We start from the raw sequence: 57,671 nt of genomic DNA on the forward strand, positions 1-57,671 counted from the left end.
CGTGGCCATCATCCGTGGTGCCATGGCTGAACGCATCGCCCGAGATGACTTCGCGCTGGCCGTTGCTGTCAGGGCCTTCCCATTCCAGTTGTAAAGTTGAGTCCCAACCGCGCTCGAAATACCGGATTTCGATCTCATGCGCGCCTGCAGACAGATCCAGCGTAACGCGCTGTTCCCGGGCTGCATGCAGACCGTCATTGTCGATGACGGGCTGGCCGTCAATATAAAGCGCCGAGCCATCATCCGAAGTCAGAAACAGCGTATAGGTGCCAGCCTTAGTGACATTCAGGTTGCCCGTGTAGCGGGCGGCAAAGTCATCGGACGGACCGCCCTCCCACAACGAGCCATTGCTGCGATAGGTGTCCAATTCCGACACCATGCCGGTCATGTTAGGATCAGTGAAAAAGTCGATTTCACTCAGGCTAGACACCCCAGATGTCAGCGCGAAGTATTCTGCGTAAAGACTCATGATACTGCCCGTTCTCCACTAATCCCGCGGTTATGCGGTTATTGTTTCTCGTTGACGGCCTCAGCGAGACTTAGTTGCGGCAAAATTATGTCTTGGCGGAAAACCGCCAAGCTCAAGGTCAAGCGCGACAGGCGCTTTTTTCACCGTAATTTCAGACTTCATTGAGTTGTGCAGTAGCTTGAAGGCCACTGTTTGTGAGTTGAGTGTTTAGTCCGCCATCAATTGATGAATTGTTCGAAACACAGACACAATTCAATCGAAAGGGCTTAAGATATACTTAAATAGGCAAAAAATGGCGAGAGCCCGGTACGCCGTAAGCGAAAAACTGTCTAAGGCGGCACCGTTGGCAAGGTTGAAACAACCCGAAAGCAATTTGTGGCTCATTCTTCTTGTTGCTTGGCATAATTATGCTGGTTTGTATGGTTGTGATTTTATCGAAAGGGAGCGCGATGATTCACAAACCATCTATCGGCGTTGTGGTCATTGGCCGGAATGAAGGAGAGCGCCTAGGGCAATGTTTGCGCTCTATTCCGGCACATATTGAAAGAGTTGTTTATGTTGATTCCGGCTCTACGGATAATAGCACAGCATTGGCAACTGGAGCTGGTGCCACTGTAGTTGAGCTGTATATGTCTGTTCCCTTTACAGCGGCCCGAGCGCGCAACACGGGTTTTCAAGCCCTGTGTGAAAGCGGTGATCCGACATTGGTTCAATTCATCGACGGGGATTGTGAGTTTGATCCAGACTGGTTCAATACAGCAGAAGCGTTTCTGCGTGATCACCCAAAGGCGGCTATCGTTTGTGGACGCCGGCGTGAACGATTTCCCGATGCAACCGCCTACAATCGCCTTTGCGATTGGGAATGGAACACACCGGTTGGCCTGGCCAAAGCCTGTGGTGGTGACGCCATGATGCGGGCAGACGTGTTCAAGACGGTCGACGGTTTCCGCGACACAATGATTGCAGGGGAAGAACCAGAACTCTGTGTGCGTATTCGGGCTCGAGGCTGGGAAGTCTGGCGACTGGATGCTGAAATGACCCTGCACGATGCGGCCATGACACGGTTCAGCCAATGGTGGAAACGCGCCCGACGCAGCGGGCATGCCTTTGCTGAAGGGGCCGCCCTGCATGGGGGGCCACCGGAACGACACAGTGTATCTGCGGTGCAGCGTATTTTGAAATGGGGGCTATTTGTACCAATAGCTATCTTGCTACTGGCCGCAACTGTCACCCCCTGGGCTTTGTTGCTCGCTGTCATTTATCCACTACAGATTTCACGTCTAGCCCTGCGAGAGGGGGCCGGACAAAGACCCAGCTGGGAGCGCGGCTTTTTCCTGACATTGGGAAACTTTGCCGAGGCTCAAGGCATCTTGGAATACTACTGGCGACGTTACAGAGGTGGTGAGATCAAAATCATCGAATACAAGTAGGCTGGTGCTAGGCGGAACAACTCAGATTTTACCCCTGAATCTTAAAAGAGCCCGCAGGATCAGATACAGAAGACCTCAAATCATATAAAGAATCCCATTCAATGCGCATTGCCTATTTGACAAACCAATATCCCAAGGTCAGCCACACCTTCATCCGGCGCGAGATTCTGGAAATGGAGCGGCAAGGTGTCGAAGTTGAGCGATTTGCCTTTCGCGGTTGGGATGCGGAAGTCGTCGACCCTCAGGACAAAACCGAGCAGTCCAAAACGCGGTATACATTAAATGCCGGAATGCTTTCGCTTCTGAAAGAGCTCGCCAGACAAGCCACCGCGACCCCGGGTCCGTTTTGGCGGGCGTTCAAGGCAGCGTTGTCCCTGTCGCGCAACTCCATGCGCCCCTGGCCCTATCATCTGATCTATCTCGCTCATGCCTGCCGGATTCGACGCTGGTTAGAGGAGACGCCAGTTTCGCACCTGCATGCCCATTTTGGCACTAACTCTGCTGAAGTTGCGTTGCTGCTGCGCCTGCTGGGCGGGCCGGAATACAGCTTTACCATCCACGGTATGGATGAGGCGGATAACGCCCCGAAGCTGGGCTTTGACCTCAAAGTGCGTGACGCGCGTTTCGTGGCTACCATAAGCGCCTATACCCGCAGCCAGCTTATGCGTCATGTCCCTCCGGATTTATGGGACAAGCTCAAGGTTATCCATTGCGGGCTGGAACCATCTGCCTTTGAGGACTGCAGTCCTGCTGACCCAGCATCTGCGCCTACTTTCCTGTGTATTGGGCGCCTGAGCCCCGAAAAGGGGCATCTGATCCTGCTGCCTGCTTTCCGGGAAGTTCTTAGCCAATATCCCAATGCTCAACTGGTGCTGGCAGGTGACGGAGATATGCGTCCTCAGATCGAAGACGAGATAAAGGTATTGGGTCTGTCGCAAGCCGTGCGGATCACTGGTTGGATAAGTTCGGAACAGGTTATCCAGGAACTCCGCGCGTGCCATGCGCTGGTGCAACCCAGTTTTATCGAAGGCCTGCCGGTGGTCATCATGGAGGCCATGGCACAAGCTCGCCCGGTCATCTCAACTTATATTGCAGGCATTCCTGAACTGGTTCAGGACGGCGTGACTGGCCGTTTGGTGCCGGCCGGAGACAGAGAAGCACTGGCGGAAGCCATGTGCGATATACTCGCAACCCCGCCTGACGCGCGTGCAGATATGGGAGAGCTGGGGCGCGAACGCACGCGCGCGCGTCACAGCATTGAAAGCGAGGTGGCCAAATTGCGCGATCTGTGCTTCAGGGCGGCGGAATGAAGCAGCTGATCCGGAAAACAGCATTATCCGTTTTGGGGTCGGCCCCTGTCTATCAGGTCTTGCAGCGCAGAGCCCTGCGTGACAATCCGATCACCATCTTATGCTATCATACCCTCGGGACCGATCATGAGCCCATGGATGCCTGGACCGTGCTGCGCACGGATGATTTTCGTCAGCACATCCGGTTTCTGCGGTCCCACTACGACATTGTCAGCCTTGATCAGGCTCTGGCCGGACCAGGGAACGCTCAGCGACCACAGGTGGTTCTGACCTTTGATGACGGGGATATTGGTCTGCATACCCATCTGCTGCCCATCCTGCGCGCTGAAACATTGCCCGTCACGATCTACATCGCCACAGCCCAGATTGAGCACCAACAGCCCTATTGGTTCGACCGGGTGATGAATGCGCTGCAAAATCCATCTGGCTGTGAAATCGACCTGCGTGGCGCAGGCCTTGGCCTATACACCGTACCTGCCAGCACCGGCACACCAAAAGACCCCGCGCGCTGGCAGGCCATCTCCGACATTCTCGAACATCTTAAAACAGTGCCTCCCGGGGTGCGCGAAGACCTGAGTGCGGACATTCTACGTCAAGTCGGAGAATTCACAGCCGTCACGACCCCCCTTCACCCACTCACGCTGGATCAACTCAAGGAACTTGCCGCCAACCCAAACGTCACCATCGGTGCCCATAGTCATTGCCATAACCTTCTGGATCAGATCCCGATCGCGGAGGCTTTGGACAGCATCACCCACTCCCGCCAGTTGCTGCGTGACTGGACCGGGCAGGGTGTCTGCCACTTTGCCTATCCTAACGGCAATCATAACAAGGCTGTGGAAGAGGCCGTCACCAAGGCGGGGTTTTTATCAGCGACAGTGCTCGATAATCACCTCACACCCCGCGGTACATATCCCTACACATTGTCCCGGCTGGCCATTGGTCGATATGATAGGGCTGCCCGCCTGAAGTTACGCCTGGTGAAGCAATGATAATGCCGGATCAATACCCGTAACTGTCGGCTTTATCGAGATAGCGGCATTTGTTCAGAGTGATCCCCAGAAGGTTGGTGCGCCCGGCAATCTCACGTTCACACTTTTCCAACTCGTCCGATGTGGTGCTTTCGGCCGCAGCTACCAGAAGCACGCAATCCACCTGATCAAAGAACGCATAGGCGTCATCGCAGGCCAGCATGGGTGGCGTGTCAAAGATCATCAAATCTGGCTGATAGCGTTCTTCAAGCTGGTCAATCACCCAACCGGTTTCACGTTCTTGCAGCAATTCCGCCGAGCGCGGCACAGGGGCGTGATTGGGAGCAACGATCAGCCGGTTATCATAACACACCATATGGTCTTCGGCGGGCGCTTTCCGTTTAAGTACGTCGGCAAAGTTGCAAGGCTGAGGGATGTTCAAAACCTTGGCAATGGCCGGGCGGCGCATATCGAGATCAACCAGCATAGTTCTGAGATCGCGCCGACGGGCCATACTGAAAGCCAGATTGAGGCTCAGGGTAGTCTTGCCGCAACTTGCTCCCGGAGAGGTAATGGCCACCCGGCGCCATTTGTTCGTTTTCATCTGATGCTGAAGGCGTGTGCGCAGCGTATCAAAAGGGGCTGCGTCATGCGTAACCTGATCGACAATGATACGGACCTTTGCCAATGCCCGGTTGTTGATCTTCAGTTCCGGTAGATTCCTCCAGAGTGTTGAAATATCAGGTTTAGCATCCACCGCTTTGACCAGATCATCCTTGCGCGGTGCAGATGGGGCCTCTGCCTGATCCTGCCTGCTCGCCCGGGCTTTCTGAATGGCCGATTGAATACGTTCCATAGTGTCGTTTCCCTTAGCTGAGGCCGAGCCTACGCAGCATGGCCTCAAGCCCCAGCCGGTCGGAGATTTGTTCGACCAACAAGTCAATCGGCGTGTAATAAGTATGTAGCAGGTAGATTCCAATCCCCACAACAAGAACGGGCAACATGACGGCAAGCGCAACGAAGGCACGTTTAGCTACGGCCTGACCCGGTGTCTGCATGTAAGGAATGGTGCCAAAGGCTGGTACGTTCAATCGGCGTTCCAGCTCCACCGGTCGACGGATTGTACTATTGAGAATCTCCAGAAGCGCAAAAACCCCAACAGCCAGAGCGACCCCACCTGCAATGCCAGCAGCAGCAATCAGTTTTCGGTTCGGGTCTGCGGGTTCGGTAGGGACGACAGCCTGTTCGGTCACCGTAATACGCTGGCCGCGTGACTGGGCTTCGATCTGGTCACCTGTGCGCGCCTCGGCAAGGGCCGCAGTAGCCTGAGTATATTGGAGCTGCAGGTTTTCATAGTCACGCTCAAGCGTTCCCAGCGCGATGGCGTTCGTCGGTGTTGCATCGATCGAGCGATTCAAAAGCTCTAACTCACGGTTGATGACGATTTTCTCTTCTTCAATAAAACGGATTTGCCCGTCGATATCTGAAATCTGCAATTCGAATGTAGTGATATTAGGAGCCGTTTCGGTTCCTAGCCCCAGCTGGATATTGGCAGCCTCCAATGCAGCAATCTGACCTTCAAGAGACTTGATGCGCGGATTTTCCGGCGAGTAAATTACCAGAGCCGAAGCTAATTCATCCTGAAGCTGCCTGAGGCGGCGTTGCTCCGGAGTCAGGCTTTCTCCTAAAATATCCGCACGGCCGGTGCGTTCAAAAATCTCGACCAGACGCGCCCTTCTGTCCTGCAGCCCAGAGAGTTCCCTATCTAACTGCAAAATACGTTCCTGCAGAGATGCTTGACGATTGCGGCGATATTCGAGGCTGTCGGGAAGAGCATCTTTGTTTGCCTCTTGGAATTCCAGAACCTTAGCACCTTGTTCACTGAGCTCTGCATCCAGTCGCGCGACCTCCTGAACGAAAAAATTCAATGTCTGGCTTGTGACGCTGGTGCGCAAAGCCACATTTTGCTGCAATATCTGTGTGACCAACTCATTCGTCACCTGTGCTGACATCTCGCCAGTAGGGGCGTCAAAGGAAACAGTCACAAAGGATGCGCGATTGCCGAAACCATGCAGCGGCAAATCAATATTGATACGCTCTCGCATGTCATTGACGATATCATCCGGGGTCATATCTGGCTGATCGGCGTACACGTTGAAGCGCCGCGCCAGGTCCAGAAGGTTGGCGCGCGTCAGCATTTGCCGCTGAATGACTTCCAGAATTTCGACGATACCTGCCTGAACGGTGGACGAGGCTAACTCACCAGGAATTTGGGGAGACTCTACCACCAGTGTGGCTTCTGCCCGGTAAACAGACGGCATCGTGAAAGCGATCAGCACACCTGCAACTGCGCAGATAATGACAATAAAGATCAGATAATGCAGCCGCCGCAGAAAAAGCGCCAGATAGAAGCGGAACTCATTCATCATAGTGTTAAATCACTCTCGTTTCCAGGCAGGCTGGCTGCAAAAAATGCCCCATCATCCAAAACTCTCTGAACAGTGATACGTGTGACATTTCTGTGCCCTCGGGTAAATGCATATACCATGGCAAGATCACAAAGCTGATTGACGAGGCGTGGAATACCTCCGGTCATTTCATGGACAAGTTTGGTCGCGCTTGGGCTGAACAGGTTGCGCTCAGCGCCGGCTACCTCTAGTCGATGCCCGACATATTTGCGCAAGGTGGAGGCATCCATCGCGTCGAGATGAAAACTAGACGCCACCCGTTGTGCAAATTGGCGCAATTCTGGCCTGCGGACGATGTCACGAAGCTCTGGTTGCCCGACTAGAACCAACTGCAGCAGTTCGTCCTTATTGGAGTTGATATTGGTAAACATCCGCAACTCCTCGAGGGCATCTGCACTTAGGTTCTGAGCCTCGTCAAAAATCAAAATGACCCTGTGGCCCCTAGCATATTCCTCAATCAGATAGGTCTGAAACGTCGCGAAAAGGTCTACATAGCTGGCTTGCGGTTCTACCGGCTGATCTAGTGCCATCAAAACCCAACGCAGCAACTCTCCGCGATCCCCATGGGCGTTAGAAATCAAGCCTATCTTCACATCATTGCCGACGGACTTCAGAAGATGCTGCAACAACGTGGTTTTCCCCGCCCCAACCTCGCCGGTGATCAGGGTGATCGGTGCGCGAGTCAGAATGCCATATTCCAACATGGTGTAGGCCTTCTGGTGCGGTGTCGACCAATACAGAAAGTCCGGATCCGGTAAGAGCGAAAAGGGCCGCTCTTTCAGGTTGAAATGCTTGGTATAGAGATCAAGAGAGCTTGCCGCCGCCGGACGGCTGAATTGTTCTGTGGGCATATGGTTGGTCAATGAATTCGTCTGATCTGTCGAAGCATCTGCATTTTCGGGAGATGCTGCAGGCTGATTGAACGTAGAGGACGAGATCTGTGCATCTTGCAGAGCCCGTGGCGAAGATGGTTTTTCAGCAGCAGTCTCAACTTCCTGATCCTGTCGCCAGCGGCGTCTTAGAAACAATAGCTTTCCAGTCGCCTTGGAGGATGGATTCTGAGACATTGGTCTATCCTCCTTGCCAGGCGCGCTCCAATTCTGATCCTGACGGTATAATTTAGCCATTGAGAGACTCTTCAATATATATGCAGCTTTAGTACATGGTAGGCCCGCGTTGCCAGCCTGTAGGCAAGCTCGGCTCAACAATTCATCGAATGTACAACAACTTTAAAGTGGCTCACCTTAGTCAGCCATGGGTTTTGGCCGGAATTTGTTGAACGGCTCAAGCAAGCTTGCGGCAGTAGAGCTTAGTCGTATCGGCGCAAAATAGATAGATATGTGACATTTTCTGAGATCATTTGTTTTATCTTCAATATTTTACATGAAACTTAACCCAACACTGGATGGACTGTCGGCTTGGGGCACCCGGCAGGTTGAGCATCATGACGGCGAAGTTTATTCATTTCGCTCCGCTTGGGGACTATCCGCAAACACCATCTAATAAGACAGCTCAATTCGTTTGTGCGCAGCTAGGAAACAATCAGGAATCGTGCTCTATACCCCTGCCTCTCACTTTGTCTCCATTCTTGCATCAAAGACGAACTGAAAACAGTAAAAGACGCAAAATCGAAACATTCCACGCGCGCGGAACTTACGAAGATTGGAATTCTCTGAAATTTTTGAATTTTAAGCACTGACTGTTTGTGGACCTGAGTTTAAATGTGTTAAGATTGTGGCGTGGCAGAGCTTCTGTCACGATTGGGGCCTAGTTTATTTTTGGTGACCTCAGGTAGATGCGAGTGCTGTTAAGCGCGTTGTAACGAGTTATGAACCCATCGTGGTTTTTGTGTTTGAGAGTTAAAAGTGACAGTTCAATATACTGATATTCCAAGAAAATCACAACCTGTTAGTATGCAGGTCGATCATGGAGTATACCGCTTTCAGCAGGTAAGCGTTTACTCAAGTTTCTTTAAACGTACCCTTGATATAGCGCTGGTTCTGCTGGCTTTGCCGATCGTGCTGCCGACTCTGTTGCTTTTGGCACTGCTTGTTGCACGGGATGGAAACAATCCATTCTACGGTCAAACGCGCATTGGTCGCGGCGGCAAGGAATTCACCATGTGGAAGCTGCGCAGCATGGTCCCCAATGCGCATGTTTTATTAGCAGATCACCTGGCGCGAGATCCAGCCGCCAAGCGGGAATGGGACGAGTCCCAGAAGCTCAAGAACGATCCGCGTATTACAAAGATCGGTCAGTTGATGCGCAAAGCATCATTGGATGAGTTGCCGCAGCTCTGGAATGTTCTGACAGGTGAGATGAGCCTTGTTGGCCCGCGCCCAATGATGCCGGAACAGAAAAATCTCTATCCGGGTGAGGCTTACTATTCTATGCGTCCAGGACTGACTGGTCTGTGGCAGGTATCTCAGCGCAATGCCAGCAGCTTTGCCAGCCGGGCCGATTTTGACACTTCGTACGCTGGGCAGCTGTCTTTGCGCACTGATCTGGGCATTATTTTCGCGACAGTTGGTGTTGTGCTGCGTGGGACCGGATATTAGTCCATCCCATCTCTCGGGTGCGTTGAAACTGCGCCCCGGGTAACCGCACGGCTGGTATTTCCCATTAAAGACCATAGGATATCCTCGGGGTTATCCAAACAGGGAATTTAATGTTGCGCCGCCTCTCCTTGACCTTTGCTTTACCCGTCCTGTGCCTCACTCTTTTTCTAGCCGGATGTGAAGACTCAAAAGAACGCGCCGAACGTCACTACCAGGCGGCTCTTGCATTGCTGGAAGACGGCGACAAAGAGCGTGCCTTGGTTGAACTCCGCAACGTGTTGAAATTCGACGGAGAGCACCAGAACGGACGGCTTGTTTATGCCCGCACACTTGTTGAAGGGGGGCAACTGCAGGAGGCAATCAGCCAGTATTTGCGTTTGGCCGAACAAGACCCCGATTTACTGGAAGCGCAGATCGAACTGACCCGGCTAACGCTTGAATTCGACGCATGGGAAGAAGCCGAACGCCATGGGCGCGCAGCTCAGGAGCTGGCACCGGGGGATCGGGATGTGATCTTTCTGAATGCGATCCTTGACTATCGGGCGGCTTTGCTCGGCGGTGACACACAAGCAGCTGCAGAAGCCGCTGAAGTGGCCCGGGTTCGCTCAGATGAAGAACCTGATAATCCGCTGGCATGGCGTCTGTTGATCAATCACGGAATGACCCGTGGCGAATTGGATCGAGCTTTGAGCGATGTTGATACTGCTCTCGATCATTTGCCGAAATCTTACGATTTCTATCTGTTCAAGCTACAAATTCTGAACCAGCGCGCTGACCTGAAGGGCCTGGAAAATACCCTGAAGACAGCCCTGACCCAATTCCCTCGCGACCAGCAAATGCGTGCCTCCCTGTTATCCTTGTATATGGATCAGGACAATCTGGAAGCCGCTGAGGCATTTCTGCGTGAACAAGCCACCATGCCCGAATCCAGTACGGATGAAAAACTCCAGGTCGTGGAGTTTTTACGCCGTAACAAAGGGAATGACAGCGCCAAGGAAGAATTGGACCAACTGATTGCTGACCATCCAGAAGAACGGGTTTTCCAAGCCACCCGGGCTGCGCTTGACTATGAGATCGGAGAAACCGAGGCGGCGATTGGTAAAATGCGCGCCCTTCTGGACGGGGCCGACCCTTCGGAAGAGACATCAAGTCTCAAAGTTATGCTGGCGCGGATGTTGGTCAGCAGCGGGGACATCGCGGCGGCAAAAACTCAGGTTGAAGGAGCTCTATCGGACACGCCAGGGCATGTTGGTGCATTGAAGATGCGAGCATCTTGGCAAATTGAGGACGACCAGCCGGAAGATGCAATCCTGACATTGCGCACGGCACAAGCCGGGGCGCCAAGAGATCCTGATCTCATGACTTTGATGGGCCAGGCGCATGAACGGGCTGGGGCGTTTGAGCTGGCGGGCGAGCGTTACGCTCTGGCGGTTGAGACATCAGGGCAGGCGCCGACCGAAACATTACGCTATGTGAATTATCTGCTTGAGCATGGCAGAGCGGACACCGCCGAAGCCGCTCTGGATGATGCGCTGCGTGTTTCGCCCACTCATATCCCCCTGATTGCGCGCATGGCCGATGTACAGATTCAGAAACAGAACTGGGATCAGGTGACGCGACTGATCTGGCGCCTGAGGTCGATTGATACACCGACATCGATCGCTGAAGGCGATCGTATTCAAGCAACGCTTTTGCTTAGACAGCGGCGTACCGAAGACGCGATTGCCTTTCTGGAAGACCTGTCCGAGGCCAATGATGCCAACAACGTGGCCCTGGTCGGCTTGATTACGACGCTGGTGCGTGAAAACAAGTTGGATGCAGCACGCACCTTGTTGGATAAAAGGCTGTTGGAGGATCCAAACAACCCCGAGCTGCGGTTTATTCAGGCCGGTCTGTACGAAGCAGACAACAACCTGCCCGCAGCAGAGAGCATTTACCGCGATCTTTTGACTGCCGCCCCGGCAGCCCCTGGCCCCTTGCGTCGGATTGTCAGAATATTGATTCTAGAAGATCGACCGGACAAAATTGCTGAGATCATTGAAGCCGCTGTTGCGTCTGCCCCCGAGGCCTCAATCCCACAGATGTTGTTGGCAGAGCATCAACAGAGGGTCGGTGACATCAATGGTGCCATTGACACCTATCAGGCGCTTTATGAACTCGACAGTCGCAACCTGATTGTCGTGAACAATCTCGCCAGTCTTATCACGACGCACCGTACGGACGAAGAAAGCCTGTCTCGTGCCTACACGATTGCCCGGCGATTGCGCAGTTCAGATATCCCGGCGTTTCAGGATACCTACGGCTGGATTGCTTTCCGTCGTGGCAATCACGCCGAAGCCCTACCCTATCTGGAACGGGCCGCCGCTGGCCTGCCCGAGGATGCAATTGTGCAATACCATCTGGGCGAAGCTTATCTGGCCCTCGGGCGCGCAGAAGACGCTCGCACGGCGCTTACACAAGCAATGAAACTAGCTGACCAGCAGGATTTTCCGCAACTGGAGCGACTGCAGGAGATTTTAGTGATAGTGCAGGATGAACAGGCATCGGACCATTAAGGCACAAGGCATTAAGAGTGCTGGGAAATTACCGTCGATTGCACCGCGGTATCCTCAGCTGCCCCCCGCATGAGCAGAAACGTGACGCCACCCAGAACCCACAAACCTCCAGTTCCCAAATAAATGGCCAGCCCTACCCACAGCGATAGTCCCGACAAAAGAGCGGTTACGGCAAAACCAAGGCCGATCAATACACCGGAAAACATCATGCCTATCGCCATCATACGCTCCCAACCTAGTAGAACTGCGTAAATACCCTCGGCCTCAATTATGAATAAAAGAATAAAATGTGGCCAAATTAAGCCTGGGCTGAGGACAATAATCCGATGTGAACCCGACAAATGCTGTCAGACGACCATTTTCACAAGAAAAAACACCCCAACTCTAAGAAAGCATAGCGTTTTGAACGGAATCCCGGCAAAATAGGCCGGCTAGGGTGAGCTTCATTCGTTGTCTGTTCCGAGGAAGCTAAAACCTGCGAACACTGCTGAGGGGATACTCTCTAAACGGGGTAAAAACGGAAGAGATTTTACGATGAAACCTATTTTGGCGCTACTCGTTGCACTTGTTGTCGGACTTGTTGGCACAGCTCCGGCAGACGCGCAGAGCGATTACCGCATTCGTTCTGGCGATACTTTGCAGATTGAAGTTTTGGAAGATGCGGGGCTCAATCGTTCGGTCCTAGTGCGTCCGGATGGTCGTATCAATGTGCCACTGGCTGGAACAATCGTTGCGCGCGGTCGGAGCGTCGAGCAGGTCACAAATGACCTGACACAACGTTTAGCACCCAATTTCGCCTCGTCCCCCAACGTCTTTGTATCCTTAGCAGCCCTCAATGTACCGGTTGCGCCGCTCCCGCCAACGACGATCGATGTATATGTCATCGGCGAAGCTGGATCGCCCGGCAGGCACGCTCCTGTGCGTGGTACAACACTTTTGCAATTCTTCGGCGAGATGGGTGGATTTTCTAGATTCGCTGCCACAAAACGGATAATGCTACGTCGTACAGACAGCGCAGGTAAGGAAACTGTTTACCAGTTTGACTATGATGCGATGTTGGACGGCACAGGAACAGGGGGATCGACGAGGCTGGTCGACGGTGATGTAATTGTAATCCCGCAACGGCGCTTGTTCGAATAACCCCTTAAAAGGGGCAGGGCAGTGAAACTAAAGCTTGGTTTGCAAACAGCGCTGTGTGGTGCTGTTTGTATGTCGGTAAATACAGGCAACCGTGCAATCGCTCAGGGCGTTGAGTTGGATCCCGGCGGGCCGCAAATGACACTCGGCATCGCCCAGCGTTTTGAAACAGGTCGCAACTTAACGCTTGATGTTCCCGAGCAGGGCAATGGATCAATTGCTTCGACAATCCTATCCTTTGGGCTATCGAGTGAAACTCCCATACAGAGCCTGAGCTTGGATGCTGTTACCGCTTTGCGGTTTAGCGATCTGCCAGATCGAGGCAGCGACGTTGATATCGGTGACTCCATCTTTGACTTTGGTTACATTCGAGACGGAGCCAACGCTGGTCTCGACCTTGGCCTCGACTTTTCAAGCTATGATATAGGTCTTTTTCGGTCACTTAATGACTTCATAGATGAAGACGGTGTAGTCGATTTACCCTCTGATTTCGATGATTTAACGGGCGACGGGACTCGCAGAGAGTTACTCTTTTCCTTCCAAATGGACTTTGGGCGTCAGGATTTGGTCAACTATTATTTCCGCATAGACACGCAGAATCTTGACTACGTAGATCAGACAAGTCCGGATCTATTCGATACTGATGTAATTAGCGGCGGTGCGGGCATTGGCTTTATTCTGTCGCCGGTCACAACTGCCACGATTGATATCAGCGCAGAGCGATACGAAGAAGATAACCCGGATCAGACTGACCGGAAAACCAAAGATATTGTTTTTGGGTTGTCTCAGGAAGTCACCGAACGGTTGCGGTTGGACTTCGCGTTAGGGTACGTGGATATCGATGAGCGAGAACTGATTTCCGGCGATGACTCTGCCTCTGGCCTCATCGGAGGATTTGGTGCCGAGTATGATATGCCTAATGGCGCAGTGTTTTTCGATGCTGAAAGCGAGTTGGCGCTGGCTGGGCGCCTTAATTCATTCCGTGTTGGCCGTAGTTTGGAAGTACTGGGCGCTGAGCTCTCGGCTAGCTTGGGCGTTGCACATACCGATGGCGGTAAAACAGAACCGATCGGGTCGTTGACATACTCCAATGAATTTGGAGAAAACGAGCTTCGAATTTTCTTCGACAGGGATGTTGTCATCACAGATGACGAGGTTTTCCGTGATGAATATATTCTTGACGTCGGCTATATCTGGGGCCTCGGTCCATCTTCACGTTTTGGACTCGGTGCAACGCAGATCTTGACCGATTCAACCGAAATCGATCCACGCGTTGATAGGACGGACCTGAACGCCGTATACAGCTACGAGCTAGAGTCTCAATGGGTTATAAATGCGGGCCTAAATTATAGTGTCCGTGATGAAGAGGGGCTTGGCCGAGCCACAAGTCCTTTGGCGTTTTTCCAGATTGGAAGGGAATTCGCCTGGAGGCCATAATCGGTCCATCTTCCTTGTCAATTATCATGCTTCTTTTTTGACACCCCTTTGCTGACTTATACGATAGCTTGTTGATTGTTGGACTTTTAGAAGACATCGCAGATATTATCACACAAGAACCATTTCTCCCAAGGCCCAATAAAAATTTAACAGGTGGCAATATAGATGATCAGCCAATTGGCAAAGCATCACTAGAAACTAACTTGCCGGCAAAAAAATCCGCTCGTAAATACTGGCCGTGCGGTGTTGATAGGAACGCCGCACTCCAAACTCTCCTTCAACTTGGCTCGCATATTCCTTAGCTATAGCGAGTTTGGCTTCACTGTCGGGAATGAGGGTAAAACACTCAAACTGAGGGCCAATAAGAGAATGCGCCAACCTTTCAAGCTGATAGATTTCATTCGCCCACTGATAAGGAATTTCTGCATAATAACCTATCGAAATATCAGTTGCCTCCAGGCGTTCACGAACGTGGTCCCTCACCCAAATATGTTCGCCATGGGCGGCACAGCCGAACGGGGTTTTTGAAAAACGTCGGGCCAACCGACTTAGAAAAGAAAGTTTCCCCCCTGCCCCAAGTGGCAAAAGAACAACCGATCTTTCAGAATTGATCTCACTTAAAAATTTCTGAACAATACCATCTGCGGCCACTTCTCCCAAACCATTCTCTTCAACATCACAATGCACAAAAGAAGTACGCAAGCGTCTCATCGCATTCTCATCTTCGCATCTGCGATGTTCATATTCATCAATGTCGCGCCGTTGGTCTGTTGCACGTGTAATCACTGTGAAAACGGTCCGGGATGGGAATTCAGTACGACTTAAGAAATCAGCCAATGAAAACACCGCGTCGTCGAGATGAGGGGAAACAATCTGGATAGATTTAATATCACGCCGACTCATCCATTCTTGCAGCCGCGCGCCTTCATCGATTACTGGAGTGGTGCGTCCGGAATGTGCTGGTTGCATGAAGGTTTCCTGGGGCTTGCGGTCTGCCACTGGTGCTAAGATAGTGGCTATCTTTTAACTTGGTTATGTAAAGCTATTGAATGGGTAGCAAGGCGCGCATTATGGGAACTGTTGAGTAACAAAAGAATACTGATCTTCGCCTGATTGTGATTCCATAACCTTGCGGCGCAGCGTAGCAATCGTGCGCACCCCGATTACCATTCACCATTACCTACTTTGAACATACTTGATGGAACTCAGCTGTATGACTTTAATCGCCTTCTTATTCTAATCCAGTTATGCTTTACGCATTGCTCCAAGTAAACCGAACTTGCCCATACCAGTGCCTTCGGGAACGAATTCCATCGGCTGCGCAGGTACGCCTTAAAAAATGTCAATTTGTGCCGTGAAGTATAATCTCTTTCCCACGGTTTAAATGTTGTGTAATGAACAATACCTCGCTCTGTTGCATTGGCCCCATAAGGCTGATTTATATGGTATACTTGCATGTTCCAACGATTTGGCAACGGCCCCCAATCCCCCGCTATAGCCACATTCAACGCATCCTGATCTGGAAAAGATAATTTCTGGCTATGTTCTTTTAAAAAACTCAGTGCTTTCTCACTTATTTTTCTCGATCTCCACTCAGGCAAATTTATTAATAAAACTCCGGAATTAAAATAGAGGGCATCATCCCGCACATTTACCTCAGGAAATCTGTCGGCAATGCTACTCTTAAAGGTGCTAGTTGGCCCATCGTTAACCGCCCAAACAGGTAGTCTATCTAGTGGGACCCGCCACAATTGAGAAATGTCATCGTTCACTACTACGTCGCTATCAATATAAAGTACTCTCTCCACATCCTCTGAGAATAATTGAGGGACCTGTAGCCGGATCATGGAAGATTTAGAATAAATTCCAACATTTAGCCCTTGATAATCATCAAGGTCAGCATCTCTCCAGTAAATTTCCGCTGAAGGGTGTGTTCGAGTAAGTATTTCTTTGGAACGAGTCTGGTTCTCCAGGGAGATACCTCCATCGAGGATATGCAATTCAACTGTGCAGTCGCGCGCCAAGTGGTGCAGCGCAGAATGCGCAGCCACGGTCATCGGCATTGCATAACGGTCATCAGCACCCATTAGTATTACTATTTTTTCCATGTAATCTCTTAAGTCTATTCGGCAACAGTCTAAGCTATCTGGTGGATACCATTGCTAAGTTAATGGACCCAGATCCAAACGTCTTCGTTGCGGCTGGGCAATTCTAAGACTCGTTTCGCAAACCCACAATGGCACATCGAGGCCAGCGGGGAAGTCTACACCCTCACAACAAAACCGCTCTAGCTTAACTCAAAATCAACTCTTGGGTGTATTGTTTTGTAACACAACCACCTTATCCTGTCATATTCGCCAACGCGGAAAAATCACGATTCTGAGATTCCCAGATCAAGCACCTCACCGCCCGGCACCCGCTTTGCTGCGGCAATGGAAATAGTTTGCGACATGTGTAGACGCCCCCGCTGGCCCATAGACTTCTCGTGAGCTCATCAAGGCCCAAACGATCCTCACCATCTTGTTTGCCAGGGCCACGCGAACCAGCTGCGGCGGCTTACGTTCGATCAGGGATCCGTTCCCGTTTTAGCTCGAGCACGCCGCACAACGACGCTGTTGGCGCCGATTATCAATAGTCGTCTGAGCGAACGTTCTTCCATCATTTTTGTCGCCCCGAGGCGCTGTTTAACCCCTGTTGAATGCTGCCTTGGAGCCAGGCGGCGAAATCCCGACCACAACGGAGCGGTTCCGGCGGCGAGGCGAGGGCCATTAGCGCAGATGCGATGAGCTGGCCAATTCTAGGCACCGTAATAAGGTGGTGCGCCATTAAGTTCGACTGCGCGCGGTGAGCGATCTCAACATCCAACTCTATGATCTGACATTCCAACTGGGTTAGCATGCCGATCAGTGTTTCAAGGTAATCCCGAGCCACATCCGGGATCGCGCCATCGCCAGAGTCCACCAAAGCAACCAGCTTAAGAATATTAGCGGCTCCCAGCGGTGCCTGTGGGGTCATCTACGCCTTAAGGACCGTTAATTCGATAAAGGTGCCAACTGTCTATCCTAATTGCGTGCAAAATTCAGTACTTTTGCATGTTACATTTGTTGTCTCACAAAAAAGTAATTACTCTTGATAAGTATCCCTTATCATGGTTATTTGAAATTTGCCGCGAAGCAGTGCAGAATGTGCCCCATGAAGCCCCCTGCGCCCTATCTCCCAGCCGTCTCCCCTGCCCTGTCTCAGGCGGATCAGGACGCCCTGACCGATCTTTATGTCCGCGGCACGCCCGCCAATACATTGCGGGCTTATGAGCGCGACCTGCTCTATGTGACCGCGTGGAAAACAGCGCGCTTTGGGACGGCGCTAGACTGGCCGGAAAGTGAGGCCACGGCGCTGGCGTTCATTCTCGATCACGCCCGTGATCTGAATGATGCACTAGAAACGGATGTGGCGCGCGAAACTGCAGAAGCGCTGACCGCTCAGGGGTTGCGCAAGTCCCTCACCTGCCCGGCCCCGTCAACGCTGGATCGGCGCATCGCCTCCTGGTTGGCGTTTCACCGGATGAAGAACCTCACCAGCCCATTTGACGCGCCTCAGGTGAAACAGGCCCGCGCCAAGGCGCGCCGCGCGGCCGCCCGGCCCATTGCCCCGAAGTCACAGCACCCGATCACCCGCGATATTCTCGAACAGCTGCTGGGCACCTGCCGGGTAAAGCGCCGGGATTGTCGCGACCGGGCGATTTTGATGCTGGGCTGGGCCAGTGGTGGGCGCCGGCGCTCCGAGATCACCGGGTTGATGTGCGAGGATGTCAGCCTCAAGGAGTTTGAAAAGACCGGCGTGGTCTGGATTTCCCTGCTGGAGACCAAGACCACAACTAAGGGCGAGACGCCCCGGCTGGTGCTCAAAAGCCGCGCGGCCCAGGCGCTAGTGCATTGGATCGAGGTGGGCGAGATCAAAGATGGCCCCCTCTTTCGCCCCGTCTCGAAAGCGGATCGAGTGTTGAAGCGCCGCCTCTCCCCGGATGCTATCTATCAGATCGTCAAACACCGGCTGAAACTGGCGGGTCTTCCGCAGGATTTTGCCTCGCCACACGGGTTGCGCTCGGGCTTCCTGACCCAGGCCGCACTCGACGGCGCCCCAATCCAGGCCGCCATGCGTCTCTCCCTGCACCGCTCCCTGGCTCAGGCGCAGAAATACTACGATGACGTCGATATCGCAGAGAATCCAGCTACAGATCTGTTGGGGTGAACGCGACGATAACCGCAAACCACATTCATTTGGAAAAGCTGCTACGATCTGAAATTGTCAAACTCGGCATTCTCGCTCCAGCGCGCCTCAGCCAGTTGGTGACGCACTCCATGATTTGTTTCGGATGCAGGAATGGAGAGTGTGTGTTTCAGCTTTCCCCTAAAGTAACACAACCACGATCCCTCTGAACCGGGAGCCAACTTTCCAGGCCTACATCGCAGGATGTTTCGCGTGCGAAACATCAGCCGGCCTGAGATTTCAGCCACAACTTCAGTCGATCTATGAATTTGGCATCTAGGTCAGGACCGCTCAACACCAGTTTCTGCCCTTGTTCCGTCTGCTGAACTCGGATGCCACCCACTATCTCATCTGGCTCTGCATCGTTCACCGAGACAGGTTTCCGAGGGAACTTATCACGCCCGTCTCTGGCAATCAGATCAGCGAGCACTCTTGCTTCGGCATCCGCATTTTTGGAGGGATTATTTCTCAAATTCTGGGCAATACGATCACCCAGCTTCAAATCTTCCTTAAGAGCTTTTGACAGCGCCAATCCCAACCGTTCGGGTATTGCCGCAGCAAATCGCAGGTCTGCATCAAGCGCGTGGTAGATTACAATAAAAGACCCAATTTTTGATCTTTTGGCACGGCTGGCGCTTGAGAATAACCCGCGCAGAGCCGAGGCCTCGTCTGGATAAACCCCCTGCTCGGCCGCACGCGCCGCAATACGGGCCCGCTCGTAGTAGCTGAGCCCAACACGGATCTCATTCTCCTCAACCATCGACAGATAAGCGTCTGAGGCGTTCTCGGGACGTCTGAGCAACGCCTGAACAGTCGCAAAACGCTCATCACCCGTTTCCGCATACAGCGCCTTCAGCGCGGTCAGGCGGCGCCAGCCAGAGATCAGGCCAAACCGATCCTCGGCCAGCTTAACCACCTCGATCGGGGTTTGCTGGCCGCGGGCGCGCAGGCTTTCCACCAGTGCCGACATTTCCTCCCCGTCCACCACGATCCGGTCGCGCACCAGATATGTTTCCTCGATGGCGGTCAGCGGTATTTGCTGTACCAACCGCCCTTCTGCGCGGGCTGTGCGTATCTCAGAGCTCAGGTCGTCCACGGCGGCCTGCAGTGCCGTGTCGCCAGCAACCTGCGCAATCGGCGGCGCAGAGAGCACTGGTGGGAACATGGATTTTGTTTCGAGTGTCGCACCCGCTGCCTCTTCAGGCAGATAGTCGGCACGGGCGGGGCTCAGCCGTTTACGTTTTGCCATGTCAAATCCTCCTCATCTGCCCGTGATAGCCTCTGTTCTGCTCCACCCCGTTACTGCAACGTACGGTGCACCGCGTGGTTTGCAGAGCCACAGAAAGCGTTTCGCGCGCGATACATCGCCGGGCAGGGGGCTCATACCGCCACCTCGGGCTGATGCTCGGCCTGCAACGCCAGCTCCTCACGCCGCCAGACGCCCAGCACCAGCCGCTTGAAGGCAGCATAGGTCTCATCAAAGGTTTCGCGCCCGCGGGCATATGTCTCGCGGTTGAAATCGCGGTAATCGGCCTCATAGATGCCGTTCACCTGTTCCCCGGCCTGACCGATTAGCGCGGTGAATTCCTGCCGGTGAGGCGACAGGGCGCTGCCCAGATAAGATTGCATCAACCCGGCCAGTTCCGCTTGTTGCGTGCCGTCATAGCGGGTGATGACCGTGCGCACCGCATCCCATTCAAACGCCATCTCATCGCGGCCAAGCGCGCGGGCAGCCATGTTTTCGCCCTCCTCGATCGATTGGAAGGTCGAATGGAGCATGTCGAAGAATCGTCCTGTTGAATCGAATTCTAGGAACGAAGCGCCCATAGGCACCAGCAGAATATCAGCCGCAGCCAAGCCGTTGATCGTCAGATAACCAAGCGCGGGAGGGGTATCGATGAAGATCAGATCATAATCATCCAGAATACCATCTGCCTCCAGTGTTTCGGTCAGTGCATCCCACAGTTTCCAACCCCGGGCTTGCATCCGCCAGACTGGGATCTGGAATTCGGCCCAATAGAGGTTCAGCTGTGCCCCGATCAGATCTATATTGGGCCAGTGGGTTTTCTGGATCAGGCTGCTTGCGCGGGTGTCCAGCGCCTCCATCAGGGTATCATCGATAGGGTGTGGGGGCTCGCCCCGATCCAGCCGTCCCTGATTTTCGCGACGCAGGTACCCGGCATAGTGGCGGGCCAGTAGGGGAAACACGGTTTGCCATTCATCCGTGACCTTGCCGCCAAAGATAGATGTCATTGATCCCTGACTATCCAGATCGATCACCAGCACCTTGTAGCCGTCCAGGGCTGCCGACATGGCTAGATGTGCGCAAGTCGAGGTTTTGCCAACGCCACCTTTGAAATTGGCGACAGACACCAGCTTGGCGGGCAATCCGTCGGGTCGATAAGGGCGATACTCTTTGGCCTTTGATCCTTCTGACGCAAAATGAGTGCGGAGCCGCAGCACTTCATCCAGGGTAAACCATTTGGCTCCACCTTCAGATTCCGATCGGCCCTGTGGCAAATCCGGGTTGGCCTTTAGGACTCGGCGAAAATGGGGTGCGGCAACCGGGATCAGATAGCGAGTGATTTCCCAAGTGGAAAACAAACGCAGTTGTCGCGCCTCTCCATCTTCGAGACCTCGGCCTGCAAGATCTTCGCGCCCCTGAGTGCAGGCACTCGCAATGGCCGCAAAACTGGCTGTAGTAGAGGGGCTCCCCAGCTCTGCAAGAGCGGTGTCTGGATCAATGTTGAAATAGGGTGGAAGCCTGTCTTTCGAAGATATTGCCATGTGTCTTTTGCTCGATGTGCTGTGTTTTTACGATTGTAACACAAAACATAGCATATGGAAGAACTACTGGCATCAACCGATATTTTCTAAGCAAATCAAAGGATTGTATTTATGGAAAATGGCTGGTTTTGAAGAGGCCCAAATTTTTTTAGTTAAAATATGGTTATTTATTAGTTACAGATTATAAGCTTTCTTCATAAAGCCTTGAAAAATAATATATTTATTGCTCCTCTTCGTATCCAAGTGAATCTGATCCCACGATCAAGTGACTCTGATCCCACGTTAGACCGACTCTGATCCCACGATCTGGCGCTTTACCCGGCCTGTGGATAACTTTAGGGTAAGCGTCAATAAAACCACGAAAAAAGATTCGGGCAGGTCAGGGGCAGAGGTATGAGCTGGAGCACTTCAGTTCTGATTGATTTTTCATGAGTCGGAATGTGCCCGCTGGCGCGGGAGGGTTGATGCCGGACCGGTATCCGACCGCGGATTTTTTTGTCTGCGATATCTTCGATGCGCTGCCCAAAACGGACATGGGATCGATGGAACATCCAATGTTCTCGCTCTCCACGCGCCCGGATCGACGCATCCTGAACTATGAGCATAACGGGGTGGAAATCACCGTCACGCCGTCTGTTCGGGGGCTGGCGACGATCCACGATAAGGATATCCTGATTTTCTGTATCAGCCAGCTGATGGCGGCGATCAACGCGGGCAGGGCAGTCAGCCATGTCGTGCATCTGAAAGCACATGACCTGCTGGTGGCAACCAACCGGGAAACCAGCGGTGACGGCTACAAACGGTTGCGCGAGGCGTTCGAGCGCCTCGCAGGCACGCGCATCACCACCAACATGGTGACCGGCGGGGTTGAGACAACCACAGGGTTCGGCCTGATCGAAAGCTGGGAGATCGTGCGTCACACGCGGGCAGGGAGGATGGTTAGCGTTTCGGTCAAATTGTCGGATTGGCTGTTTCGGGCGGTGTTGGCCAAATCGGTCCTGACACTCAGCCGCGATTACTTCCGCCTACGCAAACCGCTGGAGCGGCGGATCTATGAACTTGCGCGGAAACATTGCGGACGGCAGCCTGAATGGCGGGTTTCGGTCGAGACGTTGTTGAAGAAGTCGGGATCGGCTTCACCGCGCCGGGTGTTCCGTAAGATGGTGCGGGATATGATCGCCGCCGATCACTTGCCAGACTATTCAATGAGTGAGGAAGAGGGGGACATCATTCGCTTCTCTCGTCGGGATGAATTACTCGAGGGGGCAGTCGCACTCGCCCTATCCTCAAGCGTCTTCGAGCAAGCCCGAGATATCGCGCCTGGGTGGGATATTTATGCGCTTGAGGCTGATTGGAGGGTCTATTGGGCGGCTTCAGGTAGGCGCGCCCTTAGGTCTCCGGACAAGGCTTTCTTGGGGTATGTACGGGCACGCGTGAAAGCTGGTGATCAGGGCTGAAATTCTGAGAGTGCGGAGTGGTGTGACTGCACCAAGGAGCTATTTGACAGCAGTGCCAAAAGTAAGAAAGCCGAACCTGTTCCTACATAAACAAGCGGGGCAGCTGGTGCACTGTATCCAGCGAGAAGTGCCGCAGATGCGGCCAGCAGGCCAGATACTATTCCCATAGTAAGTACCGCTATCAGCATCATCCCAGCCTTTGGCCTAACATTTTGCGCAGACAAAAGAGGAGAAAGAACGAAACTACCAGAAGCTATTTTTGGACCCAGGTGATTCAGCATACCGGTGCCAATGTTGCTAAACGGTTTGCAAGTATTCGCCGGTACTTGGCGCGCGCGCCGTTAGGGGATGTTGGCTGCCTGATGTATGAGGAAAGAACCAAGGGCTGTTTATAGATTCGAGTAGACGTGCCAATAGCGATTAATGAGCTGATAAAAAGCCAAAATAGCTGAGATTGTTGTCGCTTGCGCAACAACCAATCAAATTTTGTTGTAAATGTGGCGAAACTTGACCGACTATATGATTGGACTGTGCTAGCAATTATCTAGTTTACGAGTTTTATGTTGGTGAAAGGCCCAGACATGAAAAAGATCTTGGCGGCCATGCTGCTCAGCGCAGGTATGGCAACAGGCGCACAAGCAGTGACAGTTAGTTTTACCGGCGGATCAGGCGGGGACGCAGTGATCAGCGGCAAGACTGCGGAATTCAATGTTGGCGGCGTCTCGGGTGATATTGAAGCGTTCTCCACTTACAATGATTCAAATACCTCTGTGATCAGCACGTATTGGGACGCAGGCCTTGGGGTGCATAATGGCCCGAGGGACGTAGCTGGCGGTAGCCTCGCGCATGGGCACCAGATTGATGGCACCAATTACAGTGATTGGCTGACATTCAGATTTGATACAGCGGTTGAGCTTGTGTCTGTCACGCTGGGCTACCTGAGCCCGCAAGCGCCATATAACGACAACGCTCATATCCGTTTGAATGGCGGAGCTTGGGTGGAAACGACCAGCGCCCTCAACGCATTTGGCAATGTGCTTGTGAATTCGTTCTCGGTACGCGCCTTCGGCGAAGACGATGAATTTGTTGTCAGCGGTTTCACGGTCGCCGCAATTCCGCTACCAGCCTCGTCTTTGTTGCTGCTCGGTGGTCTGGCAGGGTTCGGACTGATGCGGCGGCGTAAGAGCAAGGCTTCTTTCGCGTAAACCTGATCGCAAACATACATAATTCTTCAAAGCCGGTTGCGAGATGTGATCGGCTTTGTTGTTTTTCGAGGAGCAAAGTAGCCTACATGGATGTTCCCGCTTTTCTACCAATCGAATTTGTTTTTGGATACTGTTCCGAACATGATCTCATGACCATCACATGTTCGCAAAAGATGCAGACAACGGGGTGACTTCGCAGTAATTTGTCTGTGGCTGTTTTATTGAGTTTTACGGTGTTCAAAACGCGCTATGGCGATATCAGACAACACACCACATTTATCTGATGCAAACCGCCCCTTCTGGAGTGCGTCTTCCCTATGGGGAATAGGCCTGCTGTTGATCATGATCATCGGCGCCGCTTTGTTCTTCTGGGATGGAATCGAAGAGTTGTTGCAGGCCTGGCAGCTGCCCGAATACAGCCATGGACCACTCATCCCGGTTCTTTCGGCCTTCTTGTTCCTGCGCGAACTCAGACCTGTTCCCCCCAACTATGGCCCAGTGCCAGACCGCTGGCCGGGTGTTGTCGTATTGATCTTTGCTTTAGCTCTGGGCGCGATGGGACGGCTGCTGGGGATTGGTGATCTTGCCGCTTATGGGCTGATCTTATGGGTGGCGGCCGTATTGCTGATCAGCTTTGGCTGGCATACTGGGCGGCAGTTCTGGCCGTCGGTTCTGCACCTTGTCTATATGCTGCCTTTGCCCGGCGCGCTTTATTATGGCGTGTCGACCTGGCTGCAGCTCATCTCGTCTGAGCTTGGGGTGTTCTTTCTCGATCTGTTACGTGTACCGGTTTTCCTGGATGGCAATATCATTGACTTGGGTGTTTATCGCCTGCACGTGGCCGAGGCATGCTCGGGCTTGCGCTACCTTTTCCCGATCCTAAGCTTTTCTTACATTTTCGCTGTCCTTTATCAGGGGCCGAAATGGCATAAGGCGGCGCTGCTGCTTTCAGCCGTGCCCATTACCGTGCTGATGAATTCGGTGCGCATTGCTGTGGCCGGTTTCATCGTGAATTCCTACGGGCTGGAATATGTTGTCGGATTTTCGCATTTCTTCGAAGGTTGGGTGATCTTTATCATCTGTGTGTTTATCCTCTTTGCATTGGCCTGGCTGCTAGCACATCTGCGCCGGGACAAGGTGTCATTGGTCGAGGCGCTGGATCTCGAAACCGACGGACTGTGGCAGCAGGTTGGGCGCATCCAACTGATTCAGCCGTCGCGGGCTTTGATCACGGCTACAGCATTGGTGGTGGTTCTGACTGGTATCTGGCAGGTGGTCCCGCCCCGTGAGGTGCAGATTGTCGACCGCGATCCCTTTGTACTTTTCCCGTCGCAACTTGGGGACTGGCAGGCCAGTGCACCCAAAGCACTGCCCCCGGATGTCGAGCGCATTCTGGCTGCCGATGATTATCATTCGGTCACGCTGGAACGCGTAGGTGAGGCTGCGCCAGTGGACCTTTTCATGGCATGGTATAAGGACCAGAATACCGGAGGCGTGCATTCACCCGAGGTCTGCCTGCCCGGTGCCGGCTGGGAAATCGCCTGGCTTGAACAGGTGGATGTTTCGGCAAATGGGCAAAGCTTTCCCGTAAACCGCGCCATCATCCAGAAGGGTGTGGAGCGCATGTTGGTCTATTACTGGTATGAGCAACAGGGAACACGTGTTGCTTTGGCGTTTCAGGCGAAGCTGCAGCTCTTAAAGGGCAAGGTCAGCAACGGTCGGGGAGATAGTGCACTTGTTCGTCTGATTACAACAATCGGTCCGGATGAGAATGAAGAAAGCGCCGAGGCCCGGTTGCACCAAAGCTTGTCGGAAGTTGTCGGACCTCTTGAGCGTTTTGTACCGGGGATTTGATGGCGGAAGCTTGAGTGTGGTACTTGCACTGGCATTCAATGCCCGTCACAAAAGCGCCCAAAATGTATGAGTAGGTTTCTCTATTGGGCTCAAACACTAATCAGTTCCTCACTGACGGCGGACACTCCGGATGAGAGCGGTATTCAACAACGTTTCTGGAACGCATTTAAAAGCGCGTTTCATACGAAGTTCGTTCTGGGCATTTTCAAGTCATTTTTTTCTCCAGTTCATTCGCTTAGGGACCAACCTTATCCTGACACGCTTGTTGTTCCCGGAAGCGTTTGGTCTGATGTCGCTGATCTCTGTTATTCTGATTGGCCTCGCGATGTTTTCGGATGTCGGTATTAGCCCATCTATTCAACAAAGTGCACGAGGTGATGAACGCGATTTTTTGAACACAGCATGGACGATACAGGTTATTCGCGGAATAGGGTTGTGGGTGTTTGCATGTTTGATCGCCTATCCTGTGGGCTTGTTCTATGACGAGGCAATTCTGACCCAGCTGCTGCCTGTTGCTGCCCTGATACTCATCATTGATGGTTTCATTCCAACGCGTACACATACGGCTAACCGACATCTGCGTATAGGAAAACTAACGACCCTAGAGGTTATCGCGAGTTTTTTGGGAAGCGCTCTCCTCATTATACTTACTTATTTTTGGCCATCAGTTTGGGCGCTTGCGATTGGGGGAACATTCTCCAGCCTAATAAAGCTATGTCTGGTGCACTTTTCCCTGGAAGGGGAGAAAAACTACTTCAGGTGGGATAAAACGGCTGTTGAGGAACTCATACATTTTGGGAAATGGGTGTTTTTAAGCACGATTTTCGGCTTTATCGCTAGCCAGGGAGATCGCGCTCTTTTGGGTAAGTACTTAAGCTTGGAACAGCTTGGAATATTCAGTATAGGATATTTTTTTGCGACAGCCCTGCAGACATTAGGTAATGTAACTGCTCATAAAGTTCTCATTCCACTGTATCGAGAAAAGCCCCCAGCCGTTTCGAGAAAAAATTTCAAAGATCTCCAGAAAATGCGCTTTATTTTTACAGGCGTACTTTTCTTTCCAGCGGTTTTCCTAATTTGGGCTGGGCCAGAAATTATTAGGATTTTATATGATCAGAGGTATTACGCCAGCGGTGGTATTATCGTTTTGTTGTCATTTACTGGTTTAATTCAGATCATTGGAAATACATACAGTCATATTGCTCTCGCCACCGGCGACTCTAGATCTTTTTTTTACTTCTCAGGTTTCAGAGCTCTTGTACAATTTCTGTTTTTTTGGCTTGGCTTAAGCCTATTTGGGTTAGTAGGCGCCATCGTGTGTCAGGGAGTAGCTTATATTTTGGTGTACTTTATGCTTTCATGGCTGGCCAGGAAGCATCAGGCATGGGATCCGGTGCATGACTTAACCTATTTTTTTATGGGTGCTGTATTTGGGGGAGCATTGGTATATTTTAACAAAGACGCAATTGCGGTCCTAAACACATTCTGATCCGTTAGCTCTGAAAACCTCGCGCTTCAATAGAGAGATTGCCAGCCACTCTGAATGGGTAGATGAATGCATAAGAGGTTTGTATAATGAGCAGCCACCTGCTGGTGATTTCATCAACGCCCTCAAATTCACGGGGGAAACAGATTCTTCTAGACAAAAAATTTGTTGAAGGCATGCGATATTACGCATCTGCGTGGGAAGGACCGGTCACTTGTCTTCTTCCCAAAACGGATCAGGCCTCTGTATTTTCGGAAGCGTATTTTCCCGAGACACTCCCGTTCTCCATTCGCCAACGCGATTGCGAGTCCCCCATAAGTGAGAAGGATTTGACAGATGTTGATCTCATACTGGCCGGCGGAGATGATCACGAATGTCTGGGCCTTGTTCCCATTGCACGCAACCTCGGGCAGAAGATCGTGTATATTATTGAAAATATCCCCGAGACGCGCCGTAAAATCACAATGCTAAACCCCTCATTATCACGTGCTAAGAAATGGCGCAGCCTCGTATGGCAACACAAAACTGAACGTCAGCGCCGCCGGGCATTTTCCCAAGCAGATGGCTTGCAGGCTAACGGATACCCCGCTTGGAAGCTTTATGCAGGCATCAACAAAAATCCTATTTTATATTTGGATAGCCGGATCAAGGCCGACGCTTTGGCAACGCGCGAAGACATGGTGCTTCGCCAAAAAAGGCTACTGAGTGATACCCCTCTTCAACTTATACATTCCGGCAGATTGGAGCCTTTGAAAGGGTCATATGATTTACTTGCGATTGCACGCGCATTGAATATCCTAGGTGTTGCGTTTGATCTGCATATTTTTGGATCGGGTAGTCTGGAAGAAAAAATGCGATTGGAAGCTGAAGCCAGTGGTTTGTCGGGCCAGCTCTACTTTCATGGAGCTGTGGATTTTGAAACGGAACTCATGCCTTACGGTGCAAAAAACGGCGATTTGTTTCTCTGTTGCCATTTGCAGGCGGATCCATCTTGCACATATCTCGAGAATTTCGGATGTGGTATCCCGGTCATTGGGTATAATAACAAGATGTGGGCGGCTTTGTGCGAGGCTTCTCAGGCTGGGTGGGTGACGCCAAGCGGTAATCCACAGGCCTTGGCCGATGCTATTCTTAAACTTGCAATGAACCGTAGGGATATCATAGACGCTAGTCTCAACGCCCGTCATTTCGCCGATAAACATCTCTTTGAAGATGTATTCGATCAACGGATGATGCATCTAAAAACCTGCCTGACATCAGCATCTCCCTAATCAGGGCTAAATGCGGGTTGATCACGACAATCTCTTATCTAAGGGACATGCCGGTGGCAGGCACAGTCGGACTTATTGTTGTGGCACCCCGGTTGGAGGATAGCGTGTCACCACATTCCAGACCGCCTCTTGCATCGCACGCGCCGCATTCGGGCCTGGGTCTTTGGCAGGAGTGCCATCGGCCCGGAGCAACGTATGAGGCAATCCGACTGGCGAGCGCTGGTAAAGAACAGCATAATGGGTCAACGCGACCAGATATGCACCGTAGTCATTGAAATGAATATCGTCTTTAAACAGATCATTGGAGGCAGAGATCGGACCGATACCGCCTTGGGTATCTATTTCTTGTGCAAAATGTTTCATCACCTGCCCGGCGGGAATGACATAGATCGGATGAGGCATGTCCTCATATGCCAGAGCCCGGCGGAGCAGCTCCTTTTCCCAATAGCGTTCAAGGTCAATATCTAAGCGGTTGAGCCAACCCTGTTTGTCATCCAGGCCGTGCCAGGTCTCGTATAGATAAACGCGCATCTCCGGATTGCCTTCCCAGCCGGCTTGGGCCCAGAGATGCAGATAATTACCGCTGTCGAAATATTTGATTGCATCGCGCAGCCCAATCATTTCAGTGACTACAAACGAGTCATATTCTCCTGATGCTATGGCTTCATGGGCATCACGATAACGAGGGTGACTATTTTCAATCTCAAAGCCTTTGATCTCTTCATCCGGGTCCCAGTGAGCTTTGAGTGGCGCGCCCCAGCCAAGCTGACTTTCATAACTGTGGTGCTCACCTGCAAGCTGTTTCAACATTGCAGGCATGTCTCTCCCAACAAGACTGTGTCCGAGGTGAAATACGTTCTGCTTATCAGAGGAAATTTGTGCGGGATCGGCATAGAGTTCCATGAACTCGGCAGGATCCAGTTCGACAGAGGAGTTGTACTTATATAACCCGATACCTGAGGCGATTAATGTGAGGAGGGCAGGCGGCCAATAGCGGCTAAACTTTAAGGGCATAACATTACATCAAGTTAAAGTAAGTCGAACATATCATATAATACTTACCGTTGATATATTAATATCTTATCAGATAATGGCGATGCTATTTAACAGGTGACGGACTTCAGATGCCGCCGAACAAAAAAAGACTACTCATCTATGCGCCCGTCCCACTGTTTCGAAGAGACAAAGGATTTCTGTTAGAGGATCAGGCCTGCAACGGGTTACGCCTATGGGCAGAAAACTTTGATCATGTTTCGGTGTTGATGCCTGTAGATCCAGGTGTTGTTCCGCCGAATTGGTGTCCAATTGAAGATGTAGGCCCGGCGCTTGATCGTATCGATATAATACCTTTACCGATGGCATATCGCCCGGATCAATTCCTGAAGGCATTTAGGGCAACGCGCCAGATCATAAGAGACCAGATTCAGAAAGCAGATTATTTGTCTTTTTCAATAGGTGGACTGTTCGGAGACTGGGGGTCGGTCGCCTGTTATGAAGCTTATAAAATGGGGCGCCGGTTTGCGGTTTGGACGGATAGAGTGGAATCCGAAGTTGTCAGGCGCACCATGCATGTAGGGCCCTTAAGACGGCGCATTAGGGCTAGGCTGACATATCTTCCGATGGCATGGCTTGAACGGTTTTTGATCAGAAGGGCTGCGTTGGGGTTGTTCCATGGCCGCGAAACGTATGAGACCTACGCTCCGTTTTGCCAAAATCCGCATATTGTTCATGACATACATATTAAGAAATCCGAGCATATTGATCCCGAAGCCCTGCAGGACAAAGCAGACCGTGCAGGTGCTGGGCCGCTGAAGATCATCTATGCAGGACGTGCGGATCCCATGAAAGGAGGCCTGGATTGGATACAGGTTCTGCAAGGGTTGTCCGGCAGAGACGTTAATTTTGAGGCCATCTGGCTGGGGGATGGGCCGGATTTACCTGAGATGAAGTGTATAGTTGCTGAGGAGGGATTTGAAGATCGAGTTGTATTTCCGGGCTTCGTGAAAGAGCGTTCGGATCTCCTCCAAGAATTGCGGGAAGCCACTGTTTTTCTATTTTGTCACAAAACGCCGGAATCGCCACGCTGCCTGATTGAAGCGCTGGTTTCAGGGACGCCAATCGTCGGATATGATGGCGCATTTGCCCGAGATCTCATTTCTGAACAGCATGGAGGGCATCTCGTTGAGCTCAACGATACCGAAGCCTTGGTCGATTTCTTATGTAAGCTGAACGCTGAGCGAGATGCGCTCGGCCAGCTTATAAAACGTGCAGCGCTTAGTGGTGACAAGTTCGATGATGAAGAAGTTTTCAGACATAGAAGCGAAATCATATACCAAAATCTATCATGATGGCCTAGCTCTCTGGGGATACCACAGTCATAAGTCGACCGTGGCTTCGGGCCAGTATACCTTGTAACCTCTCATAGTTGCGTGGAAATGCTTGGAACGTTCTCGCGTTCAATTGAAATACGATCTCTACATCCTCAAACTCGATCATCTCAGCGGTCAGTGGATGTAGCGCTTTATAAGCGCTCTCCTTGGCGCAGAAGATCAGCTTCGCCAGATATCCACGTTCTTTTGCCAACTGAGTGTTGAGCCAAACCCGCTCGGACGGGGTGCAAACTACTTCTTCTAAATCAGGATCAAGGGGGGTGTCGTGCTCGACGTCGATACTGATGCTGCGGATCGAATGGTTTTGCGCAGCGACTGCGATACAGACATCATCGCAATGGGCGATAGAGCCTGTCAGGCCATCAGGCCAAACTGGGCTGCGATCCGGGGCCATTGGGACTGCAGTTTGAGCGTGACCAATCTCTGCCATGGCTTGGCGGGCGGCTATGCGCCCCGCTGTGAATTCCAATCTGCGCTTTGGAACTGAACGATCCATAGCAGAGGCTTCTTCGGGAAATAAAACGCCCTCGGGCGCTTTGGGGTTGGTGACCCCGATCCCGATATCGGGACCGAGCACGTCACGTAATTCCGTGAGGATCAGATCAAGCTCTGTCATGCTCGCTTTTGACGTCGGGCGCGCATCTCACGCCGACGCGACATGGCATCGCTGCGTTTTGCCGCCTTGTCGGATTGAGCAGATTTCTCTGTTGTCGGGGGGGGCTCTGTCGCTGAACCCATACCAGCTACAACCCCTGTTTTTTCTTCGATCTTGGCAGCCAGAACGCCCAAGACCGGGAACCGGAAGATATCCGTAATGCTGAGGCCCTGAACGTTCAGCTCTTTTCTGATTTCACGATGCGCCTGCACGGCCAGTAGTGAATGGCCGCCAAGATCAAAGAAATTGTCGCGTGGGCTGATATCCTGAACGCCAAGAATCCGAGACCATATTGCGGCAACCTGTCGAACAGCTGTTCCATCCGATGCAGCTGTGGGCGTGGGGTCAGCCGTCTGAGACTGCGTGGTTGGAGCGACCTTGCGTGGCAAAGGAGCCGGCAGCGCCTTTCGATCAATCTTCTTGTTGGGCGTCAGTGGAAAGCTGTCCAGAGTGACGAAATGCGCGGGGATCATGAACTCGGGCAACTGCCCGGTCAGGGTATCCCGCAATGCCCGTTCATTCAGATCACCATCCGCGATCAGATACCCCACCAGTTGGGTCAACCCCGGGGTATCTTCGCGGGCCAGAACCACGGATTGGCGAATACTCGGCTGAGCATCAAGTAAACTCTCGATCTCGCCCAGTTCAATCCTATAGCCGCGCAGTTTGACCTGATGATCTGCCCGACCCAGGAAATCAAGCCGCCCGTCCGGACGCCAACGCGCCAGATCACCGGTCCGGTACATCCGAGCATCAGGTTGGTCACGGAATGGATCAGGCACAAAACGTTCGGCTGTCAGATCTTCACGTTTCCAGTACCCACGGGCGACACCCGCCCCGCTAATATAGAGCTCACCCGCAACACCAATGGGTGTCGGGTTTTGATCCTCATCCAGAACATAGACCTGAGTATTGGCAATTGGTCGACCTATATTGACGGTACCTCCCACTGATGCAGCGGTTTCGGTCGTCGACCAGATGGTGGTTTCTGTTGGCCCGTACATATTCTCAATACGTGCCGAGGTGATACCGGCCAATTCCGATACCAATGCGCCAGGCAGAGCCTCGCCCCCGATCATAATGTACTTGAGATGCGACAGCGCCTGACGGGCTTCGTCATTCATCACCAGCATCTGCGCCATGCTGGGAGTACACTGCATATGCGTAACCTTGTGGCGATGAATTTGTGCCGCGATCGAAAAATCATCCTCGGGTGGTTCGGTATCCTGATTGGACAGGCGCAGAACCTCGGCCAGAGGTTTGAGCCCCTCGAGCACCTGATCCACCGGGATGCCATAGTCGATCAGACAGGCAATCTCATCCACGCCAATTTGCTTAAGCTCTTCGACGCGCGTCAGGCAGTCTTCGACCGTGCCAAAAAGACCGGAGTCTTCGAAATACCGCAGGAAGGCGAAATCAAGAATGCCCTCAAGCTCTTCTTCTTCAAGTGAGCCCAGGTCCAGTTCGAACGCATTGCTGACGCCCTCGGGTTTCTTGAAGGCGGGGAAGGCCCAGGCATATTGTTTGATCAATCCTGCAGCGGAGCGCAAGTAATCCTTCATCGGTTCGCGCGCCACTTCGCGTACCTCTTCACGATCAGCGCCGACGAATGTATGCAACATCAGGGTGACAGTGTGGTCCTTCGGGTCATGGCCTGCTTCGCGCAATGCGCTGTGATAGAGTCCGATTTTTTCTGCCACTTCATCGACGCTTTGTCCCAGAAGGTGGGTCAGGACATTCGCGCCGATGGCGCCGGCCTCTTTCCAGGTTGCCGGGTTGCCTGCGGTTGTGACCCAAACCGGAAGCGTCTTTGAGACGGGGCGGGGCTGAGTAACGACGGCGTGCATTTCCCCGGACTTCTTTGGAAACTCTACAGGTTTCCCCTTCCAGAGTTTACGCAGGATATCGATCGATTGCAGCATGGCAGGTTTGTTGTCCGGCGGGGTGTTTTCCGGGCGCAGAACGAAATCATCAGGCTGCCAGCCGGAAGCAATAGCCAGGGCGGCGCGCCCATTGGTCAGGTTGTCGATGATGGCCCATTCCTCGGCAATCCGAGCGGGGTGATGAAGGGGCGCGACACAGGAGCCCGCACGCACCGATAAGTTTTCGGTAACGGCCGCGACGGCCGCGCCGGTGACCGATGGGTTCGGATAGGGCCCGCCAAAAGCATGGAAGTGACGCTCGGGCGTCCAGACGGCGCAGAATCCGTGCTTGTCTGCGAATTTTGCCCCTTCCAGCAGGGATTTGTATTTGTCACGGCCGACGCCGTCATCATTGCCCCAGTAATAGAGGCTGAACTCCATGCCGCGTCTGGTGCTTCCATGTGCCGGGGTGCTGTCGCCAGCAACAAGGGCGCGATTGTCATCATCGCTTAGGACAACCTTGAATCCGCGCGCCAGTGTCCAGAACAACTCCAGCACGGAAATATCAAATGACAGGCTGGTAACCGCCATCCAGACACCTGCCGCATCATGCGAAATACGCCCATCCATACCGGTGAAGAAGTTCGATACATTGCGATGCTCGATCATCACGCCCTTGGGCCGCCCGGTCGAGCCAGACGTATAAATCACATAAGCCAGATCATCTGCTGTCACGTTGCTGCCAGGGTTGCTGTCAGCCGCAGCAGACAGGCGCGGATCTGCATCGATTGACAGTATCTGCGCCCCAGATTCCGGCAGATTCCGGGCCGGATCGGTCTCGGTAATGACAACGGGTGCGGCGCTATCCTGAAGATACAGCGCGGTGCGGTCCGCCGGGTAAGAGGGGTCCATCGGCACATAAGCACCGCCAGCTTTGAGAATGCCCAAGGCGGCAATCACAAGCTGCGGCGAGCGTTTGACATGCAGCCCGACCAAAGTACCTGGGCCAACCCCCATGTCCTGCAGAACATGCGCAACCCGGTTGGCCGCCCGGTTCAAGGCGTCGTAGCTAAAGCTTTGATCCTCGAACGCTAGCGCAGTGGCGTCGGGCGACCGGACGACTTGGGTTTCAAAGTGTTGATGAATGCAGGTCGTGTGATCATAATCCGTGTCGGTCGCATTCCATTCCGTCAGGATTTTCACCCGCTCGGCTTCAGGCATCAGGGATAGATCGCGGATGGGTTTTAAGGCCGTCTCCGGGGCATCCAACTGTGCCATGATGGCTTCTAGCCGAGCGGCGATCAGGGTCAGCGCCTCGGCGCTGATATGGCCACTGTCGGCACAAAGCTGAATCTGACTCTCTACAAACGACAGGGTCAGGCTGGTGCTAGGGATCAGTTCAGCATTTGAATCTGTCAGGCCAAGCTGTGGCATAGCAAAACGATCATCTTTGGACCGGGACAGACGTGCGGGGAGGTCAATGGAAAACCCGCCACGTGCCCGGGCTGCGGTGATGTCTTGCGTCAACCCGGCCTGTAGATCCGCTATTGTAGTGCCGGATGTCACGGTGACCGGTGCCCAGCTACTGACATAGTCTGAGGTCGTTTCGGGCAGAGCCAGAGCCAGATTCAGGGCATCGCCGTCCCCTTGGCACAGGAAAAGCGCGGCCAGCGCAGTGGCTGCTTTCTCAAAGGTGGCGCTCCCATTCACGGCGTGTGAAATCACGCCGGATGCGGGTGCATTTCGTTCAATCAATGGCAGATCGGTATGTTGCAGCGTTTCCAGGACTTTCCGCCAGTGAGTATCCGCTTTGACTACGGGGGTGAGCGTGATGGTAAGCTCGGCCCGGTCTGCGGCACCGAACAAGGGGAGCACATTGCAATCCGGGGCGATGTCGGCTGCCGTGATCTCCTCGCCAAAACAGTCTCTGAACTGACTTAATCTGATGGCGTCCTGCCCGGTGGCGATGGTCAGGCTTTCCGCATCGCGGGCCAAAATTGTACCCGGTGCGGCCTGTTCCGATGATTGAACCTCGGCCTGGCCAACCAGGTAGACCTGATCTCCCGTATCCAGCTTGGGGCAAGCCAGCGGGTTCCAATAATCCCCGTGATCAAGGGCGCGAACCAAGGTGTTTATCAGTGTGGCTGGGGCAGTGAAATCAATCTGCGCTCCGGCCTCAGGGCGCGCATCGCGGTAATAATAGCTGCGCTGACTCAGGTCCTGAGAATGTGGGTTGGGAATGCCCGCTTCAAGCGCTGCAATGACATCGGGAAAGCTGTCCATCGCAGCGCCATAGCATTTGGTGTTGAGCGTCAATGCCGTGTCGTTTGCGCTGATATCTACATGGCGCTGAGTGATAATGTCGCCTTCGTCCACCCCATCTGTGATCAAGTGCCAGCTGATGCCGTGTTGGGTTTCTCCATTCAAAAGCGCCCAGACCGGCGCGTTCAGCCCAGCATAGCGGGGCAGGGGGCCGTCATGGAAATTGACTGCCCCTTTTTGGGCCTGATCCAGAAGAGCCTGCGGCAGAAGATCAAGATTGGCGATACTGAGCAGCCAGTCAAACTCTGTATCAGCAAGCCGGTCAGCGAGGTCCGAGCCCGGCGCGTGGACCGCCAACGACTGGCCTTCAGCCCAATCCCGCACATCCGGATTTCGGGTTACAACACCCCTGATACTATGACCGGCCTCAAGCAGCATTGCGCCGCATTGCACAAGCAGGGATTCATGGCCGATCAACAGGGTTGAAAAGGGCATATGTTACTCTCCAGCAACAGATTTAGGATGGCGCTCCCGTCTGCGATTAGGCAGGCAAGCCCGCAGACCCGCTTTCAGATCATGCCAGGCCAAGGTCGTTAAAAAGAAAGGCGGTACATCGCGTTTCCTGCGGGTAATCAGACTGCGTAGCCAATGCAGAAAACCGCCGCTCAGATGTGCAAGGGTCGCCCCGGTCGCATAAAGGACGCCGTGGTTTTTGATGAAGTAATAAAGGCGCGAGTCGAACCAATAAGTTGGTACCCGGTTCCATGTCTGCATCCCCGTCGATACCGAACCGATATGCATCACGCTGCTTTGCGGTACATATTGCGCCTTGTAACCTGCGCGCTGTCCTCGAAGGCACAGATCGGTTTCCTCAAAATAAAGAAAGAAGGTTTCGTCAAAAAGACCGACCTGATCCAGCATATCCCGGCGCATCATCAGACTGGCCCCGGAAAGCCATCCGACGCTGCAAAGATCCTTGGGGGCATATCCTGCGACGATATGTTTTTTCAATAACCGGCTGACGGGCCCGAAGCGGATGGAGGTTTCAAACTCGCTCAGCACCGATGGGAAACGAAAGGCCGAATTATGGTACTCATCCTCCGCGCCGTGAATATAGCTGCCGGCAAATCCTGTCTGCGGGTTCTGATCAAGATGATCGCGCAGAATGCGAATGGCATCTGGTGCCGGGAAGGCATCTGAATTCAGGACATAGATGTAGTCCGGCTGGCTGCCATCGCTCAGGCCAGCCCGGATGCCGACATTATTGCCCGCTCCGTAACCGCCATTACGTCCGGATTGTAAAACCCTGACCCGTCCTCCTTCAGCCCAATCCTGCGCCGTAACATGTGTTGCCATTTTTTCGAAAGACCCATCGTCGGAATCATTGTCAACAAGGATGATCTCACCTTTGACTCCTTCCATTGCATGCAGGGCGGCTTCGGCCGAGCGCAGCGACATATCCACAGTTTTATAATTCAGAATAATAGTGAGAACACGAGAGTCGGACATGTTTATTCCGCGGCCTCCTGGTGGGGTGGATGACTAAGAGTGGGGACGGAAATTTCAGCGGCCTCCAGACAGCGCTGCATACGGGCGGCAAGCACCCGAACATTCGGTTCAAGCACCATGGAGTCGTGGTCTCCCGGCACTTCATGTATCTCTATGTTGGGAGCCCAACCTGTCCAGTCATTGTCATGGGTCAGGTAATCGCGTTCGCTGTTGACAAGACGGTCCGGAGCGACCTGCCATTTGCCGACAAGTGGTGGCCGGAACAAGGTCAGCGGCCCGTTCCAGGGCCGCAGCGGGTAACTTGCTACACTTTCCAGAAACGCAGCTTCAATGGCAGTGTCATGGAAATGCTGAGCGTCCGTGGCAGTATCGTCTTCGATGCCATCCTTCCGTTTCTCGATTTCCCAGGCGAGGCGGTTTTTCAGCCAAGTCACGGGGTAGGATAGCCCCTTCCTCTTCAGCTCAAGCCACTGGATCATCGCCCGATCACGCGTGCTCAGCGCCCGTCGCACTGGCAGGGGGGTATCCAACATGATCAGGGCCGATATCTCTTCACCAGCTTCCGTCAATTGGCGTGCAATCTCATAAGCGGTGATTCCACCGCCCGAGAATCCACCCAGCATATAGGGACCATGCGGCTGAACCTGACGCATTTCGGCGATATAGTCGCGTGCCGCTTCGCGCAGATCACGATGCGGTTCCTCGTCACCATAAAGGCCACGGGCCTGCAGCCCGTAGAAGGGCCGATCAGACCCGATCAGATGGGCCAGATGGCGCAGGTTGAGCACATTACCAAACATGCCTGCCACCAGGAAAAATGGTGTTTTCGATCCGCCTTCGCCGGAATGCATCGGAACCAGATGCGTAAAGCGACGCGCAGGTGCGGTTGGTGCATCCGCAGGGGCCGCTTCTGAGGCCCCTTCAGTGGGCACGCCACGGGTGGCAATCAATTCGGCGCATTTGCGAATGGTTGGCGCCTCGAACAGAACGGAAATGGGGAAATCCACATTATAGGTTTTCCGGATCTGTGCAAAAAGCCGGACGGCGATCAGGGAATGCCCCCCGAGGTCAAAGAAACTGTCCTCGACCCCGATCTGATCAACTCCCAACAGCTCCTGCCAAAACCCGGCCAACCGGCGTTCAATATCATTGTCCGGCGCCACATATTCTCCGTCGAGATCCGGGCGTTGGAATTTCTGGTCGCTGTCACCGGCGGAGGCGCCCGTCTCTGCGGCCTGTTCAATCAGCGCGTTTAGATCCAAAGATGACAGAATGGCCTGCGATTGGTTCAATCCCAGTGCACGGAAGAAGAGGTCCGCGCCTTCTGACGCCAGAATTCCCTGTGACAGGTTATGGCGCAGCCGCTCCTCGGCAGGCGACAAGGGTTGTGCGATATCCGCATCCCCTGCACTCGCCGCATGTGATGTATCGCTCTGGGCAAAGTCTGCGGCAGAATCCATCCGCCGGATGGTGAACCCCTGAACCTCAACACATACTGTGCCGTCGGGCAGGGCAATTGTCACATCAAACCCGGCCGTTTCGCCATCAGCCTGATTGTCGCCAGCGTTACGGACCCAGCTAACGATCTGTGGTCCAAGCGGGTGGTGCACTTTCACCGAGCGATACGAAACGGGCACCCACAGATGGGTGGGTTGATAGCCTTCGATCAGGTCCATCGCCCATCCCGTCGCCAAATCCATCAGACCGGGATGAAGATCATAGCCTGCGCTCAGATCGCCTGTCAGATTTTCCTGCAGGCAGAGATGGGCAATACCCTCTTCGGTACCGATGGCTGTCTGGGTCAGGACTTGCCAGCGCGGGCCGAAGTTTAGATGTGCTTCTTGTGCAGCTGTCAGGCGCGCATTTGCTTCGGCTTTATACTGCGGAGCGCATCGGGCGGTGATCGCGGCAATATCAAGGGGCGGTGGCGTTTCCAGCGGCAAGAGCGATAGGTTGGCTTGGGCGTTCATCTCAAGGCCGGATACCCCTTCAGGAGCGCTCTCGATCACCAGATCATAGCCCATGTCGCTGCGTGGCAGGCGCAGTTGCACCTGTTGGCCGGTATCATCATCAACAGCCAGCGGGCGTAGGAAATAGAGGTCCCGAATTTCAAACGGGCCGGTTTCGCCCTGGGCGCGCAGGGCCTCGGAGGCAAGCTCCAGATAACCTGTGCCCGGCACCAGTGCCTGACCCGTCTTGGTCCGGTGATCATCAAGGAACCAGCGCCCCGCCACTTCATACTCGGCGGTAAAAACCCGGTTTCCGGACCGATCAAAAGTGGCGTTGTCCAACATGGGCTGGTCGATCGATTCAACCGGCGCCTCTTCGGGTCCGATGCGCGTTTCCATGGCATCCGCGGCCATGCCCACATCGGACCAGATGCCCCAGTTTACAGCCAGCACCTGTGTCTTGTCCTTCGCGCGTGCGCGGGCATAGGCGTTGAGATATTCATTGGCGGCTACATAATCGATCTGCCCAATGGGCGCGGTTGCCGTCGACGTCGAGGAAAACAGAACCAGCCAGTCAAGTGATCCGTCAGGAAAGACCTGATCCAGAACCTGCGTGCCGTGAATCTTGGGGGTAAAGACGTCTTCAATCTCCATCATGGACTTGGTCATGATAGGCGCGTCATCGATCAGGCCAGCGGCATGAATGACGCCATGGATTTCTCCAAACTCTTGCGTGCTGCGCGCAATGATGCGCTGCATGTCTTCGACATTGCTGACGTCTCCTGCAAGGGGCAGGACTTTCCCGCCAGCAGCTTCAAGTGTCTGGATCGCGCGGATGTTCCGGACGGTTCGGTCCTGTGGAGCGTTCTGATGCAGAATTTGTTCCCAGCTGTCATGCGCGGGCAGAGAGCTGCGCGACATAAGAACTATATTGGCCCCGGTTTTGCGGATCAGAGCTTCGGACAACGTAAGCCCGATACCTCCGAACCCACCGGTGATCAGGTAAGTGCCCCCGGTGCGCAGGGGTAAATCTGCAATGTCAGGTTCTGGCAGAGGCTGCGACCGGTACCCCTGCACATAGCGTTTGCCGCCGCGAATGGCGGCAGTCAGTGTGGCCGGTTCTGCGAGCAGATCCTCAAGCACCTGATCCACCATGTCGTCGGATAGGGTCGGACGACGGCGTTTGCCTTCGGCCTGAGGCAGATCAATATCGAGTAGAGCACATGTCAGGCCGGGAAACTCGCGCGGGATCACCCGCGCGGGACCGGTCAGCGTAGCTTTTTCCGGGTGTGGTAAATCTTCACCCCTAACCTGTAAGGCACCCGAGCTCAGCACATGCATATGCAGCGGCATTGGTAGGTCTTCTTCGCCAATCGCCTGCGCCAGGAAAAAGAGGCTATAAAAGCCTTGTTCCAGATTGCGGTGGAAGAAGCTGCTGCCAGGGCGGAAACTTTCACGATCTGTCAGGGACCAGCCATGCACAATACGGGTGGGCAGGCGGCGTTGGTCCGACAAATCCCTGAGCAGCATGTCATAACCTTCGCGCCCCCGTTCCGGCGCAAGACAGTAGTGATCTTCCTGGATGCGCGCGAAGCCGTCGCCGGGAACCACCGTGGTGACGGTGTGGCCAGCACCCCGCAGGCGCTCGGCCAATTGACGGCACAGGCCCGCTTCATCTTCAAAGACAAGCCAGCTTTCAGGTGGCACATCTTCCAGGCCCTTCGTCACGTCGATATCGCAAGCAGCATAGGTAGGGGTCCAACTGACGCGGTATCCCCAGCCATCAGGATCATCGCTGCGCATCAACCATTGGGTTTCCGCATCTGACTGGGCTTTGCCCGGCTCAATGAAATAGGGCGCGCGCTGGAAAGCATAACTGGGCAACACGACGCGATTGCGCCGCGCCTCGCCCCAATATTGGCCCCAGTCAAACTCTCCGCCCAAGGCCCAGACCCGGCCCAGCATCGCAAGGAAATATGCGTCATCGGCGATGTCATCCTGCGGGTGACGCAGGCTGCCAATCACCTGGTTGGCATCCACCTTGTCATGCTGGCCGGTCAGTGAGGCCAGCGCTTTGCCCGGACCGACCTCAATGAAAATCCGCTCGGGGTTTTCCGCCAGTGTGGTGATGCAATCGGCGAAATGAACCGTGTTTCTCAGATGCCCGACCCAGTATTCCGGGTCGGTGGCTTCTTCGGCTGTGATCCATGTGCCGCTCCGGTTCGATGGGAACGGAATTTGCGGAGCGTTCAGGGTGATGCCGCGCAGGTAATCGCCAAAATCCTTCAGGATCGGCTCTAACATGCGGGAATGCGCAGCGATGTCGATCTGGATGCGTTGGCAGTCGATATCCTGCACCTGCAGCCGCTCGGCAAGCGCGTCAAGCGCGGCCTGAGGCCCGGTTGCAATACTCAAGCCCGGGGCGTTCACCGCGCCCAGATCCAGATCGCCCCCCAGCAGCGGGCGCAATTCATCCGCAGGCAGCGGCACGCTCAGCATACCACCTGCCGGTACGGTATCAAAAAGCTGGCCGCGCAGATGCACAAGGCCGATGCAATCCTCAAAGGACATGACACCGGCCACACAAGCGGCGGTGTTTTCCCCCATGGAATGACCGACAAGCGCGGCTGGCTCCACACCCCAGCTGATCCAGAGCTGCGCCAGGGCATATTCGGTGATCATGATCAGCGGCAATTGCACCGAAGGCGTTGTCAGACGTGCATCAGCCTCGGCCTCCTGCCCGGATTCCGGCAGCCACAATGCGCGGATGTCATAGTCGAGCTTGGGCTGCAGGATCTCCAGCCCGCGATCCATCCAGTCGGCAAAAACAGGCTCTGTTTCATAGAGATCGCGCGCCATGCCAGCATATTGCGCACCACCTCCGGGGAACATGAAAACATGGTCGGGATTGTTGGAGATGACGGAATGCGTAAAGACCCGGCGCGGATCGCCGTCTTCCAGAAGCGCCGCGGCTTCCTCGTGGCTTTCGGCAGCAATCACCCGGCGTTTCTCGAAACCCCGACGTCCTTCTTTGAGGGTCCACGCGATATCGGCCAGATCTTCATCCTGATGCGCCCGCAAATGTGTGGCCAGCGCGGCTGAGTTGCCCTCAAGCGCCTTTTTACTGCGCGCAGAAATAGTCAGCAATTGGAACGGCCAATCGGATGGCTCGGAGGCGGCCCGTGTGGGGGCCTCTTCCAGTACCGCATGGGCATTGGTTCCGCCGACCCCCAGCGAATTCACCCCGGCGCGTCGTGGCCCTTTGTAAGACACCCATGGAGTCAACTGGTCATTGACGCGAAACGGGCTGTCTTCGAAATCGATCGCCGGATTGGGCTTTTCATAGCCCAGGCTTGCCGGGATTTCCTTGTGATGCAGGGCCAACGATGTCTTGATCAGGCTCGCCACCCCGGCGGCGGTATCCAGATGGCCGATATTGGTTTTCACCGACCCAAGCTTGCAAAACCCCGTCTCATCGGTGGTGTCTGAAAAGGCCTGTGTCAGCGCCGCCACCTCGATCGGGTCCCCGAGATACGTGCCGGTGCCGTGGCATTCCACGTAATCCAGCGTATCGGCGGTGACATCGGCCATGGTGTGGGCCTCGGATATGGCAGCAGCTTGCCCTTCGACGGACGGGGCCAGATACCCCGCCTTGTCGGCCCCGTCATTGTTGATCGCCGTACCGCGGATCACACCCCAGATGTGATCACCATCGGCAATCGCATCTGACAGGCGACGCAGCACCACTGCCCCTGCACCTGATCCAAAAACTGTCCCCTGCGCCCGATGATCAAAGGCGTGGCAATGACCATCCGGCGACAGAACTTCACCCTCTTTATAGATGTAGCCGCGGTTTTGCGGCAACTCGATGGTGACGCCCCCGGCAATCGCCATATCACATTCACCGGTCAACAACGCCTGCGTGGCGTAATGCGTTGCCACCAGCGAGGTTGAGCAGGCCGTTTGCACATTCACGCTGGGGCCCTTGAGGTCAAGAATATGGCTCAAACGAGTTGAGAGGAAATCCTTGTCATTGCCGGTATGGCGCAACAGGAACATGCCCACGTCATCCACAAGGTCAGCATTCGAGCAGATGTTGAAATAGAAATAACTCCCCATGCCGCAACCGGCAAAGACCCCGATTGGACCAGAAAAGCTTTCCGGCGTATGACCTGCATTTTCCAGAGCTTCCCAAGACACCTCAAGGAATTGGCGATGCTGCGGATCCATGATGGCCGCTTCCTTGGGGGAGAGTCCGAAAAATTCGGCGTCAAAATCCTCAAACTCCTCCAGAGGGGCAGCAAAAGGCACATAATCCGGCCGGTTCAGTAAATGCGGAGCTTCACCAGCCGTGCGCAATTCGTTTTCACTAAGATGGCGGATAGATTCAATACCAGCCCGCAAGTTGCGCCAATACTCGTCAACCGAGGCCGCCCCAGGCAAATGCGCGGCCATGCCGATAATGGCAATGTCGTTTTCCCTAATGGAACTATTCACTTAAAAACACCTATGACTGAACCGGGTCAACCTTATGCCTTGTGGGTAACTTTACCAAACAAATCTGGCTTTTTTTATAATGTTGGCTAGGCTTTGTGAGGGCTTTTGTCTTGTTAGAGTAAGTCGTTTTTTAAGCAGGCGGAGAAATCTTGGGGAAAACCACCTCGATTTAGGTGGTTGTGAGGATCTTTCTGCATAAGCGGAGGTTACCGCCAAAGCGTGGACAATAATGCAATTGCTGACGAACTGTTGACGTCTCAGGGGGTCCCGTTTGCGCTGTTTTACGCACAGCCCAAGCATGCCTGCGTGATAGACGCCGCGCCACCATCAACAAACCAGCCTGCCGCCGGACATATTACAGATAGTGGCTACTTAATTGATTGGCGCACGCGTTTTCTTCAGGAACAAAAATTCCCGCGTAGAAAAAATCTTCTCCAACCTCTAGAACTCTGATGACATTGGTGGATCTCAGAAGAACTCCTGTCATATGTCGTTTGATGTCTTGTTCAGGCTTTGGAACAAGAGTGATGGGCTGGGGTTTGATTCTAAAATAGACTGTTGCCAGACTGTAATCCCTGCTCTTTGTTTTTTTGAGAAAATGGAGGTAATCAGTTATAAAGCCCTCCCGCTGCGCAGCTTTGGCTATATCCGGGCTAAAATCCTCGGATATTTGAGCATATACCCAATCGCCTAATCCGGTTGTCAGGGAAAATGCTGCCAATCCACCGAGGGCGGCTCCAGAGAGAAGAATACTACGCCGTGTGATCATTAGACTGACCTTGCCGCTAGTAGGGATAAGGCAGACAAGGTCAGTGTCGGGTTCGCGGGAGAACAAGACGGAAATGCTCCTGCCCCCAAACTCAGAACATTTGATATCTCATGGGTTTTGAGTTCTCTGTCCACAACACTGGTTTGCGCGTCCGTGCCCATTCTAGTGGTTCCTAAAATATGCGCTTCTGTCGGAATCTCTCCCAGATCGACAGTACGTTCGATCTCTGCGGGGATTATACGGTTAAGGTTTTTCAAAGCATAGGATATCCCTGCGTAGCTGTAGTCCGAATGACCAACCCATTCAATGTGAACTTCATCATCCACAAGGGATACCCGATTGTCTGCCTGTGGGATGTCTTCAGCAACGAGCCTTAATGTGAGACGCTCTGTCCAGAGGCCTTTCTCGGGGCGAACCGCTGCGGGAACATTTACGTTTTCAATTAAGATAGCCGCGCGCTCGGACCGGTCAAAATCATGATAAAAATGGTAGCCATGCCCTGTAATGGAACTTCCTCCGAAAAAGTTCTTGATTGGGGTATCGATCTGGATTTGACGACTCACCTGCTCGTTCAAATACCGTCCCAGCGCCGGTGAGGTGAAACCGCTTCTAAGAAGGATTGCCGCGTTCGAAATAGCATTGGTGCCCAGAGCTATAAGGTCTGACCGGATTTCGTGCTGACCTGTAGCGCCTTCGATTAGAGCGGCCTTCCCAATGCCAGCCTCTGTTTGCAACGCCCGAACTTCGTGCCCCGTGAGAAGGTAAGCATTGTCTCGTTCGAAATGCCTAATTCCATTCTGAATTGTAAATTTTGCGTCGATCGGGCATCCGTGGCAAATTCCATTGGCACAGCATTGTGGGCGGTCGCCACCGTTACTTCGTGCTGTTGCCACAGGCACCCAAAGCGGATCTTTCTGCTGTAAAAAAATATCTGATCGGGACGATGCATGCGCCGGATAAGGGAAAGGGCGACTGCGCGGTAGAATATGTCTGGCCTCTGCGCCCGCGATATCCATTACGTATTCGACTTCATTGTAAAATGGCTCGAGTTCATCATAGCCTAGCAACCAGTCCTCGGCTTGCCCGAAAAGACTTCTTGTTTTGAAATCATCAGGATGAAATCGTGGTGCCTGACCCCACCAGCAATTTGAGTTACCCCCAAACACGGTGCGTGCAACCCAAGGTTTGACTTTTTCAGAACTGTTGTGTTGCGAAAATTTTTCAGAGAATTTTTCTGTCTCTGCTATGAATTCTTTATGAGGGACCACCTGGCCTTTCTCGACAATCAGCACAGAGAGTGTTTTGGGTAACCCATATAAAAAGAACATAGCGGCGAAGCTGCTGCCAGCAACGATGACATCCCAATTTCGGCTCTTTGCATCTGCAACAGAAATTTTGTTTATCATGGCTTTGAGTGTAAAATCCGTCAGATGTGTTGTTCAACAGGGGTATCTTTGATCCTGCGTTTCCTGTCTAAGCTGGATATCTCTGTATTTAGTGACATTACCAAAACAGATTAACCAGTGAGTATATGAATGCGTGTTTATTTTTGCCTAACAGTTTACCTCTTATTCTGCGCTGCGCAGTATCTTTTTGGGTACTATTTTTGGGGCCAGAGCAGCTTCTCGGTTGGGAATGACGATGCTTTCATCAGCTTTAGATATGCGGAAAATTTGATAGCTCATGGTGTCCTGAGCTATAATATGACGGACGCTCCCCCAGTCGAAGGATACTCGAACCCTCTCTATGTTTTGATAAGCGCATTGGCCTTTCTTGTTGTAAGCAAAGGCTCCGTATATCCAGTGATGGCTTTTGCAGGGGCTCTGGTGGTCGCTTGTGGCTTGGGCTTGGTATCTCGTCACCCATATCTTAAGATAAATCAAGAACTTATACTTCCCACTATTCTACTCCTGGCTCTTTCACCGACCCTTTGGATACATGGGACGTCTGGGTTGGAAACGGCTTGGGTGTTTTTTGCGCAGGTATCATTGTGGGTGTGTTTGTTGACCTATTTGGATACGTCCGAAAAACGATATTTTGCCGTGGTCTTGATCGCCAGCATTGTGTTGGTTCTGCTTCGGACGGATGGTTTTGTTTTCCCAGTATTAAGCGCCCTATATCTCCTGATTCAGAGGAGAAGGTCTGCTGCTATTTATGTTGTCGGAACGTGTATTGTTACGTTTCTCGCTATAATGGCCCTGCGGCACTCCTATTATCAGTTGTACATGCCCCTTCCTTATTATGTTAAAGTGTCCGGTGCTTTAACAGACAGGCTAATTTTTGGGGCCAAACTGCTTTGGAGCATTTCTTTGAAGGATGGCTATCTTTTTCCTCTTATGGGAATTCTGCTTGCGGTATGCAGTTGGTTTTCCAGAGGCATGTATGGGAAGAAATATGACTTAAAGTCTATCGACTATGAAGTGTTTTGCGGGTGTGGGTTGTTGACATATTATCTAGTCATAGGCGGGGATATATATCGTGAGAGATTTCTTCTGATCCTGCTGCCCATGGGGTTGATTGCGCTTTGGAGAGCTATCCAGGTCCACAATCTATCAATAAATTTGATAACTGCCGTTATATGCCTGCAGCAACTCTCGGCATTTGTTTTCGACCCCAGGCTACAGTACACCTATACATACCCCAAATATGACAGGGCTGTAGCGTTGGGAGAATTCCTGGCAGAGAACCACCCCAAAGCTACACTTGCGACCGGGACAGCTGGAAAGCCAGCATTCTTTAGCGGATTGAAAACTATAGACATGCTTGGGCTGAATGATCGGCATATTGCGTTTGTTGAACCCAAGCTATTCATTCCGGGGCACAGTAAATTTGACCCTGATTATGTTTTTAGCCTAAAGCCGGATTTAATATGCTCACATGTTTTCAAAGACGGGTCGCTTGCTTATGGCATGAACAAGTCAGCTTATGATTCCGAGGGCTATTCTCTGGCGTATTTGGTGCGGGACCGTGGGGTCGAGGGGCCCGAAATTGTCATTCCGGAAGAGACAAATAGCGATGATGTTGGGGGGCTTGTTGAAAATGGTTATAGCTTTGGGTGTGTCCTGAGGGCGAATACTCACTAATGAGACCAGAGCAGGCTGTCTGCCTTACAGGCGTAATTCAAGAAAACCAATTTCACATTCGCCCTAAGATTGTTCAGAAGATGATATCAAAAAGCCCGCAGACATACAATTTTCTTGGGCTGTTTCATGCGTTCATTTACTGCTGCTCGCTATTATGTTGTTTTGCGTTATCCCGCCTGCTCATCACTGTTTCAGCTTGTGTAGACAATCGGCGGCCAGACTTCAGAAAGGTTAAATGTTGAACTTTTTTCAGAAAGCGCTGCTACTTCTAGTTGCTCTGTCATTTGCTTTTGGCATTGCATACCGGCTATTCCCAATTTTTACCGGTGAACCGGATTTATCCCAGTTCTTCATCACCGAAGACGGATATCTCATGCTCACAGTGGCCCGCAATATGGCATTGGGTCTTGGGATGAGCGTGTCAGAAGGCACCATACCCACAAATGGGGTTCAGCCGTTGGCAACATATATTTTTACCATCCCTTATATTTTGACTGAGGGCGCAAAGTCGTCGAGTTTGGCCGGAATCCTGCTCATCTCCACGGTAATTTCTGTAACAGCCATCTTTGCCATGCAGCGCTTTTCACAAGAAGTGATGCGATCCCAGAATGCAAGCAGCGTCTGGTCGTGGACGGCTGCTGCCCTCTGGTTCGTCGGCCCCCTGCTTTTGCTGCATTCAATGAATGCGCTTGAGACCGGCCTTTATACGCTGATGGTTCTATCTGTCTTGCTGCTGTTCGGAAAAATACTGCAACAGGGGGAATCCAGTACCGTTCTGCAGCGTATTATCTTTGGTGTCATTTGTGGTATTGCGTTTCTGGCGCGCGTTGACGCCGTCTTTTTACTTACAGCAGTTTTCATAGTCTGGCTGGTTTATGAACTTCAAGTGCTGCGGGCATCGTTTCTCAAGGCTGTTTGGAAGCTGTTCTTGCCGGGCATTATTTCGATTGTCGTTGCGTCTCCCTGGCTCATAAACAACTATCTCAACTTTGGATCGATTATGCCTATCAGCGGGCAATCCCAATCACTGGGAGCAAGTTTAGGGAACAACATTTCCCTGCTGCCTGCCAAATTATTTGAGCACGCTCTTCCGATGCTGCCGGTCCCGACAGCTTGGGAAGAACACTTCGTGTCAATTACAATTTTTTCCGGACTCGTTTTGTTTTTCGTGATCTATTCTTTGGCTCTGATTTGGCGTGCAGGCGAGTCGGTGCGTTTTGTCGTTCTGGCTTATGTGATGTACGGGCTGTTTTTGAGTGTATACTACGGTCTCTTTTTTGGTGCCCCACACTTCATGAGCCGATACATGGCGCCGGTGGCCCCTTTGCTGATCATTTCCGTATTAGTCTCGGGGTTGCATCTGATACACCGGTTATTGCCTCATTATGCGGCGCGGGTTCTGCCCGCTGCGGCATCTCTCTCCTTGCTCTTATGTGTTGCTCTGCTTGGACGCCTATTGCTGCCTGACGCAAAACAGCAGGGGCATTTTCAGGTTGTAAACTGGATCCAGGAGAATGTTCCGGAAGAAACTTGGGTTGGCGCAGTGCAGACCGGAACGCTGGGGTATTGGCATGACCGGACAATCAACCTGGATGGTAAGGTGAATCCGGAAGCATTGCGCGCGCTTCACGAAGCCGGTGATGTGCTGGATTATGTTACCGCAAGCCGGGTTGAATATCTGGCTGATTGGTCTGGAATCACGAAGTGGGTCACCTACGCCGAAGAAAGAGGATCATCATTCTCAGTTGCCTTCGATGTGCTCGTTGAAGATACTGAGGAAAATCTGGGGGTTTTACAGAGAAAACACTAAACATCTTGAAGAGGTCATGGCCGAGCGGGGTGTGTGCTTAGATCACGCTACATCGAATAGATGTATGATGAACCGTTCGTCCATGATTATGGCGTGATCTCAATTCCTATGACCACGTCCAACAAGGTGTGTGTCATCTGCCAATGCCCATGCCGGGTCGGTCTTTCGTACAAGCGTGAATAAATCATAAATATTGTCGATCTTGCCTCCCAGCACAGAGATCACCATGCTTGTAGCTGGACGGCGCTGATAGAGAATAGGCCGTCCGTCATCCTGATCTTCTCTTCCGCTGAATATTGCTTGCGCGTGGCGCGGCGGATGTCTTTTACAACTTTCTCACCATGGCTCTGCTTGGTTCCGGGTTTCGTTCTCATCTCCACTCCTTGGCGGTTACGATGAGCCAGAAACCCTCTCTTATCAAATCGACCTAAACTGTCCCATTGGCGCTGACGTCAGACATTTGGCGACTGGGGATCAGTGTCTTGTTTTCAGGCCCATAGATTGAAGCGGCCTTATGGAGTCTGGACAGACTGGGTGCAATCCGAAGTAGTTCGCCGGACTGCGGATAGTGGTCCGTGGCGCCAACGTGTACAAGCTCGGCTCTATCACCGACCTATGGCGTGGTTGGAGCGTTATATAATACGTCGAGCCTCTCTGGGGATGTTTCAAGGCCGGGACACCTATGAAGCATATGCGCCATACTGTAGTCAGCCGCAAATGGTCTATTATGTAAATGTTGATAAGTCAGAGCAGATTTCTTCTGACGCGCTAACTTCCAAAACTGCGGCTACGTCAAACCCGCCGACCAAGATCGTCTACACTGGACGTGCTACCACGATGAAGGGTCCGTAAGACTGGATTACAGTTTTGGAAAACCTCCGAGCGGCTAGAGTTGACTTCCAAGCCACCTGGCTGGGTGATGGACCTGAACTTGCTGCAATGAAAGATCGAAGCGCTCGTGCCGGATTGCAGGAACGTTTGCACTTTACCGGATTTATCAGTGATCGTGTGGCTGTACTGGAACATCTGCAAAGCGCAGATACATTCCTTTTTTGCCACAAGACACCCGAGGCACCACGATGCCTGATTGAGGCATTGATTTCGGGAACGCCGATCGTTGGGTTGGTTACTCTTATACGCTACCTTTTATCATCTTGGCATAGATTACGGGCTTCAAAGCAAACGTAGCTCTGGTGTCTATTCAATCGACATGGTTAAAGACGGCTGCCAGACATTTTCATCCAATATATAAGTGATTGCCTGTCCTTCGAGCGTAAAGTCGCTCCCCTGCAACGCCATAGCCTGATCATCGGACATGTGTCGCCGCCAATTCTCTGAGCTTCCGCCGCCATTATGCTCTGTTTCATCACGCCAAGGTGCAGACCAGTAGAGTAGCGGATCATATTGTACTCCTCGACCGATTGCGTCGTAGTCGATCCGAGACAGCCGTATCTGCCCGTTGCTGTCGGGAGAGTAAGATCGAGCTTGATGGGAAGGGAAATAGACGGAGAGAATAGCCGGTGCGCTGTAATGTACGCCGTTCCAGGCAATCACGGCAATATCGATACGGGATGTTTGCCGAATGTGGCGTGTGTCGATCGGATAAGGATCATGCCAGGCGATGGTAATATCCGCGCGGTCCTTTACTTCACCTTGAGGCGTGATCGTGACCTTCTCAGGGTCTCCGCGCAACAAGACCCAGTGAAAGCTGAGTGGCCGCCCGTTCGGATCCCTGGTTTCTGAAGCGGAAAGCGTGATTTGTTTTTTATATTCAGGGCCGCGCCACAATCTTGCGATAGCTGAGGGCGTGGTAAACAGACGCTCTGAGCGCCCGGCAAGGCCTGCTGAAATGCCAAAATCTTCTCCCAATACCCGCAAGCGGACCATTGGCGGGATGTCTTCCGGCTGTATAGCCGCAGCAAAGGACACCATCCGCGCGGGCGATAACTGCGCCTCGTCAAAAGCACTGGGATGTGCTGCCGCCCCGAGATAGGTGTCAGAGCCATAGAGCCCTTTTTGCGTGCGTCGCAGGATCATTTGCAAAGTTGGAGCAATCAGCTTCTCTTCTTCAAGCTTTTCGCGGGTTTCGGGAGCAAACGCGGCGAGCGTCAGCGCCAACGCCCTTAAAAAGGCTTGGTCAGAACCTGATGAACCTTGCGAGATAACCATGTAAGGCCAGTTGGCAGGGAAAAGATCCTGATCATCGTGGTCCCGGTGTTCAGGGTAAACATACAGGTGATTGGTCGCATAGGTGCGAAAGGCGCGTGCAGGTCCAAAATCTGTGGTCATAGCCAGTCGAGGCAGGCTGCGTGGTGTCGGTCCATCGGTCACCGCGGCCGAGGAATTCCCCAGCACCGGCAGGGGCAAAAGCAATACTCCACCCAAGCCCAGATCAACATTGGCTGCTTGCAATTCGGGCCCATAGCGCAAATGCGTCAGGGCTGGGAATAGATCTGCAGGCAGCTGCGAATGTTCCCGATCACGGTTGTCATAAATGACGCCTTGCAGTCCCGCTGCTTGCCCGCGTGCGGCTAACCTGCGCAGCAGCACGGCTGCATTATCTGTTGCTTCAGGACTTACAACCGGAGCATCCGGATCGGGATCCGGTACAGACAGTTCAGGTGCCGTCCAACCAAAAACACCAATTTGAATAAGATCATCCGGCTTAAGCTGCAACTCGGCTGCCCAACCTTTTGAGTCCGAAAAAATCAAGGACATCCCAATTATGAAAGCAGGCCAACGATGTTGACGTCTGTGCCTTCTGATACAAGGCTTCGGAATATTGAAACTCTTAAAAGAGATCATTGGTTCCGACCTGCCATCCGAGCCTCACGCACCAACCCCGGCATGATCAGGATACACCTCCAATAGCGCCCAGCCAGTCGCTTGGGATTACTCAACATGCGCCACACCCATTCAAGCGCCAGCGCTCGTACCCACTTGGGCGCGCGGGTTTGATGCCCCGCAATGAAATCAAGCCCCGCACCGATTGAGACAAATCCGCAGCCAGGGGCGTGCTTGCGCCCTTCAATCGCCAATTGTTCCTGCTTGGGCGCCCCCAGTGCCAGAAAGCACAGTTGTGCTCCAGATTGTCGAATTGTCTCAAGATAGGAAACAGCATCTGCTCCTTGGGGATCAAACCCAAAAGGCGGTGCAATCTTTTCGACCACCCGCAATCCTGGGTATTTGGTGGCCAATTTCCGTGCCGCCTGATCGAGCGTTTCAGGTGTGGCTCCCAAAAACGCCACTGGCACATTATCTCGGGCGGCCATTTCGGCCAGAGGCTCTATCAACTCGGACCCCGGCATAAGATCAACCTCGCGCCCGGCCATCCGTGAAAGCCACACGATCGGGTTTCCATCCGCCACAATATGGCTATGCGCTTTATAAGATTGGAAGAAATCGGGGTTGCTACGCATCTTCACAATGTGGTCAAGGTTCAATGTCGCGAGTGCAAACCCTTGCCCTTGCCGCCAGTGCTCCTGGATGCTTTTGAACAATCCGGCGCGATCAGGGAAGTTTACAAGATCCAGAACTTTGGCCGTATGCCGGATATCTGTCTTGCTCATTGCTGTTTCATTCATACAGGCTGCCAGTGACAGAATTAGAAACTTGATCTTTTCCTTGATGCGTGAGTGCCCTTTCATTGTCCATAGTGCTTTGCAAGTAAGGGAAACTCTGGCATCACAGCACCGATGTTTCAGGCAATTTTTTTTATGATGATGTAAATGCGTGTTTTAGATGAGCCAGTGTCTGATCTATCTCCAGCGGAGGACAGTGCTCTAACACCGCTTTGCATCATCATCGCGGCGCATAATGAAGAGGGCTATATTGGCGCCTGCCTGAATGCGCTTTTACTTCAGGATGAAAGTGCCGGTCCGGTTCATGTCATTGTTGCCGCCAATGCCTGCACTGATCAAACTGGGCCGCTAGTTCTTGGTAATCAGTCTCGATTTACTGAGCGCAACTGGCAACTGGAGCTTTTGGACATTCCAACCCCGGGGAAGCTAAACGCTTTCAATGAGGCAGATGTGCTTGCAGGCCGGTTCGTTGGTGGCGCGCGAATTTATCTGGATGCCGATGTAATTTGCGATCCGGGCCTCATCGGACAGTTGCGCAAGGCCCTTTCGCCCTCAAACGCAGTCTACGCCACGGGGACTCTGCGGGTCAGCCGCGCCCGCAGCTGGGTTACACGGCGCTATGCCGACCTCTGGATATGTCTTCCGTTCGTACAAGCCGGAGCCGTAGGAGCGGGGCTTTTTGCGGTCAATGCCACGGGCAGGGCACGGTGGGAGGAATTCCCTGACATCATTTCGGATGACACTTTTGTGCGGCTGAACTTCAGCCCGGCTGAACGTATTGAGGTACCTGCCTGCTACCATTGGCCCATGGTCGAAGGGCTGCGCAATCTGATCCGGGTACGCAGACGCCAGGATGCCGGCGTCGAAGAAGTGAAGCGCCTCTTTCCTGATCTCATTCAAAACGATGACAAGGCCCGGTTGACCGCACCTGCGCTCCTGAGGCTGGCTCTGCAAAAACCAATTGGTTTTGTGATTTATGTTCTGGTGCATCTGATGGTCCGTTTGCAACCAGGCGGCACAGAGTGGACACGAGGAAGATAACGGCTATGGCGCAACATATCCTACTCACAGGCGGGGCGGGCTTCATCGGATCACATACCTACGTCGCTCTGACGGAAGCCGGTTATCGGGTCACGATCCTCGACAATTTCGAGAATGCACAAAGGGAAGTGCCCGAACGGCTTGAACAGATCACCGGCAAGCCGGTTCCGGTGCTGGACTGTGATATCCGGGACGCCGATGCTCTGCAGGCAGGGTTTCATAAGCAAGATTTCGATGCTGTTGTCCATTTTGCCGCGCGCAAAAGTGTTCCAGAAAGCGAAGTGGATCCCCTGGGATATTACCAATCAAACTGTACCGGGCTTTTGAATGTCGCCCAGGCCATGCGCACCCATGGGGTGAGCAAGATTGTCTTTTCGTCGAGCGCAGCCATTTACGGCAACCCCGCACAGGTACCCACCCCGGAAGAGTGCCCCGCAGCCCCGGAAAACACCTATGCCCGCACCAAATTGTTCGGAGAAGAAGCCCTGCAAGCGCTCGGTCGGGCCCATCCAGATTTCGTCACCGGCGTTTTGCGCTACTTCAATCCGGTCGGAGCGCACCCCTCGGGCTTGATTGGTGAAGACCCTCGCCAGCCCCCGACCAACCTCGTACCAGTTATTAGTCGGGTCGCGACGGGCAAACTTGACAGGTTGCAGATATTTGGCGGCACATACCCAACGCCCGACGGCACCGGTATTCGAGATTATATCCATGTCGAGGACCTGGCCCAAGGACATGTCCTGTCACTGAATGCTCTTTTCAAAGACGGCATTGGGCATTGTGTCAACCTAGGAACCGGTTCCGGTCAAAGCGTGCTGGACGTCCTTCACGCCTATGAGAAGGCCTCTGGCCAAACCATTCCCTATGAAATCACCGAGGCGCGCGCCGGTGATGCTGCCATCTCCTGTGCTGCTACGACACGGGCCCGAGACCTATTGGGGTTTGAAACACATTACGGGCTGGAAGAAATGTGCCAGAGTAATTGGGAATTCTTGAAGGCAATCGATCATGAATGACATTTCTGAACTGAAATCACCTGTACTGGTAGTTGATCTGGACGGGACGCTGATTGCCTCGGACATGCTGTATGAAACATTCTGGGATGCTTTCTCGCGCCATTGGCTTACGCCATTTCGGACTATCCCGGTTCTTCTGCGTGGCCGCGCCGCATTGAAGCGGTTCCTGTGTCAATCCAGCCAGGTCGATATTGAAACGCTGCCGTTCAATCAGGAGGTTGTCGATTATGTGACAGCATGGCGTGAGGCCGGAGGGCTAACGGCCCTGGTGACCGCCTCGGATCATGAGATCGCCCAAAAAATTTCAGCGTACCTTGGCATTTTTGACGAAGTTCAAGGAACAGATGAAAGCGTCAATCTGAAAGGGGAGAATAAATCAGCCTTTCTGGAGCAGAATTTTGGAGCGCAAGGATATGTCTATATTGGTGACAGCACGGCCGATATTGCCGTTTGGGAAAAGGCCAGCAAGGCGGTGACTGTAAATGCTTCGAAACATCTGCGCAAACGTGTTGAGGGCCTGGAATGCGAGCATGAGCACCTGTCCTTACCAAAGAGCTCAAAGATGCCCTATCTGAAAGCCCTGCGGCCGCATCAGTGGCTCAAGAACATACTGGTCTTTTTGCCCATGCTGGCGGCACATCAAATTGATGCCGAGACCGCCTGGCAAAGCTTGTTGGCTTTCATCGCTTTCAGTTTCATTGCTTCAAGCGTCTATGTTGTAAATGATCTAGCCGACCTGTCAGCCGACCGGGCTCATCCCCGTAAGAAAAACCGCCCGTTTGCTTCGGGAGCCATTCCAGTCTCTCACGGCAGTTGGATGGCCTCCGGTCTGATCCTTTTGGGGTTTGCAATCGCCAGCATGGTCAGTTGGGCATTTGTTGCGATTATGGCGGTGTATTACATCGTTACTGTCGCCTATTCCTTTTCCCTGAAACGTAAACTTATCATTGATATCTGCACATTGGCGGGGCTCTATACGATCCGTATTATTGCCGGGGGCATTGCAACACAGATTACTCTTTCTGTCTGGCTGCTGGCCTTCTCAATCTTTTTCTTCTTTGCGCTTGCAGCTGTGAAACGTCAGGCTGAGCTGGTCGACAGTGCGTCGCGCGGAAAACTGGGGGCATCCGGCCGTGGGTATCAGGTCGATGATCTACCGTTGATCACAATGATGGCGACTGCGTCTGGCTATCTGTCGGTACTGGTTCTGGCGCTGTATATTAATTCACCCAGCATTCAGGATCTCTATTCCCAGCCTCTAATAATCTGGGGGGCTGGCCCGGTTTTGCTCTACTGGATCAGCCGTATTATTATTTTAACACACCGTGGCCACATGCATGATGATCCGATCGTCTTCGCGGCCCGTGACCGCATCAGCTTGATCTGCTTTGTCCTAATTGCGGCCCTGGCGTTTGGTGGGGCTTTGCTATGAGCATTCGTACCATTGCACTGCGTTATTGCTTCTTCGCGATTATGGCCACGGCGGCAAATCTGGGCGCGCAGCGCTTGGTTCTTGCTGTAACCAAGCACGAGCTCAGCCTGCTTCTGGCGATCATTTTCGGAACCGCCGTCGGGCTGGTGGTGAAATACATTCTGGATAAACGCTGGATCTTCTATGATCTGGAAAAGGATTTGTCCCAAAACAGCCGAAAATTCATGCTCTACACCCTGACCGGGGTTGTGACGACAGCCATATTCTGGGGCGTGGAGGTCAGCTTTTGGTGGATTTGGGAAACTCATCTGATGCGTGAGATCGGTGCGGTTATCGGACTGGCGATTGGTTATTTTGTGAAGTTTCGACTGGATTGTATCTTTGTATTCCCCCATGCAACATTCCACGAGAGGGCATCTCTGTGAAGCTCTCAGGCTGGGGACGACATCCCATACTCGAATGCATGACGCAGGCACCTCGCGATCTGGACGCACTGCGCGCTATGATAGAACGCGCGCCCGGGATCGCCCGAGGTAATGGCCGGGCTTATGGTGACAGTGCATTGAACACGCACAACACGATCCAGATGCGCCACTTTAGCCATATGCTGGACTTCAATTCAGAATCAGGTCAGCTGGTGACGGAAGCCGGTGTACTGCTTGATGATGTGATCCAGTGCTTTCTTCCGCGAGGCTGGTTTCCGGCTGTGACACCCGGCACACGGTTTGTGACCATCGGGGGGATGGTCGCCGCAGACGTCCATGGCAAAAACCACCACAAGCATGGCTCTTTCGGGGCTTTTGTCGACTGGATCGACTTGGTCGATGCAACCGGCGCGGTTCGCCGCTGTTCACGCGAGGAGCATGCCGAGCTTTTCGAGTGGACCATAGGTGGCATGGGTTTGACAGGCATCATCCTGCGCGTTGCATTTCGTCTGAAACCAGTTGAAACCGGCTGGATCCGGCAAGAAACGTATGCGGCACCGAACCTCGACGGTGCTATTGATTTATTCGAAGAAACCCTTGATGCGACCTACTCCGTCGCTTGGATTGATTGCCTGAGCTCCGGCCCTGCATTGGGGCGTTCTATTGTTATGCTGGGCGAGCATGCAGACCGTGCTGAACTGTCCGAAAGTAAACGAAAAACCATTTTCC

At 53.1% G+C, this 57,671-nt stretch carries 41 protein-coding genes and 1 pseudogene (1 of these 42 running past the window's edge); 22 read left to right on the forward strand and 20 right to left on the reverse strand.

The window, feature by feature from the left end; translation table 11 throughout:
* Positions 1-469, reverse strand: a 469-nt coding sequence (locus ACXAH8_RS21070) for a PA14 domain-containing protein (RefSeq protein ID WP_475220510.1), incomplete at its 3' end; no start/stop codon positions are given.
* Between the two features lie 389 nt (positions 470-858).
* On the opposite strand from ACXAH8_RS21070, the gene ACXAH8_RS21075 reads away from it, so the two are divergent.
* From ACXAH8_RS21075 to ACXAH8_RS21085, 3 genes are all read left to right on the forward strand, one after another.
* Positions 859-1,899 (forward strand): glycosyltransferase family 2 protein, encoded by a 1,041-nt coding sequence (locus ACXAH8_RS21075; RefSeq protein ID WP_475220511.1) that lies wholly within the window; start codon positions 859-861, stop codon positions 1,897-1,899.
* A 101-nt stretch (positions 1,900-2,000) separates the two neighbouring features.
* Positions 2,001-3,209, forward strand: a complete 1,209-nt coding sequence (locus tag ACXAH8_RS21080) for a glycosyltransferase family 4 protein (protein ID WP_475220512.1) — start codon at positions 2,001-2,003, stop codon at positions 3,207-3,209.
* Positions 3,206-4,201: a polysaccharide deacetylase family protein gene (locus ACXAH8_RS21085; RefSeq protein ID WP_475220513.1), complete on the forward strand. Its 996-nt coding sequence runs from the start codon at positions 3,206-3,208 to the stop codon at positions 4,199-4,201. Before ACXAH8_RS21080 ends, ACXAH8_RS21085 begins: the two co-directional genes overlap by 4 nt.
* Before the next feature lie 10 nt (positions 4,202-4,211).
* Here ACXAH8_RS21085 and ACXAH8_RS21090 read toward each other — a convergent pair whose 3' ends face one another.
* From ACXAH8_RS21090 to ACXAH8_RS21100, 3 genes are read right to left on the reverse strand one after another with little or no spacing between them, the layout of a single operon-like run.
* Complete coding sequence (locus ACXAH8_RS21090) at positions 4,212-5,036, reverse strand: CpsD/CapB family tyrosine-protein kinase (protein WP_475220514.1); 825 nt, start codon at positions 5,034-5,036, stop codon at positions 4,212-4,214.
* Positions 5,037-5,049: 13 nt separating this feature from the next.
* Positions 5,050-6,609, reverse strand: a complete 1,560-nt coding sequence (locus ACXAH8_RS21095; protein WP_475220515.1) for a GumC family protein — start codon at positions 6,607-6,609, stop codon at positions 5,050-5,052.
* Complete coding sequence (locus ACXAH8_RS21100; RefSeq protein WP_475220516.1) at positions 6,606-7,715, reverse strand: ExeA family protein; 1,110 nt, start codon at positions 7,713-7,715, stop codon at positions 6,606-6,608. Before ACXAH8_RS21100 ends, ACXAH8_RS21095 begins: the two co-directional genes overlap by 4 nt.
* 798 nt (positions 7,716-8,513) lie before the next feature.
* Here ACXAH8_RS21100 and ACXAH8_RS21105 point away from each other — a divergent pair.
* Both ACXAH8_RS21105 and ACXAH8_RS21110 read left to right on the forward strand, forming a co-directional pair.
* Positions 8,514-9,206, forward strand: coding sequence for a sugar transferase (locus ACXAH8_RS21105; RefSeq protein ID WP_475220517.1), 693 nt, complete (start codon positions 8,514-8,516; stop codon positions 9,204-9,206).
* Between the two features lie 110 nt (positions 9,207-9,316).
* Positions 9,317-11,761 (forward strand): tetratricopeptide repeat protein, encoded by a 2,445-nt coding sequence (locus ACXAH8_RS21110; protein ID WP_475220518.1) that lies wholly within the window; start codon positions 9,317-9,319, stop codon positions 11,759-11,761.
* 11 nt (positions 11,762-11,772) lie between these two features.
* Here ACXAH8_RS21110 and ACXAH8_RS21115 read toward each other — a convergent pair whose 3' ends face one another.
* Positions 11,773-11,982, reverse strand: a complete 210-nt coding sequence (locus tag ACXAH8_RS21115) for a hypothetical protein (protein WP_475220519.1) — start codon at positions 11,980-11,982, stop codon at positions 11,773-11,775.
* Positions 11,983-12,295: 313 nt separating this feature from the next.
* Here ACXAH8_RS21115 and ACXAH8_RS21120 point away from each other — a divergent pair, with 313 nt between their 5' ends.
* Both ACXAH8_RS21120 and ACXAH8_RS21125 read left to right on the forward strand, forming a co-directional pair.
* The gene (locus tag ACXAH8_RS21120) at positions 12,296-12,901 is read left to right on the forward strand and encodes a polysaccharide biosynthesis/export family protein (protein ID WP_475220520.1); all 606 of its coding nucleotides are present in this window, start codon (positions 12,296-12,298) and stop codon (positions 12,899-12,901) included.
* Between the two features lie 21 nt (positions 12,902-12,922).
* The gene (locus ACXAH8_RS21125; RefSeq protein WP_475220521.1) at positions 12,923-14,335 is read left to right on the forward strand and encodes a hypothetical protein; all 1,413 of its coding nucleotides are present in this window, start codon (positions 12,923-12,925) and stop codon (positions 14,333-14,335) included.
* Between the two features lie 198 nt (positions 14,336-14,533).
* Here the strand turns inward: ACXAH8_RS21125 and ACXAH8_RS21130 are convergent, their stop codons facing one another.
* From ACXAH8_RS21130 to ACXAH8_RS21140, 3 genes and pseudogenes are all read right to left on the reverse strand, one after another.
* Positions 14,534-15,334 carry a hypothetical protein gene (locus tag ACXAH8_RS21130; protein ID WP_475220522.1) on the reverse strand — a complete coding sequence of 267 codons (801 nt, stop codon included), beginning with the start codon at positions 15,332-15,334 and terminating at the stop codon, positions 14,534-14,536.
* A 206-nt stretch (positions 15,335-15,540) separates the two neighbouring features.
* On the reverse strand, positions 15,541-16,443 hold the full coding sequence (locus ACXAH8_RS21135; RefSeq protein ID WP_475220523.1) for a glycosyltransferase family 8 protein: 903 nt from the start codon (positions 16,441-16,443) through the stop codon (positions 15,541-15,543).
* 294 nt (positions 16,444-16,737) lie between these two features.
* Positions 16,738-17,335: pseudogene (locus tag ACXAH8_RS21140) on the reverse strand (transposase); the annotation flags it as partial.
* A 192-nt stretch (positions 17,336-17,527) separates the two neighbouring features.
* Between ACXAH8_RS21140 and ACXAH8_RS21145 the strand changes: the two are divergent.
* Positions 17,528-18,583 carry a tyrosine-type recombinase/integrase gene (locus tag ACXAH8_RS21145; RefSeq protein ID WP_475220524.1) on the forward strand — a complete coding sequence of 352 codons (1,056 nt, stop codon included), beginning with the start codon at positions 17,528-17,530 and terminating at the stop codon, positions 18,581-18,583.
* Between the two features lie 241 nt (positions 18,584-18,824).
* Here ACXAH8_RS21145 and ACXAH8_RS21150 read toward each other — a convergent pair whose 3' ends face one another.
* Positions 18,825-19,850, reverse strand: coding sequence for a ParB/RepB/Spo0J family partition protein (locus ACXAH8_RS21150; protein ID WP_475220525.1), 1,026 nt, complete (start codon positions 19,848-19,850; stop codon positions 18,825-18,827).
* Positions 19,851-19,981: 131 nt separating this feature from the next.
* Positions 19,982-21,388, reverse strand: a complete 1,407-nt coding sequence (locus tag ACXAH8_RS21155) for an AAA family ATPase (RefSeq protein ID WP_475220526.1) — start codon at positions 21,386-21,388, stop codon at positions 19,982-19,984.
* 428 nt (positions 21,389-21,816) lie between these two features.
* Between ACXAH8_RS21155 and ACXAH8_RS21160 the strand changes: the two genes are divergently transcribed.
* The 5 genes from ACXAH8_RS21160 to ACXAH8_RS21180 all read left to right on the forward strand — a co-directional run bounded on the left by ACXAH8_RS21160 (position 21,817) and on the right by ACXAH8_RS21180 (position 28,661).
* Positions 21,817-22,845, forward strand: a complete 1,029-nt coding sequence (locus tag ACXAH8_RS21160) for a replication initiator protein A (RefSeq protein ID WP_475220527.1) — start codon at positions 21,817-21,819, stop codon at positions 22,843-22,845.
* A gap of 581 nt (positions 22,846-23,426) precedes the next feature.
* Positions 23,427-24,050: a VPLPA-CTERM sorting domain-containing protein gene (locus tag ACXAH8_RS21165; protein WP_475220528.1), complete on the forward strand. Its 624-nt coding sequence runs from the start codon at positions 23,427-23,429 to the stop codon at positions 24,048-24,050.
* Positions 24,051-24,392: 342 nt separating this feature from the next.
* Positions 24,393-25,904 (forward strand): VPLPA-CTERM-specific exosortase XrtD, encoded by a 1,512-nt coding sequence (xrtD, locus tag ACXAH8_RS21170; RefSeq protein ID WP_475220529.1) that lies wholly within the window; start codon positions 24,393-24,395, stop codon positions 25,902-25,904.
* Between the two features lie 130 nt (positions 25,905-26,034).
* Complete coding sequence (locus ACXAH8_RS21175; protein ID WP_475220530.1) at positions 26,035-27,393, forward strand: oligosaccharide flippase family protein; 1,359 nt, start codon at positions 26,035-26,037, stop codon at positions 27,391-27,393.
* Between the two features lie 86 nt (positions 27,394-27,479).
* The gene (locus ACXAH8_RS21180) at positions 27,480-28,661 is read left to right on the forward strand and encodes a glycosyltransferase (protein ID WP_475220531.1); all 1,182 of its coding nucleotides are present in this window, start codon (positions 27,480-27,482) and stop codon (positions 28,659-28,661) included.
* A 72-nt stretch (positions 28,662-28,733) separates the two neighbouring features.
* On the opposite strand, the gene ACXAH8_RS21185 is transcribed toward ACXAH8_RS21180, so the two are convergent.
* The gene (locus tag ACXAH8_RS21185) at positions 28,734-29,564 is read right to left on the reverse strand and encodes a hypothetical protein (protein WP_475220532.1); all 831 of its coding nucleotides are present in this window, start codon (positions 29,562-29,564) and stop codon (positions 28,734-28,736) included.
* Between the two features lie 221 nt (positions 29,565-29,785).
* On the opposite strand from ACXAH8_RS21185, the gene ACXAH8_RS21190 reads away from it, so the two are divergent.
* Positions 29,786-31,009: a glycosyltransferase gene (locus tag ACXAH8_RS21190; protein WP_475220533.1), complete on the forward strand. Its 1,224-nt coding sequence runs from the start codon at positions 29,786-29,788 to the stop codon at positions 31,007-31,009.
* Positions 31,010-31,013: 4 nt separating this feature from the next.
* Here the strand turns inward: ACXAH8_RS21190 and ACXAH8_RS21195 are convergent, their stop codons facing one another.
* The 6 genes from ACXAH8_RS21195 to ACXAH8_RS21220 all read right to left on the reverse strand — a co-directional run bounded on the left by ACXAH8_RS21195 (position 31,014) and on the right by ACXAH8_RS21220 (position 45,960).
* Entirely contained in the window at positions 31,014-31,667 is a 654-nt protein-coding gene (locus ACXAH8_RS21195) for a 4'-phosphopantetheinyl transferase family protein (protein ID WP_475220534.1), read from the reverse strand.
* The gene (locus ACXAH8_RS21200; RefSeq protein WP_475220535.1) at positions 31,664-36,325 is read right to left on the reverse strand and encodes a MupA/Atu3671 family FMN-dependent luciferase-like monooxygenase; all 4,662 of its coding nucleotides are present in this window, start codon (positions 36,323-36,325) and stop codon (positions 31,664-31,666) included. The genes ACXAH8_RS21195 and ACXAH8_RS21200 overlap by 4 nt, the downstream gene beginning before the upstream one ends.
* Positions 36,326-36,328: 3 nt before the next feature.
* Positions 36,329-37,339: a glycosyltransferase family 2 protein gene (locus tag ACXAH8_RS21205; protein ID WP_475220536.1), complete on the reverse strand. Its 1,011-nt coding sequence runs from the start codon at positions 37,337-37,339 to the stop codon at positions 36,329-36,331.
* A 2-nt stretch (positions 37,340-37,341) separates the two neighbouring features.
* The gene (locus ACXAH8_RS21210; RefSeq protein WP_475220537.1) at positions 37,342-43,785 is read right to left on the reverse strand and encodes a type I polyketide synthase; all 6,444 of its coding nucleotides are present in this window, start codon (positions 43,783-43,785) and stop codon (positions 37,342-37,344) included.
* 355 nt (positions 43,786-44,140) lie between these two features.
* A complete protein-coding gene (locus tag ACXAH8_RS21215; protein WP_475220538.1) occupies positions 44,141-44,554 on the reverse strand; it encodes a hypothetical protein in 414 nt (137 codons plus the stop codon).
* Entirely contained in the window at positions 44,554-45,960 is a 1,407-nt protein-coding gene (locus ACXAH8_RS21220) for a GMC oxidoreductase (protein WP_475220539.1), read from the reverse strand. Before ACXAH8_RS21220 ends, ACXAH8_RS21215 begins: the two co-directional genes overlap by 1 nt.
* Before the next feature lie 129 nt (positions 45,961-46,089).
* Here ACXAH8_RS21220 and ACXAH8_RS21225 point away from each other — a divergent pair, with 129 nt between their 5' ends.
* Positions 46,090-47,637: a hypothetical protein gene (locus ACXAH8_RS21225; protein ID WP_475220540.1), complete on the forward strand. Its 1,548-nt coding sequence runs from the start codon at positions 46,090-46,092 to the stop codon at positions 47,635-47,637.
* A gap of 235 nt (positions 47,638-47,872) precedes the next feature.
* Positions 47,873-49,447 (forward strand): hypothetical protein, encoded by a 1,575-nt coding sequence (locus ACXAH8_RS21230; protein WP_475220541.1) that lies wholly within the window; start codon positions 47,873-47,875, stop codon positions 49,445-49,447.
* Positions 49,448-49,668: 221 nt separating this feature from the next.
* Here ACXAH8_RS21230 and ACXAH8_RS21235 read toward each other — a convergent pair whose 3' ends face one another.
* On the reverse strand, positions 49,669-49,821 hold the full coding sequence (locus ACXAH8_RS21235; RefSeq protein ID WP_475220560.1) for a hypothetical protein: 153 nt from the start codon (positions 49,819-49,821) through the stop codon (positions 49,669-49,671).
* A 493-nt stretch (positions 49,822-50,314) separates the two neighbouring features.
* On the opposite strand from ACXAH8_RS21235, the gene ACXAH8_RS21240 reads away from it, so the two are divergent.
* Positions 50,315-50,635 carry a glycosyltransferase gene (locus ACXAH8_RS21240; protein ID WP_475220542.1) on the forward strand — a complete coding sequence of 107 codons (321 nt, stop codon included), beginning with the start codon at positions 50,315-50,317 and terminating at the stop codon, positions 50,633-50,635.
* 9 nt (positions 50,636-50,644) lie between these two features.
* Here ACXAH8_RS21240 and ACXAH8_RS21245 read toward each other — a convergent pair whose 3' ends face one another.
* A complete protein-coding gene (locus ACXAH8_RS21245) occupies positions 50,645-52,165 on the reverse strand; it encodes a hypothetical protein (protein ID WP_475220543.1) in 1,521 nt (506 codons plus the stop codon).
* An 83-nt stretch (positions 52,166-52,248) separates the two neighbouring features.
* On the reverse strand, positions 52,249-53,016 hold the full coding sequence (locus tag ACXAH8_RS21250; RefSeq protein WP_475220544.1) for a WecB/TagA/CpsF family glycosyltransferase: 768 nt from the start codon (positions 53,014-53,016) through the stop codon (positions 52,249-52,251).
* 180 nt (positions 53,017-53,196) lie between these two features.
* Here ACXAH8_RS21250 and ACXAH8_RS21255 point away from each other — a divergent pair, with 180 nt between their 5' ends.
* The 5 genes in view from ACXAH8_RS21255 to ACXAH8_RS21275 are tightly spaced (at most 38 nt apart) and all read left to right on the forward strand, a layout consistent with a single transcriptional unit that may run on beyond the window.
* Positions 53,197-54,069, forward strand: coding sequence for a glycosyltransferase family 2 protein (locus tag ACXAH8_RS21255; protein WP_475220545.1), 873 nt, complete (start codon positions 53,197-53,199; stop codon positions 54,067-54,069).
* 5 nt (positions 54,070-54,074) lie between these two features.
* Positions 54,075-55,085: a UDP-glucose 4-epimerase GalE gene (galE, locus tag ACXAH8_RS21260; protein ID WP_475220546.1), complete on the forward strand. Its 1,011-nt coding sequence runs from the start codon at positions 54,075-54,077 to the stop codon at positions 55,083-55,085.
* Entirely contained in the window at positions 55,078-56,517 is a 1,440-nt protein-coding gene (locus ACXAH8_RS21265) for a UbiA family prenyltransferase (RefSeq protein ID WP_475220547.1), read from the forward strand. The genes galE and ACXAH8_RS21265 overlap by 8 nt, the downstream gene beginning before the upstream one ends.
* Complete coding sequence (locus ACXAH8_RS21270) at positions 56,514-56,942, forward strand: GtrA family protein (RefSeq protein ID WP_475220548.1); 429 nt, start codon at positions 56,514-56,516, stop codon at positions 56,940-56,942. Before ACXAH8_RS21265 ends, ACXAH8_RS21270 begins: the two co-directional genes overlap by 4 nt.
* A gap of 38 nt (positions 56,943-56,980) precedes the next feature.
* A protein-coding gene (locus ACXAH8_RS21275; protein ID WP_475220549.1) for an FAD-binding oxidoreductase crosses the window boundary here: on the forward strand, positions 56,981-57,671 show its 5' portion. The gene runs 590 nt beyond the window's last position; 691 of the gene's 1,281 nt are visible here — the first part of the coding sequence; it begins with the start codon at positions 56,981-56,983; the stop codon falls past the right edge of the window.

This window comes from Ruegeria sp. ABV3_008 (assembly GCF_056161185.1).

Bases quoted from the DNA above. Each gene is read 5' to 3' on its own strand.
- ACXAH8_RS21150 (WP_475220525.1), bottom strand. From the start codon at position 19,850: ATGGCAAAACGTAAACGGCTGAGCCCCGCCCGTGCCGACTATCTGCCT.
- ACXAH8_RS21225 (WP_475220540.1), top strand. From the start codon at position 46,090: ATGCGTGTTTATTTTTGCCTAACAGTTTACCTCTTATTCTGCGCTGCG.
- ACXAH8_RS21230 (WP_475220541.1), top strand. From the start codon at position 47,873: ATGTTGAACTTTTTTCAGAAAGCGCTGCTACTTCTAGTTGCTCTGTCA.
- ACXAH8_RS21190 (WP_475220533.1), top strand. From the start codon at position 29,786: ATGCCGCCGAACAAAAAAAGACTACTCATCTATGCGCCCGTCCCACTG.
- ACXAH8_RS21215 (WP_475220538.1), bottom strand. From the start codon at position 44,554: ATGATCACACGGCGTAGTATTCTTCTCTCTGGAGCCGCCCTCGGTGGA.
- ACXAH8_RS21270 (WP_475220548.1), top strand. From the start codon at position 56,514: ATGAGCATTCGTACCATTGCACTGCGTTATTGCTTCTTCGCGATTATG.
- ACXAH8_RS21205 (WP_475220536.1), bottom strand. From the start codon at position 37,339: ATGTCCGACTCTCGTGTTCTCACTATTATTCTGAATTATAAAACTGTG.
- ACXAH8_RS21095 (WP_475220515.1), bottom strand. From the start codon at position 6,609: ATGATGAATGAGTTCCGCTTCTATCTGGCGCTTTTTCTGCGGCGGCTG.
- ACXAH8_RS21100 (WP_475220516.1), bottom strand. From the start codon at position 7,715: ATGTCTCAGAATCCATCCTCCAAGGCGACTGGAAAGCTATTGTTTCTA.
- ACXAH8_RS21200 (WP_475220535.1), bottom strand. From the start codon at position 36,325: ATGCCCTTTTCAACCCTGTTGATCGGCCATGAATCCCTGCTTGTGCAA.
- ACXAH8_RS21235 (WP_475220560.1), bottom strand. From the start codon at position 49,821: ATGAGAACGAAACCCGGAACCAAGCAGAGCCATGGTGAGAAAGTTGTA.
- ACXAH8_RS21120 (WP_475220520.1), top strand. From the start codon at position 12,296: ATGAAACCTATTTTGGCGCTACTCGTTGCACTTGTTGTCGGACTTGTT.
- ACXAH8_RS21145 (WP_475220524.1), top strand. From the start codon at position 17,528: ATGAAGCCCCCTGCGCCCTATCTCCCAGCCGTCTCCCCTGCCCTGTCT.
- ACXAH8_RS21090 (WP_475220514.1), bottom strand. From the start codon at position 5,036: ATGGAACGTATTCAATCGGCCATTCAGAAAGCCCGGGCGAGCAGGCAG.
- ACXAH8_RS21110 (WP_475220518.1), top strand. From the start codon at position 9,317: ATGTTGCGCCGCCTCTCCTTGACCTTTGCTTTACCCGTCCTGTGCCTC.
- ACXAH8_RS21265 (WP_475220547.1), top strand. From the start codon at position 55,078: ATGAATGACATTTCTGAACTGAAATCACCTGTACTGGTAGTTGATCTG.
- ACXAH8_RS21135 (WP_475220523.1), bottom strand. From the start codon at position 16,443: ATGGAAAAAATAGTAATACTAATGGGTGCTGATGACCGTTATGCAATG.
- ACXAH8_RS21080 (WP_475220512.1), top strand. From the start codon at position 2,001: ATGCGCATTGCCTATTTGACAAACCAATATCCCAAGGTCAGCCACACC.
- galE (WP_475220546.1), top strand. From the start codon at position 54,075: ATGGCGCAACATATCCTACTCACAGGCGGGGCGGGCTTCATCGGATCA.
- ACXAH8_RS21155 (WP_475220526.1), bottom strand. From the start codon at position 21,388: ATGGCAATATCTTCGAAAGACAGGCTTCCACCCTATTTCAACATTGAT.
- ACXAH8_RS21250 (WP_475220544.1), bottom strand. From the start codon at position 53,016: ATGAGCAAGACAGATATCCGGCATACGGCCAAAGTTCTGGATCTTGTA.
- ACXAH8_RS21245 (WP_475220543.1), bottom strand. From the start codon at position 52,165: ATGTCCTTGATTTTTTCGGACTCAAAAGGTTGGGCAGCCGAGTTGCAG.
- ACXAH8_RS21180 (WP_475220531.1), top strand. From the start codon at position 27,480: ATGAGCAGCCACCTGCTGGTGATTTCATCAACGCCCTCAAATTCACGG.
- ACXAH8_RS21220 (WP_475220539.1), bottom strand. From the start codon at position 45,960: ATGATAAACAAAATTTCTGTTGCAGATGCAAAGAGCCGAAATTGGGAT.
- ACXAH8_RS21160 (WP_475220527.1), top strand. From the start codon at position 21,817: ATGAGTCGGAATGTGCCCGCTGGCGCGGGAGGGTTGATGCCGGACCGG.
- ACXAH8_RS21195 (WP_475220534.1), bottom strand. From the start codon at position 31,667: ATGACAGAGCTTGATCTGATCCTCACGGAATTACGTGACGTGCTCGGT.
- ACXAH8_RS21175 (WP_475220530.1), top strand. From the start codon at position 26,035: ATGAGAGCGGTATTCAACAACGTTTCTGGAACGCATTTAAAAGCGCGT.
- ACXAH8_RS21185 (WP_475220532.1), bottom strand. From the start codon at position 29,564: ATGGAACTCTATGCCGATCCCGCACAAATTTCCTCTGATAAGCAGAAC.
- ACXAH8_RS21165 (WP_475220528.1), top strand. From the start codon at position 23,427: ATGAAAAAGATCTTGGCGGCCATGCTGCTCAGCGCAGGTATGGCAACA.
- xrtD (WP_475220529.1), top strand. From the start codon at position 24,393: ATGATCATCGGCGCCGCTTTGTTCTTCTGGGATGGAATCGAAGAGTTG.
- ACXAH8_RS21085 (WP_475220513.1), top strand. From the start codon at position 3,206: ATGAAGCAGCTGATCCGGAAAACAGCATTATCCGTTTTGGGGTCGGCC.
- ACXAH8_RS21115 (WP_475220519.1), bottom strand. From the start codon at position 11,982: ATGGCGATAGGCATGATGTTTTCCGGTGTATTGATCGGCCTTGGTTTT.